Source organism: Salipiger aestuarii, from assembly GCF_003259905.1.
GTDB lineage: Bacteria > Pseudomonadota > Alphaproteobacteria > Rhodobacterales > Rhodobacteraceae > Salipiger > Salipiger aestuarii.
This window is the reverse complement of record NZ_QLMG01000029.1, coordinates 1-55,811: the sequence shown is the minus strand read 5'-3', so window position 1 is coordinate 55,811 and position 55,811 is coordinate 1. Positions and strand designations below refer to the sequence as shown.

The window sequence follows — 55,811 nt, the reverse complement described above, 5'->3', positions numbered from 1 at the left end:
GACGAACACCGCTATCCAGCGGCGCAACCGCACCCGTTCGCCCAGGATCGGAATCGCCAGAACGGTAATCAGCAACGGCTGCGCGAACAGGATCGCGTAGGTCTGCGCCAGCGGCAGCACGGAAAACGCATAGAACACGCTGAGCCCGGTAATCACCGCCGAAACGGTGCGCAGCGCCGTCCACCACGGATGGATGGGGCGCAAATGGCCCGGCGTCGTGTCGCGAATCAACAACAGGCTGACCAGCGGAAAACTGAACAGCACCGAAAAGAACAGGATCTGGAACGGGGCATAGCTGGCGCCAAGCAGCTTCACGATCACGTCGTGAATGGCAAAGATCGCGAAGGAAAACAGCGCGAGAAGCGCGCCTTTTGCGTTGTGGCCCATGTTGGTATCCCGGTGCGTGATGCTTGGCGAACCAAGGCCAGCACGCGTGTCGCGCAGCCCTGTCCAAGTCCAGATCTGTAAGCTTGCGCCCACCCGGTCAACGCATTGAAATCGCGAAAGCGATGTTTCGCCACAACCGCCGCCTCCATGCCCATGACAGAGGCGGCGGCGAAATCAGAGGCCGGCGTCCAATGCGGCCAGGATGGCATCGCCCATACCGCTGGTCGACACCGGGGTAACGCCCTCTTCGCCCAGCAGGTCGGCAGTGCGCGCGCCGTCCCCCAATACCTTGTTGACGGCCGCTTCCACCCGTTCGGCTTCGGCCCCGAGGTCGAAGCTGTAGCGCAGCGCCATGGCAAAGCTCAGCACGCAGGCGATGGGATTCGCCTTGGCCTGGCCGGCGATGTCGGGGGCAGAGCCATGCACCGGCTCGTACAGAGCCTTGGGGCGGCCGTTTTCCATCGGCGCGCCAAGCGAGGCAGACGGCAGCATGCCCAGCGATCCGGTCAGCATCGCCGCTGCGTCGGACAGCAGGTCTCCGAACAGGTTATCCGTGACGATCACATCGAACTGCTTGGGCCAGCGGACCAGCTGCATGGCGCCGGCGTCGGCGTACATGTGGGACAGTTCGACCTCGGGGTAGTCCTTGCCGACCTCGGTGACCACTTCGCGCCACAGGATGCCCGATTCCATCACATTGGCCTTTTCCATCGAACAGACCTTCTTGCCGCGCTTCATCGCGAGCTCGAACGCGGACCGTGCCACCCGGTCGATTTCGGACTCGGTGTAGCGCTGGGTGTTGATGCCGACGCGCTCGTTGCCCTCTTCGATGATGCCACGCGGCTCGCCGAAATAGATGCCGCTGGTCAGCTCGCGCACGATCATGATATCAAGCCCGGCCACCACATCCCGCTTGAGCGACGAGAAATCCGCCAGCGCGTCAAAGCACTGCGCCGGGCGCAGGTTGGCGAACAGGTCCATTTCCTTGCGCAGACGCAGCAGGCCGCGCTCTGGCTTTACCGAGAAATCCAGCCCGTCGTATTTCGGCCCGCCCACGGCGCCCAGCAGCACCGCATCCACCGATTGCGCCTTGGCCATGGTGTCATCGTGCAGCGGCGTGCCGTGCGCGTCATAGGCGGCGCCGCCGACAAGATCCTCGGACACGTCAAAGGTGATGCCGCGCTTTTCACCGAACCAGGCGATGATGCGGCGCACCTCGGCCATGACCTCGGGGCCGATGCCGTCGCCCGGCAGGATCAGAAGCGAAGGGTTGCTCATGGGACGTGTCCTCTCCTCATACATATCCCGCATCGGGTAGCGTTACGCGGCGCGATGGTCAAGAAAGCCGCCGTCGCGGTTATTCCGCCGCCTGCGCAAGGGCCAGCCCGCCGATCCGCACCAGCAGGTCCACGATGTCGTCCACGCCCTGCCCGTGACGCACCTGCGCAAACACGAACGGCTTGCCCGCCCGCATCCGCGCCGCATCGCGTTCCATCACCTCAAGCGAGGCGCCGACGTGCGGGGCAAGGTCGGTCTTGTTGATGACAAGGATGTCGGATCTGGTGATCGCCGGGCCGCCCTTGCGCGGAATCTCTTCGCCCGCGGCGACGTCGATCACATAGATCGTCACGTCGGCAAGTTCCGGCGAAAAGGTCGCGGACAGGTTGTCGCCGCCGCTTTCGATCAGCACCAGATCCAGATCGGGGTGCGCTTCGGTCAGCTCGGCGATGGCGGCAAGGTTGATCGACGCATCCTCGCGGATCGCGGTGTGCGGGCAGCCGCCGGTTTCCACGCCCTTGATGCGGTCGAGCGGCAGCACCTGCTGGCGCATCAGCTCTTCGGCATCTTCGCGGGTATATATGTCGTTGGTGACGACGGCCATCGACAGCCGGTCGCGCAGCGCGCGCGCCAGCGCGGCGGTAAGAGTGGTCTTGCCAGCGCCGACCGGGCCGCCGAGGCCCACGCGCAAAGGTCCGTTGGGGGAAGCCATCAGGGTCTCCGTCATGATCTGAACAGGCGGGAATACAGCATGTCGTGGCGTTGGCTGGCAATGTCCAGCAGCGGGGCAAACCCGCCAATGTCGTCGGTGCCCGCGTCCTGCGCCGCTGCCGCAAGCTCGGCACATAGCGGGGACAGGGCAAGGGTTATGCGTTGCCCATCGGTCTGCCCCAGCGGAATCAGCCGCAGGCCAGCGCCGGTCAGGTTGGCGGCGAACGCCTGAAGATAGAGGCGCAGCGCAACGCCCGGCGGCAGCGCCAGCGCGCGCACCGTCAGCCCCACCGCAACGGGGTAAGGCGCGGCCGGGATCGCCACGCCCCAGACATCCGAAACGGTGGCGGCAAAGGCGCGGCCCTGCTGCATCGTTTCGGCGCGGCGTTCCGCCGAGGGGCTGAGCGCACGACCAAGCTCGGTCAGCGCCGCCGCATCCTCCCCGCGTGCAGCGCAGGCGAGCAGAACCGCGTCGGACCAGCCCGCGCCGTGCCGCAGCACCGCCGCCAGCCAATTTTCCAGGCCGTCGGCATCGCTCACCTGGCCTTGCTGCACCGCGGTTTCCAGCCCGTGCGACCACGCGAAGGACCCTACGGGAAAAGCGGGCGAAAAGATCTGGTGCAGCGTCAGCGACGGGTCAGTGGTCATGGCTGTGGGGGTGCGATCCGTGCGCGTGGGACTGGCCGGAGCCGTCCGCATGCGCCTCCGGGCCGTGCCGGTGCGAATGGTCGTGACCATGCGTGCGCCCATGGCCATAGGCACCGCCTTCGGGGGTGAAGGGTTCGTCGACCTCGCGCACCGTGGCGCCGATCCGGGACAGCATGTCGGCGATGACGTGATCGCGCTGGATCAGCAGACGGGACGATTCGATCTGGCAGGGGGTGTGGCGGTTGCCGATATGCCACGCGATTCGGGGCAGCGCGTCGCCGGTGACTTCGAGCAGCGGTTCGACCGCTGCCGCGACGGCCACCAGACGCCCGTCGGTCAGCACGAAGGCGTCGCCTTCGCCAAGGCTTTCGGTGTGGGCAAGATCGACCAGAACGTCTTCGCCCGCCTCGGTGCTCAGCACCTTCCTGCGCAGGAAGCGGTCGTCATAGCTCAGGACCACGCGGTCCGCAGGGGTGTCCTGCGCCTTGCGCCGGATGTCATGCGCGGTGGGAAGGGTCATGTGATCTCTTTCGTCGTTCGAAAGCAGATCACTTCAGATCGCTGCAAAAGACAAGGCCACGCGCCGGGTTTGCCGGTCGCGTGACCCCGAATGCCATAAGCTTGCGCGGTACCTCGCCAGGGTGAACCGGGGCCGAGGCCCGGGATCACAGGTAGTAGACGTCGCCGAACACATAGCGCACGATGTCATCGCGGCGCAGACCTTTTGCGGCCAGTTGTTCGTCCGACAGGCGCTGCAAGGCTTTGACGCGGCGCAGGCGCGGGTTCGATTCAGCGATGGCGATCAGAGCGCTGCCGATGGCGCGGAAAAAGCGCGTCAGAAGCGGGGCGTCGTGATGTGCGTGGCTTGCGGTGAGAAATGCCATTGGGAAACCTTTCCATCAGTCATCAGGTCCCCTCCCTTGATCCGATAGGTAAAGCACACTGACCGATATGACAAATGCTGCAACTGCAAAGTCGGGTTTCGCAGGGCGCATGGCTCGATGGTTTAATGTTGAACCGATCTCCGGGCAGGCCCCGCGACCGAGGGGGCGCTGCCCCCACCCTTCGGGCCGCCCGGAGTTTATCGGGCAAGATGAAACCGGGGCGCGGCGCCTTGCGCGTCAGTACAGGAAATATCTCTGGGCCATGGGAAGTTCGGTGGCCGGCTCGCAGGTCAGTAGTTCTCCGTCCGCGCGCACCTCGTAGGTTTCGGGATTGACCTCGACCTGCGGCGTGGCGGTGTTGAGCCTGAGGTGCGACTTGCCGATGCCGCGCGTGTCGCGCACCGCAACAGTCTGCTTGGCGAGACCAAGCCGGTTGCGGATACCTTCGGATTGCGCCGCCTCGGACACGAAGATCACCGCCGAATTTTCCACCGATCGTCCATAGGCGCCCCACATCGGGCGGCTGTAGACAGGCTGCGGCGTCGGGATCGACGCGTTCGGATCGCCCATCTGGGCGCAGACGATGGTGCCGCCCATCAGCACCATTTCCGGCTTTACCCCGAAGAACGCGGGCGACCAGAGCACGAGATCGGCGCGCTTGCCTTCTTCGATCGAGCCGATTTCGCCGCTGATGCCGTGGGCGATGGCGGGGTTGATGGTGTATTTCGCGATGTAACGTCTGACGCGGAAGTTGTCGTTGTCGCCGGTTTCTTCGGACAGCTTGCCGCGCTGTTTCTTCATTTTGTCTGCGGTCTGCCAGGTGCGAATAATCACCTCGCCCACGCGGCCCATGGCCTGACTGTCCGACGCTATGATCGAAAAGGCGCCCATGTCGTGCAGGATGTCTTCGGCGGCGATGGTTTCCTTGCGAATGCGGGATTCGGCAAAAGCGACGTCTTCGGGGATGGATTTGTCGAGGTGGTGGCAGACCATGAGCATATCCAGATGCTCTTCGAGCGTGTTGGCCGTGTAGGGACGCGTCGGGTTGGTCGAACTGGGAATGACGTGTTCTTCGCCGCAGATCTTGATGATGTCGGGGGCGTGGCCGCCGCCCGCCCCTTCGGTGTGGAACGCATGGATGGTGCGTCCCTTCATCGCCGCGACGGTGTTTTCCACAAAGCCGGATTCGTTGAGCGTGTCGGTGTGGATCATCACCTGCACGTCCCACGCATCGGCGACGCTCAGGCAGTTGTCGATGGTGGCGGGGGTGGTGCCCCAGTCTTCGTGCAGCTTGAGGCAACAGGCACCGGCCTTGATCTGTTCTTCCAGCGGCGCGGGCAGCGAGGCGTTGCCCTTGCCCGCAAAGGCGAGGTTCATCGGAAACGCATCCGCCGCCTGCATCATCCGCCCAAGGTGCCACGGGCCGGGCGTGCAGGTGGTCGCCAGCGTGCCATGCGCGGGGCCGGTGCCGCCGCCCAGCATGGTAGTCAGGCCAGAGTGCAGCGCGTCCTCGATCTGTTGCGGGCAGATGAAATGGATATGACTGTCCATGCCCCCGGCAGTCAGAATACGCCCCTCGCCCGCGATCACCTCGGTGCCGGGCCCGACGATGATGTCGACGCCGGGCTGGGTGTCGGGGTTGCCCGCCTTGCCGATCTTGTGGATGCGCCCGCTGCGCAGGCCGACATCGGCCTTGTAGACACCGGTGTAGTCAACAATCAGCGCGTTGGTGATGACGGTATCAACGGCGCCCTCGGCGCGGGTCGCCTGGCTTTGCCCCATCCCGTCGCGGATCACCTTGCCGCCGCCGAACTTGACCTCTTCGCCATAGACCGGAGTGTTGCCGCCCCCCGCCTGGCCGACCAGTTCGGCGGTCAGGTCGCGTTCGACCTCGATGATAAGGTCTGTGTCGGCAAGGCGCAGACGATCCCCCGTGGTGGGGCCGAACATCGCAGCGTAGTCAGAGCGGGAAATCCGTGCAGGCATCTGGGGAACCTTTATTCAGAGGTCGAACTCTTTTTCTATAAGCATTTTCAATAGCTTGTCAGACGACTTATCAAGCTGGAGCGACTGGCTGACCTTGTCAGGAAACTTGCGTGACGCAGTTCCATAGGTGTCGATCTGGAGTAATTTTTCGCCATCGACTTCCCCCGAAGAAAAAGTCGCGCGCACAGGCTTGTGCCGCGCGAAATGCTGAAGCTGTCGCAGCGAAAGATCCTGAACAAGAGCCATCCATTCCGTCCCATTTCTACCAAAATCATCCCGCCGGCGCCTGCGGGTCGTCGCGCCGGCGGCGGTCCGGCGCGCCGTTTCGATCAGGGCGCGCGTGCCGGTGGCCGAGACCGCGACAGGCTCGGGCTTTGGGTGCGCGCGCGACCAGCGGCGCGGCGTGACAGGGCCGAAAATGCCCATTCGCGCGCTCTGTCGGTCGCCGCGCAAAGGCCCGAGGGCACCCATGTTCCCGCGCCCCAAATCGACCATCGCCCGCGTCAGCCGCATCTTCGTCTCCTGGGCCTGTCCGCTTGCGGGCAGGGTCGCAGGGTCCGGCCCATCGCTGATATCGGCAACATCGCCTCGCTCTCCTGTTGGCCGGGGGCGCCTTTACCCCAGATTCAATCCGCGACGCGCCAGGCGCTTTCGGTTTGAACGTGCCTCGCGTTCCAGCGGCGCGGTCCAGGCGTCCAGAACCCGGTCGGGCGCCGCCCCGTCCATCGCGGCGCGGCTTGCGCCCCACCAGCTTTGCATGAATGCCGGACCTTTTTCATGCACCATCCGCGTGGTTTCGGTCGGACAAACCGACCAGATCCCCGCCATTCCAAGGGTCCGATAGGCGATCACCTGCTGCGATTCCGCGACAAGCGAGCCCAGTTGCAGCATGCTGCGCTGCCATGACAGCGTATCTTCAAACATATTCACAGAGCGCCCATTACTTTCTGATTGAATCCATAAACCTTGCGCGCCCCCGAAAAGGGGATCAGCGCAACCTCGCGTCGTTGGCCCGGCTCGAACCGAACCGCCGTCCCGGCGGCGATGTCCAGCCGGGTCCCCTGCGCCGCCACGCGGTCGAAATCGAGCGCCGGGTTGCTTTCGGCGAAATGGTAGTGCGACCCGACCTGAACCGGACGATCGCCAGTGTTGGCGACCATCAGGACGATCGCCTCGCGCCCCGCGTTCAGTTCCAGATCGCCCGCTGCCGGGAACAATTCTCCGGGGATCATTTGTTCGTCCCTACCCGCGACAGCACAAGATGCCCGGCCAGAGCGGTCGCGCCCAGCACCGCAACCGTGACAAGCCAGGAGGCACCGTCGTGCGGGTGCAGATGCGCGTCCTCGGTCGTATGGGCCAGAGCGGGGCCCGCAAAAAGCACGAAAGGCAAAGCATATTTCATTGCGATCCTCCTTGGACAGCGATCAGCGGATCGGATTGTGAACGGTCACGAGTTTGGTGCCATCGGGAAAGGTCGCCTCGACCTGCACCTCGTGGATCATCTCGGGAACGCCCGGCATGCATTGCTCGGCGGTGACGACCTGCGCCCCCGCTTCCATCATCTCGGCCACGGACCGGCCGTCGCGCGCACCCTCCACCACGGCGTCGGTTATCAACGCCACCGCTTCGGGATAGTTCAGCATGACGCCGCGTCCAAGGCGTTTGCGGGCCACTTCGGCGGCCATTGCGACAAGAAGCTTGTCCTTTTCGCGGGGGGTCAGTTGCATGGGTCAGATCATCCAGGGTCGTGGGAGCGCGGCGCCGCAAAGATGGCGCAAGACAGGGGCAAGGTGGCCTCGCAGCGCAAAGCCGTCAACGGAAACCATACGGATCACAACAAGATCCGGGGTCAACGCGGACACGCCTGCGCTTTCGGGCAGCATTTCACGCAACGCATCAATGCCCGTCGCGGCACCGGGGCCGGCCCGGATCGCCGTCGCCATGGCGCCCGCGCCATTCGCCACGGCGGGGTGGGACAGCGTCGCGACGGCGTCGCCCTCAAGCCGCAGCCTGTCGGCGAACACAAGCCGGCCCCCGATCCGCAGGTCGATCCGGTCGCGCAGGCGCAGGTCGTGTAACACCTCACCCATGGCATGGCGCCCGAACACGAAGGATTCGCAGGCGATCAGCCGCGCATCGTCGGCCATGTCGATGCTGAGCCGTCGGTCCAGCGCGGCGCCTTCGAACAGGATCGTCTCCTGCGGGAGCCAGTCAAGCCGCGCGCCGGGCGCAAGCGTCAGCCGCGTATCGATCCGCCCGGTCTGGCCGGGCAACGCGCGATAGATCCGCTCCGCCGCCTGCGTGGTCATGACAAGATGCGCGCCGCGTTCGGCATGGGCGTCGACCTGAAAGGCGTCGCCGCCGGTCACGCCGCCGGAACTGTTCAGATAGACCGCCTGCAACGCGTCGTGCCCGCGCGGGAACAGCAGCTTTGCGCTGCCGGACATGTGCAGATCCTTGATGACGCTGCGCGCACCACGGGTTTTGGCCGACACTCTGGCCCGTCCCCTCGCGCGCTGCGCGGTCACAGCCGCGTTGTCCTGATCGTAGGGTATGGGCCGGTCCTCCTGCCGGGCAGATCCTCGGGTATCGACGTCGCCGGCGCAACCCTTCGCGGGCTGCACACCCCCCGAAGCCGATGACGACGCTGCAAAAACGCTCATACGGGGGCCATCTGTCACATGGCACGCGCCCGCTTCAGCCCCTCAAGCGCCATCCGGGGGCCATCGGCGATCAGCGCCGGTACGCCTTGTGCCTCAAGCGCGATCCGGTAGGGCTCGCCCATCTGTCCATCCGCCAGCAAGGCGACGTTCTGGCCCAGCCACCACGGCCTGGTGGCGGCCAGTTCGACGCCGATCAACCAGCCCAGCGCCCGCGATCCGGCGCCCTCCGCCCCGCCGGCGAGAATGCCGGCGCGCAGTGTCGCAAGGTCACAGGTCAATGCCGCGGGCCGGCCCAGCGCCCGGTCGACCGCCTCGCGCAGCACATCCGCATCGAACCCGTCGTCCAACGCGCCCAGCGCCTGCGGTGCCTGCAAAAGCGTCAACAGCGTGCCGGTCAGAACGCTGCGAAAGCTGACGATCTCTCCCGCGCTGATTTGCACCCAGCGAGACGTCGGGCCGGGCAGGCAGATTGTCCCGTCGAATCCCGGATTGAGCGCCAGAAAGCCCGCGATCCGCGTGACTTCGGCCTCCATCGTGTCATATGGCTGCGCCTGCTTGACCCCCGGCAGAAGCAAAAAGCCTCCCGATCGGCAAGGCGGCGCCGGTCTGCAGGGCACGGCCAGGGCCGCGCCCGGCGCGCCGCTGACAACGACCGGCACCTCTTGTGGCACCGCGTCGGCCAGGGCATTCAGCGGCAGCGGTGCACGCTCGTGCCGCGCCAGAACATCGTTTCCACGCATATCCCATTGCAGCATCCGCACGGAGCCAAATTCGATGGCGATCCAGTCGGGTCGGGTCATGAGGTATCCTTTGCGAGAGTCGGGGGCTAAGGGCTGGGTCAGACAGAACATGGGATCAAAGCCAGGCCACGCCGACCTCCCAGAGCAGCTTGAGACACAACAGCCCAAGCGCCGTATTGATCAGCGCAAAAAACATCCGCTCAGGCAACCAGCGGGTGGCGCGATACCCCGCCCAAGCCCCGAAAAGCACCACGGGCGCCAGCACCGAGATCAGCTTCAGACTGTCCCACGTCAGTTGCCCCGCCAACACATAGGTCGGCATCTTCGCCCAGTTGATGCAGGCAAACACGATGGCGGACGTGCCGGCAAAGGTCATCTTCGGAAGCTTTTGCGGCAGGGTATAGGCCTGATAGGGTGGCCCACCCGCGTGGCTGATGTAGCTGGTGAAGCCCGACACCGCGCCCCAGAAAAGCCCGCGCGCGATATCTGCGTCTCGCGGCCGAAAATCCTGAGCCAGCCGTTTGCGCAGCGCGTCGGCAAGATAGGTCAGTCCGATCAGCGCGACGATCAGCTTCGTCGCCTCGACCGGCACGCGGCTGACCACCAGAAAGGCGATGAGGACGCCAATCAACCCCGCCGGCACCAGAATGGCAACATTTCGGGCGGAATACTGTCCGCGAAACAGCCAGATCGCGTAGACATCCGACAGGATATACATCGGCAGCAACAGCCCCGCCGCCATCCCCGGAGCGATAAAGATCGACAGGATCGGCACGCCCAGCATGGCCACCATCGGGATGCCGCCCTTTGACATGCCCACAAAGAACGTGGCCGCGCCCGCCGCGATCCAGAATGTCGCCGTCTGTTCCAAACCGTGCCCCTTGACGCCTGCCCCTGCGGGCCGGTCTTGCACGGAGCGCGCGGGACGAAAAGGGCAATCCGGTCAGGCGGCCTTGGCTGCGTGTGCCTTCAGCAACGGGCTGGTCAGTTCGACATCATCCTGCAACGCCCGACTCGGACGAAGCCCGGCAGCCTTCAGATCGTCGTGATAGGCGCGCACCGCCTCAAACGATCCCATGCCGTCCAGCACGACCCGGCGCATGGCGGCGAGCATCAGCACCGGGTCTTCATAACCGAACCCGTCGCGGCTGAACCCCGACAGGCGTGCCCCATGCTTTTCCGCCTGCGCAACCCGTTCAAGGCAATCACGGGTCGTGCCATCCACACAACTGGTGATGCCGACCACAAGACGCGCCGGATCCCAGTTCGCCAGTTCCTCCATCGCGGCGGGGCCGTGGTATTCGGTTTCCACAAACATCGGCTTTTCGCGACGGGGAATACCGGCAAGCATCCGCGCCAGCATGTCGTTACAATAGGCGGCAGGGTCCGCATCGCCGGTTTCGACCGCCACGCGTGGATCGGTGATCTGAAGAAAATGGCGGATGCCGACGCGATTCGCGATGTCGCGAAATTCCGTATAGGCGGTGAGGGTGGCCTGATCGCGCGCCGGATCGTTGTAAAACGTCATCCCATATAGCCCCAGGGTCGCCACCGGCTTGACCGCGTCGATCCGCGAAGACCTGAACGGCAGGCCGGGCAGCGCCGCGTAGGCGCCCCCGCGCACCCGCCAGCTTTCGGTCGGATCGCTCAGGCGCACGGCGGGCGTGGCGTTCGACCGTATGTAGGCCCCGTCATCGGCCAGCGCCTCGGCGGTGCCAAGCGAGGTCAGCACGATGTCGGCGAGGTCCGATTCGATCACCCGCTTTACGTCCGCCCGATAAGCGGACAGCGGACGCCCGCGCCCGTCAGCGTCCGGCCCCGTGGCGGAACAGCCGCGCAGCAGGTCGGCGTCCTTGGCGAAGGTGATGATGAAATCCCGAGGGCTGTATTGGCCCGACGTGATCTTCGCCAGCTTTTCGTCAATCCGTCTCATGCGCCCTCGCAGTGCCCCGTCCTGCACGCCAGTCTACGCCCGCAAGCGTTGATCCTTCGTAAAGCCATTTCCAAAACCTGTCTCGGAACCGGGACACCTTGCGCCTGTCCCCTGCGCGCCGGGGATGAGCTGGCCCCAGAACATCGGGCGCGTGGCCAGGGTGTATCTCAAGCTTTTGAAAAGGTATGGAAATGGCGACGCTCTGGACCGCCACAAATCGGCTCGACGCGAAGCTCGCGCCTGGGGTGCGGCGTAGGGACAAGACCGTGCAGGAGATCGCAGCAAAGCATCAGCTGCACCCAAACCAGGTCGGCATGGATGCGGCGGGCCATGGCCCGGATGGACAACGTGGTCTGCGGTGACAGGCATTGCGGCCCAACGGAAACCGGGGTCAAACAACGGCATGTCAGCGATGGCAGGCTGGCGGTCGACCCAGACAGCTTTGGACCGGCGCTCTTCTTTGCCGACCGCTCGTTGAACAAGGGTCCGCCACCGGGATTGGCCGCCGGATCGTGGTCGCTTTCTCCCGCTCGACACCGGCGTCTAGCATATCGACGTGAAATACCTGCCGCACCTTCCCGGCAGCATGCCCTGGATGCGCCTGTCAGGCAGTGAATGGCCGATGAGAGTGCCCGGCGCTTCCTGCGTGATCTGGAACACGTTTGCCCGCTGCGCATCCGCACTGTTCTGACGGACAGCGGCAAGGAGTTCACCGACCGGCTCTTCGGTCCGCGCGGGCGCGCCGCGACCGGCGAGCACGAGGTCGACACGCCGCGCGCAGCACCTGCGGCCTCACTCCATCGGCAGATCGACGGCATGGTCGAGCGGTTCAGCGGTCAGGCCGAGGAGGTCTTGCAAAGCCTCCGTTTTCGATCGGGCGAAGACCCGGAGACGCCGCCGCACCGCGACCTCTGGCTCTACACTCAGCAGCGTACTCAATCAGCCTCTGGCAGCAGGTGGCGATGACGGACCGGCGCAAAATCAAGCCGGATCTGTTCCCGAAACAGCCATACTGCGCGTCGGGTTCAAACACCTGGCGACGCCAGCAGGCGGCAAGTCAGCCGACATCGCCGCCACCAATATCCATACGACGGCTGAGTTCGAACCGTTCAAGACCGCGATCACCACCGGTGCCCCCTGGGCGGCGAGGCTTCTGGCGCGGATGCGCGCCGGTCTGGCAGACCCTTCCTTTGACCGGGATGGTCGCAACGCGCATCCTGACCGGGGGCGCCGCGGCCATATTCTCGCCCCGCCGGCACGCATACGGTCAGGTGGCCCGCCGTTTCGCTCGAAGCGCGGGCGCAGCCCCTAGCGCAGATCCAGCGTCACCAGTACCATGCGATGCCGCTCTTCGGCCGCAGCAGCGCGGGTTTCGGCTCCGATGACGCGCAGCCCCGCCGAGGGCAGGATATAGCTGACCCGCATCGGCCCGGTCTGATCCCACGTCACGGTATCCGTTCCGGACAGCGGATCTTGCAGACGCGCATCCCGCAGCACCGCGCGCATCGCGTCCTGCCGCCCGTCGCCGCGCGCCGGATCGACGTTGGCGTCGCCGATCAGCACCGGGTTCGGCGCCACATCTCCGAAAGCCCCGTCCAAATACCGCAGCCAGAACGCCAGTTCATCGGCGTTGCGCCGGCCGTTGCGATCCTCTGGCCCGTCGAACACCGGCGGCGTCGCATGCCACGCCAGCAGGCTGAGCGGCCCGTCCGGCGTATCCAGCCCCAGCACCCAATGCGCCGCCGATGACAGCCGCTGCACCCTGGGCGCCGGATCGTCCGGCAGACGCATATTGCCCGGCAGATCCGCCCAGAGCATCCCGGTGAAATCGCGCAGCAGCCTGACCGGCACCCGTGACAGCACGGCCATGCCGCCCTGCCCCGAAAACTCTCCGAAACCCTGCGCATCCCGCCCGCCCCCAAGCCGCCCGTCACCGTCCAGATCCAGCCCTGTCGGCAGGCCGGTATTGGGCCGGGCGGTGAACCGGTAGGGATAGGGCGCGCCAAGATCATTCAGCGCCCCGGCGATCTGCGCCAGCGCAACCCCGTCATGATCGTGGTCCACATTTGTCAGCAGCAACACATCGGGATCGGCTGACGCGATCTCGGCCAACAGCGGGTCCAGCTCGCCCTTCAGCAGGTCACGCAACAAAAGCCCCGGTCCCTTGCGCGACAGATCCGCGTGCCAGGTCGCAAGGGTCAGCTGGTCCGCGCGCAAGGGCAAGGGCACGGCCGCGCACAGCGCCACAAACACAAGGATCAGGCCGCGTGCAACTCGGCCTGCGCATAGACGCGGCGGCGCTTTTCCTGGATCAGTTCGGCGATGCGCGACAGCGCGATGCCTCGCATGATCAGGCTGGCGGGAAGAAAGGCCCATGCGCTCATCGTCCAGATCAGGGTCTGCGGGTCGGTCAGCGAGATCGGATCGACGATCTCGGACGCCATCGTCATGATGGCCGGGATCAGGAATGGCAGAAGAAACCCTAATGCGACGTTAACGTGCCCGTCGCGTTTGAGCCGATACAGCACATCCTTGCCCACCGTCGGGTCGAACAGCGGCAGATTCACCCAGAAATTGAACGCGCCCCGGCGGATCGGCCAATCAAGCACCCGAACCACGACAATGAAAAAGCTGATCGCCACAAGCGACACCAGATAAGACAATCCCGCGCTGGTGCGGATCATGTCCAGATGATGCGGAGTCATCTCTTCGCTGGCAACAAGCACCATCAGCCGCACCGGCGAATAGGGAAAGTCGAGCATGTCGCCCACGTTGGCCCCGATCCATTCCAGCAACAGGCTTAGCGCGGTGGGATGCGCCTCGCCCCGCCCGATCAGTGTCAGCGTCAGGACGGTGACGAACAGCGCCACGAACCGGATGCGGTTGAACGGCGGCGCGTCGCGAAATTCGATGATCGACGGGTAGTCGCCGACATATTCCACAAAGGTCAGCAGCGCGGCAACCAGCGCCACCAGCGAAACGATCTGCGCGGCATCCGCCAAATGATCGGACAGGAACAGACCGGGCATCGTCACAAGCAACGCGATCAGAAAAGCCCGCGCACCCGCGTGCATCATACGGTTTATCACTGCATCCTGCCCTTTCGGTCCGGCCGGGCGCGGTACACTGCCGCCCCCTGGTTTTCGCCTGACCGCGCCTTTACGGCGCTCTGCCTCATTGTTGCCCAATTTTTGCCGCCTTTCGCCGCGCTCGGCAAGCTTCCGTTAAGCAAGGCAGCGGAAAGCAGGTTTTTTCGTGATTGAAACGGTGCGTTTTTGCATCATTCTGGCGCCACCTGTGCCGGAATCTGCAAGATGACACAACATGCTGTGGCTGATCGTTCGACAGCCCCAAGCCCGGCAAAATCCACCGCAGTTTGACATAGCGCATGGCCGGTCCGCGCAGAAACGACTTGATACAAAGCCGACCGCTGTCAGTTTGAAAAGGCGACCAAGATGCACCTGGCAATTTCCATGGAAGAAGCCGTCGACATGATTCCGGACGGAGCCCGCGTGATGCTATCGGGTTTCATGGGCGTCGGCACCCCGGATGGGCTGGTGCGTGCGCTGGCCGCATCCGGCAAGAAAGACCTGACCGTGCTGGTCAACGACGCCGCCCGCCCGCACACCGGCGTCGGCCCGCTGGTCACCGCCGGCTGCGTCAGGAAGTTCATCGGCAGCCATATCGGCGTGAACCCCGTCGTGCAGGAAAAGATGCGCTCCGGAGAGCTGGAGGTCGAACTGGTGCCGCAGGGCACATTTGTCGAACGCATCCGCGCGGGCGGCATGGGCCTGGGGGGCATCCTGACCCCGACCGGCATCGGGACGCTCATCGCCGAGGGCAAGGACGTGATCGAAATCGATGGCAAACAGTTTCTGCTGGAAAAACCGCTGCGCGCGGATTTCGCCCTGATCGCGGCGCGCAGTTGCGATTATGTCGGCAACCTGACCTACATGCTGTCGGCAACCAATTTCAATCCGATCATGGCGCTTTCCGCCGATGTGGTGATCGCCGAACCCGAAGAGATCGTCCCCGTGGGGGTCATCCCCCCGGACGCGGTCAAGACGCCGGGTATCCTTGTGGACCATGTGATCAAGAGGACAGTGTGATGAAGGATTTAGTCGTGATGGACCCCAAAGAGATCATCGCCCGGCGCGTCTCGCTTGAGATCCGCCCGAAAACGCTGGTGAACCTCGGGATTGGCATTCCGACGCTGGTCTCGGATCACCTGACCGAAAATCTCGGCGTGTTCTTTCAGTCGGAAAACGGCGTGGTGGGCCTGGGGCACCGCCCTGCCGAAGGCATGACCGACCGCCACCTCACCGATGCGGGCGGGACTTTCACCTCGGCTGTGCCGGGTGCGTCGATCATCGATTCCGCGTTTTCCTTTGGCCTGATCCGTGGCGGGCACCTGGATCTGACCGTGCTGGGCGGGTTGCAGGTCGATGCGCAGGGGCATCTGGCGAACTGGATGATTCCCGGCAAATTCGTGCCCGGCATGGGCGGGGCGATGGATCTGGTGACAGGCGCGAAAAAGGTGATCGTGGCAATGCTGCACAGCGCCGGGGGCGTGTCCAAGGTCGTGCCCGAATGCACCCTTCCGGTCACCTCGCAGCGCCGGGTCGACCTGATCGTGACCGAGCTGGCCGTGATGGCGCCGCTGGATGACGGGCTATATCTGCTTGAGACGGGGCCGGGGGTCAGCGTGGACGAGGTTGTCGCCGCCACCGACGCGGATCTGATCATCAAGGGCGATGTGCCGCAAATGGATCTGTCGCGCACGGCCTGACCGCCGTCGGGCCGGGTTGCGCACTCTGACAGGGCGGGGGGGCATGGCCCCGGCACCATCGGGAAATGGCTTGCCGGGACAGGGAACGACCTGGCGGTCGCCCCCGCCCTTTTGCTCGCGTTGGGTTTCGCGCCGGTCAGACCCGGTTCAGACACACGTCAGACCCAGGGGCGGCTTTGCGAGGCCTGCGTTTCAAAGCCGTCGATTGCGCCGACCTTTTCCATGGTCAGCGCAATATCGTCGAGCCCTTCAAGCAGGCAATGCTTCTTGAAGGCGTCGATCTCGAACGAGAACTGTTCGCCGTCCGACGTGGTGACCACCTGGTCTTCAAGATCCACGGTCATGCGCGCGTTCGCGCCTTTTTCCGCGTCCTTCATCAGCACGTCCACGGCGTCTTGCGGCAGGACGATCGGCAACATGCCGTTCTTGAAGCAGTTGTTGTAGAAAATATCCGCAAAGGACGTGGACACCACCGCCTTGATACCGAAATCGGCCAGCGCCCAGGGCGCGTGTTCGCGAGACGAGCCGCAGCCGAAATTGTCGCCCGCGATGATGACCTGTGCGTCGCGGTAGGCCGGCTGGTTCAGCACGAATTCGGGGTTCTCGGACCCGTCATCCAGATAGCGCATCTCGTCGAAGGCATGCACGCCCAGGCCGGAGCGCTTGATCGTCTTGAGGAACTGCTTGGGGATGATCATGTCGGTGTCGATGTTCACCAGCGGCATCGGCGCCGCGATCCCGGTGAGCTTTTCGAATTTTTCCATCGCGTCTTCTCCTGGCCCCGCCCCGTGCGGATGCCGGATTGAGTAAGGCAATTCCGCGCAGACGACAAGTATCGCAGGGCGGGGCGGCCATGAAAACGGCGGCGCGTGTGGGCCGCGCCGCCGGGTTACATCCCGCACTGTCGTGCTGTCAGTGCCGGGTGTTGCGTCGGCGCATCGCAGCCAGCCCGCCCAGCCCGGCGATCAGCAGCCAACCCGCTGCCGGAATCGGGACCGGCGCGGTGATTTCCGCGGTGCCAACCGCTCCGTTGCGCGCGGAAAAAAGATAGCGGCCCGGCTCGCCGATATTCGAACTGCTCGCCAACGCGGTGACGCTGCCGTCGACAAAGGCGCCGTTCACCGCCGATCCCGCGATCTCGTAGTAGGTGCCCGCTTCGCCGGTCCCGTTGGAAAAGCCCGCCCGCGCGGAATCGCCGCCAAGCCCGTTGCTGTCGCCGCCGGAAAAGGTCCCGGCTTCCCAGCCGATATTGCCGTAGTTGAATTCGATGTCGAAATTGCCGAGCCCGGTGGCCGACCGATCGATCAGCACGAGCTGAAAGCTGTTGGTCGCGCGCCCCTCTGTCCCGCCGAAGAAGCCGACGTCGCTCCAGTTGACTCCAAAGGCGTCATAGCCCCCGACGGCTCCTCTGCCATAGGTGACGGAAGATCCGTAATTGCGCGTATCCACATCCGCAAAGAAGGGTGCGATGATCTGGCGGCCCGTCGCCGTCAGGTCGAACGGCGTGAACGTGTTGAGCGCGCTTTCGAACGTCACGTTGCCATTGTTGTTCACATACAGCTGGTTGTTGGTCCGCCCGAAGAAGTTCGTTTCGAACCCGATATCGACGGCCATGCTTGATCCGTCGTCATTCGCCCCAAGCGTGGCGGAATCGAATCCCGTCCGCAGGATCGCCGCCGCACCTTCGCTGGCCGAGACGATAAGCCCGGACGCGACAGCCAGCGCCAGCGGGATGAGTTTCAAGGTCATGCAATTCATTGGGTCTGAGTCCTGTTCGACACTGGTTTCGCGCTTGCAGTGCCCCGGTTGCGGGCCCTCGGGCAAGGTCATCGCCTGTATAGCATGAAGCGCGGGCGGCCATTCCAAATATGTTAACATATGGTTAACACCCCGGAGTCCCTGCGGGCGGCGCCGTGCAAGCGCCTGTCGAACGTCAGACGTTGATGACGATACCGCGAAACGAGCCGAAGATATGGCTTGCAGCCAGACCACCGGCGCCGAATGGCCGTGGGCCCACGGCACGGGTAACGACCGGCGCGCCGGGGCCTACACCCGCGAGGCATCAAAGGAACGGCCCGTCTGTCGCATCGAACAGAACGATGGCGACGAGGATTCGAAATCGCACAGCCAGTTGCGCAAGCCGCCCTGACCTGCGCCCTTCTCGCCGCGCCGACGCGCAGGTTCGCGCGGGCCACGCCCCCGAAAAAGCCGCGTGCGAGGATCCGCGCGCGGCCTGGTCTGACCCGATCTTGCTGCCTCAGGCGTCGGCCATCGCGCCCATCAGATCGCGCACGTCGGTCAGGCGCCCGGTCAGCGCGGCGGCGGCGGCCATCGCGGGCGACATCAGGTGCGTACGCCCGCCCTTGCCCTGACGCCCCTCGAAGTTGCGATTCGACGTCGCCGCGCAGCGTTCGCCCGCCGACAGCTGGTCGGGGTTCATCGCAAGGCACATCGAACAGCCCGCAAGGCGCCATTCGAACCCGGCGTCGATAAAGATCTGCGCCAGTCCTTCTTCTTCGGCTTGGGCGCGCACGAGGCCCGACCCCGGCACGACCATGGCGCGCATCCCGTCCTTGATCTTTTTGCCCCTGAGGATCTCGGCGGCGGCGCGCAGATCCTCGATCCGGCCGTTGGTGCAGGACCCGATGAACACCGTGTCGATCTGGATGTCGGTCAGCTTCTGACCCGCTTCCAGCCCCATGTATTCCAGCGCGCGCTTGGCCGCGGCAACCTTGCCGCCGGTGAAATCGTCAGGCGCGGGCACGGTGGCGGAAATCGGCAGAACGTCCTCGGGCGAGGTGCCCCAGGTGACGACGGGTTCGATTTCCTCGCCCTTGATGGTGACGACCTTGTCCCAATGCGCGTCGTCATCGGAATACAGCGTCTTCCACCAGGTCAGCGCGGCTTCGAACTGGGCGCCCTTGGGCGCGTGCGGGCGACCCTTGACGTAGGCAAAGGTGGTTTCGTCCGGCGCGATCAGGCCGGCGCGCGCGCCGCCTTCGATGGCCATGTTGCATACGGTCATCCGGCCTTCCATCGACAGCGACCGGATCGCCTCGCCGCAATACTCGATGACATAGCCGGTGCCGCCGCCGGTGCCGGTCTTGCCGATCACCGACAGCGTGATGTCCTTGGCGGTGACGCCGGGGCGCAGCTGGCCGGTGATCTCGACCTTCATGTTCCTGGACTTGGTCTGGATCAGCGTCTGGGTGGCCAGCACGTGTTCGACCTCGGACGTTCCGATGCCATGCGCCAGCGAGCCGAAGGCGCCATGCGTGGCCGTGTGCGAATCACCGCAGACCACGGTCATGCCCGGCAGGGTCCAGCCCTGTTCCGGCCCGACGATATGAACGATGCCCTGACGCACGTCGCTGACCGGGTAATAGGTCACGCCGAAATCGCGCGCGTTCTTGTCCAGCGCTTCGACCTGAATGCGCGATTCCTCGTTTTCGATGCCATTCTCGCGGTCAAGCGTGGTCGGCACGTTATGGTCGGGCACGGCGATGGTGCGCTGCGGCGCGCGGACCTTGCGCCCGGTCATCCGCAGCCCTTCAAACGCCTGAGGGCTGGTGACTTCGTGCACGAGATGGCGGTCGATGTACAAAAGGCAGGTGCCGTCTTCGTCCTGCTGGACGACATGGGCATCCCAGATCTTGTCGTAGAGTGTCTTGGGGGACATGGGGCCTCTCCCTGGATGTGATGAATACAGCGTCTGGGGCGCGCCGGAACGCGCGGCGGCCCCTATGGGCGCGCGAGAACGGAGCATCGGGCGCCGTGGAAACGCCATGGCAAGCGGGCGCGGTCGTCCATGTCGAAAATGCGTTTCATGGTCAGGTCAGATACAGGGCAAGGCCACGCCGCGCAAGGGTTTGCGCAGAAGCACACCCCCCGCGTGCGGCCCCCGTTGCGATGCGAAAGCACCAGCCCTCGCCGCGCCCGCGGTCCGCCGAACAGGCACGCCGACAGCACGAAACCCGTAACGCTCTGTCGATCCCTTTGTTGACAACCACGGCGCCGGGCATCCATTGCCGCCTTTGGCGCAAATCATACCCGCTCCAAAGCATGGGTTTGTCCGTCGCCGATCTTTCCGCGCCGTGAACCACCCGCTTGCCGTCCGCCGCCCGGAGTGTAACTCTGATGCCCGACATGGAGGCAGGATGACCCCGCAAGAGGCCCCGCAACACAGCCCGTTCGACGCGCTGATGGCGACACTGATGGACCTGCTCGCGCTGGCGGACAGTTTTCTCGCAACCTTTCTGCGGCCCTGGAACTTCTACCAGATCGGCATCGCCGTGGCGATTTTCGTCTTCGCGCACCTGCTGGCCGGCCGGCTCAGCCCCGCGATCCGCGATTGGCTGCGATCCCGCGAGGGCTGGCCGACGTGGCGGTTGCGGATCTTCATCGTGCTGCAGCGCCGGGTCCGAACGATGATCTTTGTCGCGCTGATCTGGCTTGTCGTCGAGGTGATGAAACAGACCACCTGGCCGTCGCGGTCCTACCTGCTTGCGATCATCGCCGAACTGGCCAGTGCCTGGCTGCTCATCGCCCTTGCGACGCGGCTGATCGGCAATCCGGGCGCGCGCACGCTGCTGCGCTACACCGCCTGGATCTGGGTGACGATCTCGATCCTCGGGCTGGCGGATGAAACCCGCGACATGCTGGAAAGCGTTGCGATCAGCATCGGCACATCGCGCCTGTCGATGTGGCTGATACTGCAGGCCATCGTGCTCCTGATCGCGCTGGTGGCACTGGCGCGGTTCCTTGCCGGGGCGGGCGCCGCAAGCATCCGAAGGAACGAGACGATCAGCCCCTCGATGCAGGTGCTGGGGGTGAAATTCCTTCAGGTCTGCCTGTACGGCGCCGCCTTCTTTCTGGCGCTCAAGCTGGTCGGTGTCGATCTGACGGGGCTTGCGGTGCTGTCGGGGGCGATCGGCGTCGGGCTTGGGTTCGGCTTGCAAAAAGTGGTGTCGAACCTTGTGTCCGGCATCATCATCCTGCTCGACAAGTCGATCAAGCCCGGCGACGTGATCTCGCTGGGCGAGACCTTCGGCTGGATCAATGCGCTGGGCGCGCGCTATGTGTCGATTACCACGCGGGACGGCAAGGAATACCTGATCCCCAACGAAGACCTGATTACCGGGCAGGTGGTCAACTGGTCGCATTCCAACGATTTTGTCCGGCTCGACATCTTTTTCGGCACGTCCTACGGCGACGACCCGCATCTGGTGCGCCGCATCGCCATCGACGCCGCCTCGGGCGTGAGCCGCGTGCTGACCGACCGCGCGCCCGTCTGCCATGTCGTCGGATTCGGAGACAGCTCGGTCGATTACATCCTGCGGTTCTGGATTTCCGATCCCACCGGCGGGCTGACCAATATCCGGGGCAACGTCTATCTTGCGCTTTGGGATGCGTTCCGTTCAAATGGAATCTCGATTCCCTTCCCCCAGCGCGAGGTCCGTGTGGTAAACGAAACCCTGCCGAAAATTCAGACGTGATCGGCCGCGTTACGAATGCGCAATCCGATTCATGCGACGAACGCGCCTATAGGCGTCAGGACCGCCAGACATGCCGCGACGCCCCACGCGATCGCGCCCCGGCAGCATATGGCCGGTACGCGGGATGCCGATCGGTGGACGCCCGTCGCAGCCGCACCGCCAGGCCCGGTCACACGCCCCCCCTCATGCCAGGGACGCGCCCGGATGCGCCGCCCCGGCCCCCCAGAACGCCGGGCAGGTGACGAAAGGTCGCGGCTGACAAACGCCGCGCACCGTCCCATGCTGAGGCTGGAAATCAGACGTCCGGACACCCCGTTCCGGACAGCGAAGGAGTGTTCATGACTTTCACCAAGGACGATATTGTCATCCTGGGCGGCGCCCGCACCGCCATAGGCAGCTTTGGCGGCAGTCTTTCCAAGGTACCGCCCATCACACTGGCCACCTGCGTCGCGAAGGCCGCGCTGGAACGCGCCGGGGTCGAGGGCGGACAGATCGGCCATGTGGTCTTTGGCCACGTCATCAACACGGAACCGCGCGACATGTACCTGTCGCGCGTCGCGGCAATGCAGGCCGGTACGCCGGATTCCGTCCCCGCGATGAACGTCAACCGGCTGTGCGGATCCGGCGTTCAGGCCATCGTTTCGGCAACGCAATCGCTGATGCTGGGGGATGCGGATTTTGCGCTGGCGGGCGGGGCGGAATGCATGTCGCGCGCGCCCTTTATCGTTCCGGATCAGCGGTTTGGTCACAAGATGGGCGACGTGGCCAGCATTGACATGATGGTGGGGGCGCTCAGCTGTCCGTTCGGCACCGGCCATATGGGCGTCACGGCGGAAAACGTCGCCACGGAATGCGGCATCAGCCGCGAGGATCAGGATGCCTTCGCGCTGGAAAGCCAGACCAGGGCGGCAGCGGCGATCCGCGCGGGGTGGTTCAGCGAACAAATTGTTCCGGTCGAGATTCCATCGCGGCACGGGCCCACGTTCTTCGATGTCGACGAGCACCCCAAGCCAACCACCGCCGAGGCGCTCACCGGGTTGCGCCCGGTCTTTCGTCAGGCGGGAACCGTGACCGCGGGCAATGCCTCGGGGATCAACGACGGCGCGGGGGCATTGGTGCTGGCGCGGGCCAGCGCCGCCGAAAAGGCCGGGCTGACGCCGCGGGCCCGCGTGCTGGGCTATGCCCACGCCGGAGTGCGCGCCGAGGTCATGGGGCTGGGTCCGATCCCCGCGGTCGAGGCGCTCTGCGCCCGCACCGGCCTTGCCATCGGGGATTTCGATCTGATCGAATCGAACGAGGCCTTCGCGGCGCAGGCGCTGGCGGTAAACCGGGCGCTCGAATTTGATCCCGATGTGGTGAACCCCAATGGCGGCGCCATCGCGCTGGGGCATCCGGTCGGAGCGACCGGCGCGATCCTGACCATCAAGGCGCTGTACGAACTGGAACGGATCAACGGGCGGCGGGCGCTTGTCACCATGTGCATCGGCGGCGGTCAGGGAATCGCGCTTGCGATCGAACGGGTCTAGCGCAGCTCGATCGAAACCCGTTCCGCGTCGCCGGTCGCGTCGATCACCGACAGGGTGGTGAACCCCGGCCCGCGGGACGGCATCGTCAGCAGCGGGCCCTGCTGTCGCGTGGCAACGATTTCACCGTCGGCCAGCAGGGTATAGGGCGGCACGCCGCCCCGCAGCTTGATCGGGATGCCCTGCCCGTCCAGCACCAGCCGCGCCCCGTCGGGGGGGAACGCCACCTCGAACGCCGGGGGGGCATGCGGCCCGCCAAAGCGGCGCAAACGGGTCGGCAGCGCGGCCGAGCCAGGCAGCAGCGCATCGGGCGGCGGCGCGGGCAGCGGCACCGGATCGGCCCTCACCCGGCCCAGTGCCTCGAACAGCAGGGGCGCGGCAAGATCGCCGCCAAAGGCGCCGGGCACCGGTGTGCCGTCGGGCCGCCCGATCCACACCCCGACGACATAACGCCCGTCCCAGCCCAGCGCCCAGGCATCGCGGTGCCCATAGGATGTGCCGGTTTTCCACGCCACCCGCCCCGGCGGGCCTGCCGCGGGGGGCGGCGACAGCCCCGCCAGCACATGGCCCACCTGCCAGGCCGCCCGCTGGCTCAGTATCCGCACCGGATCGCCGCGCGGCGCGTCGGCCGACCAGCGCAGCGGATGCGCCGTGCCCTGTTGTGCCAGCGCGGTATAAAGCGTCACCATCTCCCATGGGCTGACACCGACGCCGCCCAGGCTGACCGCAAGGCCCGCCCTGCCGCCGGGCAGTTGCGGGTCCATCCCCGCCGCGCGCATCGCCGCAATCAGATGCGCCGGACCAAGCGCCTGGGTCAGCCGCACCACCGGGATGTTCAGCGACAGTTGCAACGCGCGCGCCACCCGCAGATCGCCGTGGAACTGCCCGTCGAAATTTTGCGGTGCGTAGCTGCCGAACCGCACCGGCGTGTCCGAGATCAGCGTATCGGGATGCGCCAGCCCCCGGTCGAAGGCCAGCCCGTAGACCAGCGGTTTCAGCGTCGATCCGGGCGAGCGCACCGCCCGCGTCATATCGACAAACCCCTGCCCGCGCCCATCCGCATAACCGGTCGATCCGACGCTGGCGAGGACCTCGCCGCTGGCATGATCGGCAACGATCAGCGCCACGGACAGCCTCTGGCCGCGCCCTGCCATATAACTGCGGACAAGCGTTTCAAGACTGGTCTGAAGCCCCGCATCCAGCGTCAGGCGCAGCGTTCCGTCGCGCCGCGCCCGGTCCGCAAGGTGGGGCGCAAGCAACGGCATCCGCTGCCGCGTGCCGGGCACCGGCGCGCGCATCGCGGCCCGGGCGTCGGCCCTGTCCAGCGTGTCAAGCCTGGCCATGCGCGCCAGCACCCGGTCGCGCACGGCGCGCGCGGCGGCAGGGTGGCGATCGGGACGGCGGGCCTCGGGCGACTGGGGCAGCGCGACCAGCAGTGCCGCCTCGGCGGGGGTCAGGCGGCGCGGCTCCTTGCCCAGCCAGATCAGCGATGCGGCGCGGACGCCTTCGATGTTGCCGCCATAGGGCGCGAGTTCCAGATATAGTTGCAGGATTTCGTCCTTGGACAGCCGTCGTTCAAGCGCCAGCGCCACGCGGGCCTGGCGCAGTTTGCCGCGCCAGTCGCCGGTCGGGCCGTCCTCGATCAGGCGCGCCACCTGCATGGTCAGCGTCGAGGCCCCGGACACCACATGCCCAGCCCGCAAGGCTTGCCAGCCCGCGCGCAGCACCGCCCAGAGGTCGACACCGGAATGGCGGCGGAACCGGCGGTCTTCCCACGCGATCAGCATGTCGGTCAGCAAGGGGTCAACGGACGCGGCGGGCGTGGCCATGCGCCACAGACCGTCGTCCACGGTATAGGCCCGCAACAGCACGCCATTGCGGTCCGTCACCTCGGGCGAGATGGCGTGGACAAGGACGGGCAGCCGGGTTCGCGCGACCCAGTCGTCGCCCCCGTCGCGCGCCAGCGCCCCCGCCCAAAGCGCAAGAACAAGGGCAAGCCAAAGCCTAGCCATCCGCCTCCCACAATCCGGGATAGATGGTGACAAAGCCTTCGGTGTCGACGGCAAGCTGGGTGGCGTAGTCGGTTTCCGCCGCGTGATAGGCCACGATCTGTCCGCGCTCGCGGGTGTAGCTTTGGGTCAGCGGAGTGACCTGCGGACCCGGAAAGCGCAGCCAGGCCGCGCGGGCGGTCATCCGTCCCACATCGGGAAGCCGCCGCAACGGCATCAGCTTGGTGGCGGGCGTAAAGGCGAAATCGACGTCCTCACAGCCCGCCAGCTGCGGCTGGGGCACGCTGTTCAGCGTCCAGTCTCCGCCGGCGCCGCGCGACAGCTTGACCGCTACGTCATCATCGCCGTGGCGGCCGGTGACATCCGCCGAAAGCGTCGCCCAGTCGGCGCCGATGCGCACCACATAATCCAGCGCGGCCCAACCCGCGCCATCACGGAAACGCGCGTGCCCCACCAGCATGAAGCCTGCGCCCAGATGAGCAAGGCGGCACTTGTCTTCGCCGTCGCGGTCAAGCGCGCGCCAGCGCAGGGTGGCGATGGTTTCTGTCATCTGATCTCCAATGTTCCGGATGCGGTGGTGGCGCGGTATTCGGGCCGGTACATGTCGAAGGCCAGCGCCGCCGGGTGGTGGAAGGTACCGACAGACACGGCCCGCACGATATAGGCCAGCCGGATCGGATCGGCACCCGCCCGGGTGACGGCGGCCATGAACCGTTCGGCGCGGAATTCGGCGTTCTCCACGTCAGAGGTTTGCAGCCAGTCAAGGGCGCGGATGTCGCCCGCGCGCAGCAGCGAGGGGTTGTCGATTTCGAACCCGGCAGGCAGCGCGTCGTCGATCATCAGCCGGGCGTGGCGATCGTCGGCGGGCCGCACGGTCAGCACGGTCACAAGGCGGTCGCCCTGCGCCACGGGGCCGTCCACCGGCGCGCCCGCCATGGTGTAATAGTCACGGCTGATGGCATAGCCATAGCCGGTCGCCGGCGTGCCCGCGCCCGGAACGCCCAGCGCCGTGATGGTCAGCGGCACCGGACCGGGGCCGGTGTTGGTGATCTCGGTCATACCCAGCGCATCGCCCGGAATGCGCCGGATCAGCGGGCCGGATACCGGCACGCCGTCCATCATCAGCCCGGCATCCGGGGCTTCGGTCAGCGCGTGGGCCGCCAGCAGGGACCAGGCCTGTTCCTGCGTCGACAAGGGCCGGTCGCCCGCCGAAATCCGCGTGATCGCCGCCTCGCGGTCGATGACCTGCGAGCGGGCGCTGGCGGCCAGCGACAGCAACCCCGCCGCGTCACGCAGCTGCGATCCGTAATCGTCGCGCCACCCGGTTTCCGGCGTGCGCGATAGCGCGGCGGCGGCCTTGGTAAACATCGCGTCGGCACGCGGCTGATCGCCGTAGCTGGCCAGCGCCGCGCCAAGCTGCGCACGCGCCAGGGCCGTGGCCAGCGCCTCGCCGCGTTCGTCCGCATAATAGCGCAGGTCTGCGACGGCGGCGCGCCCCTCGCGGGCCAGCACCAGGAGCGCATAGGCGATGTCTTCGCCGCCATCGTCGAAATCGGGCGCATAGGCGATGCGGTTGGACAGGTTGTCCAGCGCCGCCTGCATCGCACGGTCGGGAATGGTGTGGCCCGCCGCCTGCGCGCGGGACAGGAAATCGGTGACATAGGCATCCAGCCAGAAATCCCCCGACCCGGCCTGCCACAGCCCGAAGGCGCCATTGGCGGATTGCCGCGCCAGCACCACGCCGATCGCGTCGTCGATGCGCCGCGCGATCCGCCCCGCATCGCCCATGCCCAGCGCCTGCGCCGCATCGCCAAGGTAAAGCAGCGGCAGCGCCTTGCTGGTCACCTGTTCGGTGCAGCCATAGGGATACCGGTTCAACGACGCCAGCAGCCCCGGCACATCCAGCCGCGCCAGCGGGCCAGCCGACACCAGCACCTCGGCCCCGTCAGGGCGCAACCCGTCAAGCACCGCGTCATCCAGAACAAAGCTTTGCCCCTGTCCCAGCACCAGCCGCCGGGTACGCCCCACCGCCGGATCGGTTGCGCGCACGCCGACAGTCAGGCGTTTTTGCAGCCGCTCGCCGCCCGGCAGCGTCAGCGTCAGCGTAATGACGTGATCGCCGGCCACATCCGGCGCGGTCAGCGGCACGGTCAGGGTCTGGCTTTTGCCTTCGGACAGGGCCACCTCGGGCGCGGGGCCAGGCGTCAGCCCGTCGCCGTCGATGTCCAGCGGCATCGCCCCGGCAGGCCCCGAAACATGGGTCAGGTCCAGCCGCAATCGCGTCGTATCACCCGGCGCCAGGAAGCGCGGCAGTGAGGCAGTCATCACCACCGGGTCGCGCACCAGCACATCCGCCGTGGCCTGCCCGACGGCGCCATCCGACCAGGCCACGGCCATCAGCCGCACGGTGCCGTTGAAATCGGGCATGTCAAAGCGCAGCTCGGCCTTGCCGTCACGGATCTGCACCGGGCCGGAAAACTGCGCCACGAGGTCTTCGGTCGGCGGGGGCGCCTGCATCCGCATCGTCGATCCCGCATCGCCGCCCGACCGGATCTGCCCCATCGCCCCGTTCATCCCGTCGATGAGCCGCCCGTAGATGTCGCGGATCTCGACCGCCAGCCGCTGCTGTCCGAAATAATGCGCCGACGGGTTCGGACTGTCGAAACCGGTGAGGTTGAGAATACCCAGATCGACCGCCGCGACGGTGACCCAGGCGGTGTCGCCCTCGGCGATGCCATCGACGGTGACCGTAGCGGTCAGCGGGCCGCGCGGGGCGCTTTGCGCCGGCGTGTCCAGCTGCACGGCCAGCGCACTGGCGCCGGGATCAAGCGCCGCGTGCGCCAGCCCAAGGCTGCGCGCTGGCGCCTGCCCGGCGGCCACGTCCATCGGGCGGACCATCTGCACGGTGACATAGGCCCCCGCGCCCCAGGCGTCGGTCACCGGCAGGTCGATCACGGTTTCGCCTGCGGGCAACGTCACCTGCCGCGCCGCGATCACCCGGTCCGACAGCACCGTTACAAGCGCCGCGCCCGCATCGCGGGGCACGACACGCAGATGGGCGGTGTCGCCGGCGCGGTAGCGGTCCTTGTCCAGCGACAGATCCAGCGTATCGGGCGTGGCGACGGCCCCGGCGGGGGCGTACCAGCCCGCCTCGAACCCGGTCGAAGACACCGGGCCGGTGCCGCCGGTCTGCCCCACGACGATCTCGTAATCGCCCCAGGTGACATCGGCGGCAACTCGGACCGGATCGTCGCCCAGCGTGACGCTGCCCCGCGCGACGGTTTCGCGCGTGGTGATCGGCTCCCAGTTCCAGTTGCCGTATAGCTGGTACCACTGGTAGCGCGTGGTGACGCGGTTGACCTGCCAATCGACCTGCATCGGCACCGGGGTCAGATCGGGGCCAACGGCGATCAGCGCAAAGCCCGCCTCGGCGTTTTCGGCAAGCGTGCCATCGGCTTCGGGGCGAATGCCGATCAGCGGCGCCCGCGGCGGGATCGCGCGGGTCAGGGCACGTTCGACCGGACGGCCAGAGCCTTCGGTGACGCGCAGCGTGACGCGCGCCTCTTGCGGGCGGTCCATCGGGGTGTCGGGCAGCGTCAGCGGCACCGTCGCATGCCCGGAAGCATCGGTGCGCAGATCGCCGGGAAGAGCCTGCGCCTGCGGGGTCGCATCGTCGTCGTGCCGTCCGAAGCGGTAGCCGGGGAACGCCTCCAGCGTCGATTTCGGCAGCAGCGTCAGGTCGCCCTCGATCGCCAGATCGGCACCCGGCGCGCCGAACAGGTAGCGCGCATCGACCGTCAGCAAGGCGCCGGACACGCGCAGGTCGGCGGGCAGCGACAGGGTGACGTCGATGCGTTCGGGAGTGAAATCCTCGACCAGGAGGGCGGAGGTGGCAAGCGCGGCTGCGTCGGGATCGGCGAAGAGTTCAAGCCGCCAGGTGCCGCGGGGCACGGCGGGTGGCAAGGGCAGGTCGAACACATGGCCGCCGGCACGCGGATCGGTCGATACCCGGCGCGTCTGTTCAACCCCGTCGGGGCGCGTCAGCACGACGGTCAGCGGCACGTCAGGCACCGCGCGCACCTGCGCGTCGCGCAACAGCGCGGTGGCGTGGATCGTCTCGCCGGTGCGATAGGCGCCCCGGTCGGTGGTCAGAAACGCATCAAGCGGCCCCGAAGGCGCGCGGCCCGCAACGCCGCGGTCGGACAGATCAAAGGCCGGATCGGTCAGCGACAGGAACGCGATGTCGGTGTCCCCGCGCGTGGCGGTCACCAGCGCGGGGGCGGCACCGGCGGGGCCGCGCGTCATCCCGGCGGCAAACCGCGCCACCCCGTCGACATCCGTCACCGCCCGCCCCAGCACCGCATTGGCACGCGAGATCAGCGCCACCTCAAGCCCCGCCATCGGCGCGGCATCGCCGAGCCCGCGCGCGAACACCGTCAGCCCGTCTGCCCCGTCAAGCGTCGTCAGGCCGATGTCGGACAGCACGAACCACTGCGTCGCCGCGCCATCGTCATAGGGGTCGGCCCCCGGCACAGCCGCGCTGAGCGCATAGATCCCGGCGGGCATGTCGCGAAGGATGTCCTGCATCGGCAGGCGCGTGGTCATGTCGGCGTTCAGCCTGTTGCCGGTTTCGCCCCTGCCGGTCCAGACCCGTTCGGCCAGATCCCGCGAAAAGCGGTCGAGCGCCCAGCCCGACAGGGGTTTGCCGAAATAGCTGTCCTGCATGGCGCGCACGAGGTTTCGGTCGGACACCCGGAACAGCGTCAGCGCGACCTCTGACAGGTTTACCGTTTCGACCGGCAGGCCGGCCCGTTCGGTTTTCGGCAGCACATAGGCGCGGCCCGGAAACCGCACCGACGGATCCCTGTCGCGCACATAGGCGGTGATTTCGACGTCGCGCGCCAGCGTTTCCCCCCCCGCGGACGGCAGCCCGGCGCGAAAGGTCAGCCGGTAGCGCGCCCCGTGGCTGACGCCGGTGATGCACAGGCGGCGGTCTTCGGCAGTGACCGCGAGCACCGGGTCGGGCAGGCGCACGAAGGGGGCGTAATCGCGTCCGACGCGGATCAGTGGGTCGGAAAATTCGGCGCAGATCCTCGGGGCGGCACTTTCCGTCTCGACCACATGGCCGGTGATGCGAAATCCGAACTGCGCGATCGCCCGATCCAGCGCCGCATTCACCGCCGGCGAGGGCGACAGCCGTTGCGCCAGCCGCAGCGCGGGCACGGTCAGGCGCGGCGCGCCGGTCGCCTCAAGCGCGTCGGCCAACAGCATCAGCGCCTCGGCCCGCTGCGCATCGCCTTCCAGTCGCAGGTAAGCGTTGATCGCCGCCAGACGGGCGCGATCCTGCGCGGTGCGGGCCTCGGTGTCTACCTGAGCGTCCCTGGCGATGCGCGACTGCATCCGCCCATAGGCCAGCCAGCCGGTCCCATCATCCGCCCGCGCCAATGCGGCCCCGGTCCATTGCAGCGCGTCGCGCAGGTTTCCCCGCGCCTCGGCGGCATGGGCGGCATCGCGCAGCTCGGGCGCGGTCCACTGGCCGCCGCCGTGCCGCGCCCCAAGCGCTCCCGCCTCGTCACGCGCGGCGCCCAACGCCGCCTCACCCAGGAAATCCAGATCCGCCGCGCGCGCCGCGCCGCGCGCCAGCGCCGCCGGATCGGTCGCGATCACCACCGCCGACACCGCCCCCTGAAAGGGCGACCGTTCCAGCACGCCGGTCTTGGGAAAGCACGCCTTCGACCGGGTGTTGAATGTAAACGCCCCGCAAGCCGCATCGTTGAGGCAGGCGGATTGGCAGGCGGGCAGCGTGGTGTCGAACAACGGCTGCAAATCCGCGCCGTAAAAATCCGTGTCCGGGCTGACCACGATCCGCCGTTCGGGCAGCACGGGCTGCGCGGCGGCGACCTGCGCGACAAACAGCCCCAGCGCCAGAAAAAGCCAGATCCGTGTCATCGCGGAACCTCCCCAAGCAAATCAACGCCATGGTGGCCCCGCCCCGCAGGAATGGCAACGATTCCCGCAGCGTTGATTCATCCGCGCTTAATCCGATCTTCACCAGGCCGCGTGCAATCTGGCGACGGTTTCGGAGGGCGACAGGACGATGAGTCTTACGGCACGGCTGGCAGAAGAGCGCCGCGCACGTCTGGCAGCGGAGCGCCTGCTCGAGCTCAAGCAGGCGGAACTTTTTGCTGCCAACAGGAAACTGAACAAACACGCCCGCGCGCTCAGCAGCGAGATTCATGAAACACGCGCCGAGATATCCGAGGTCCGGTCCGAAAACCAGATCGTCAAATCGCAGCTGGGCCTGGCCAACCAAAAGATCGAACTGGTCGAAGGCCAATTGTGGAAGGCGCTGCAAACCATGCGCGACGGGTTCGCCATGTTCGCGCCGGGCAAGACGCTGGAACTGGCGAACCCGTCCTATCTGGCGCCGTTCGAAAACATCGACAGCGTCGGGCCGGGCGCAAGCTACGGCCATGTGCTGGGCATGCTGATGGAAGAAGGCATCGTCGATCCGCAGGGTCAGAAACCGCGCGACTGGCTGGACCAGATGATGGCAAGGTGGGACAACGATCCCATCCCCGCGACCACCATCCGGCTGTGGGACGGGCGGTTCATCAAGGTACAGGACAGGCATATGGCGGACGGCGGCGTGGTGTCGCTGTGTGTCGACATCACCGACCTGATGCGCATGTGGTCCGCCGTCGAGGAACTGCCCGACGGTTTTGTCATCTACGATTCCGATGAACGGCTGCTGATGTGCAACGGCACTTACCGCGAGATCTATCACAAGACCGCCCCCGCCATCGTGCCCGGCCGCAGCTTTGAGGACATCCTGCGCTACGGTCTGGCGCAGGGCCAGCACATCGACGCCGTCGGCCGCGAGGAAGAATGGCTTGAGGAACGGCTCGCATCGCATCGCAGCGCCTCGACCGAAAAGGAACAGCAGCTCGACGACGGGCGCTGGCTGCGAATCTACGAACGCCCTCTCAGCGATGGCGGGCGCGTGGGCCTGCGGGTCGACATCACCGACATCAAGCGAACGCAGCAGGAACTCGAAGTCGCCAAGCTGCGCGCCGAGGCTGCGAGCCGCGCGAAATCGGCGTTCCTTGCGAACATGAGCCATGAAATCCGCACGCCGATGAACGGCGTCGTGGGCATGGCCGATCTTCTGCGCGATTCCGACCTGTCCGACGAACAGAAGCTCTATGTCGACACCATCCGCAGCTCGGGCGAGGCGCTGCTGGTCATCATCAACGACATCCTTGATTATTCCAAGATCGAGGCGGAAAAACTGACGCTGAAACCCGAACTTTTCGATCTTGAACGCACCGTGCATGACATCGTGCTGCTGCTTCAGCCCGCCGCACGGGAAAAGGGCGTCGAACTGCTGGTCGATTACGACATGTTCCTGCCAACAAGCGTGATGGGCGATCCGGGTCGCATCCGGCAAATTCTGACCAACCTGATCGGCAACGCGGTGAAATTCACCGCCGACGGGCATGTGATGGTCCGCCTGACCGGCCTGATCGAAGACAGCGACCGTGCGTGCATCCATATCACGGTCGAGGATACCGGCATCGGCATCGCCGCCGACAAGATCGACCACGTCTTCGGTGAATTCAATCAGGCCGACGACGACTGCAACCGCCAGTTCGAAGGCACCGGACTGGGGCTTGCCATCACCAAGCGCCTTGTCGAGATGATGGGCGGCGAGGTCTGGGCGCAATCCGATCTGGGCCTGGGGTCCTGTTTCGGGCTGAAAATACCGCTCGACGTGGCCGAGGATACATCGGCCGACCCTGTGCCGATGCCCGAGGGGCTGCGCACCGTGTTGCTGATCGACGATCACGCGATGACCCGCGCAATCCTGAGCGCCCAGCTCGAAGGCCTTGGCCTGCGCGTCACCGCCTGCCAGACCGGCGAAGATGCGCTGGACAAGATGAGCGAACCGCCCGATCTGGTGATCTCGGAACAGGATCTGCCCGAACTCAGCGGCCTTGATCTGGCGCGACAGCTCGGGTGGCTGGTGCCCGATCTTCCGCTTATCCTGCTCTCTGCGGATCCGCAGGCGATTTCCGACGATGCGCGCCCCGCCGGAGTTCATGCGGTGCTGCCCAAGCCAGTGCAGAGGCGGCGGCTGATTTCGGCGCTCGCGTCGCTTTACGCATCGTCCGTGCCCGTTCCCGCCTCGGGCGTCGAGCCTGGCGTCGACTCTCACACGGGCCCCGGCGTGGCCCCGGACGCCGAGCCCGGCATCGATGCGCCGCTCGCGTTCCCCGCGTTCCGCCATCGGGACATGACGTCGGGCTTTGCCTCTGTGCGCAGCGCGCCGCCGCCCGCGCCGGAAACGACGCCCGCGCGCCCGCTCGACATTCTTCTGGCCGAAGACAACCGGACCAACCAGCTGGTCTTTCGCAAGATGATCCAGAAGCTGGACGTACTGGTCAAGCTGCGTTTCGCGGCCAACGGAATCGAGGCGCTGGAGGCGTATAAGGAACGGCGCCCCGACATCGTGTTCATGGATATTTCGATGCCGAAAATGGACGGCAAGGCAGCCACGCACGAAATTCGCAAGATCGAGTCGGCCGGCGGTCCGTGCGTGCCGATCATTGCCGTGACCGCCCACGCGATGGCGGGCGACCGCGACGGCATTCTCGAAGCCGGACTGGATGATTACCTGACCAAGCCGCTGCGCCGGACGGAACTGGCGCATCTGGTCGACAAATGGACCGGGCCGGATGCCCCGCAGGTCGCAACCCTGGTTGCGATTGATGGCGGCGCGGCCCGGCTGGAAGATCGGGCGTGACCGGCCAGCCCGTGCCGACGCGGATCAGCCGCGCAGGAACACCGGCCGCCCCGGCTCCGAAGTGGCGGGATCGAACGCGTACCCTCCGACATCAAAGGCCTGGATGTCGGCCGGGTCCGTCGCGCCGGTTTGCAGCACCCAGCGCGCCATTGCCCCCCTTGCGCGCTTGGCCGCGACACCGATGACCCGCCGTTTTCCCCCGGTCATATCTTCGAACCGGGGGCTGACGAGCGCCAGATCGCCCAGCGCGGATGGCTTGACCGCCTTGCTGTATTCTTCCGACGCAAGGTTCATAATCGCGCCCGCACCCGCTGCGGCGGCGTCTTCGACGATGGCTTCCGAAATTTTCGTATCCCAGAATTCATACAGCGTGCCCGCCGGATGGCCGGGGATTTTCCGCCCCATTTCCATCCGGTAAGCGCAGACGCCATCCGACGGGCGCAGCAAGCCGTACAACCCTGACAGGAAACGCAGCCGCACCGCCGCGGATTGCTGCGCGTCCTCGTCCAGCGTGCCGAATTCCAGTTCCCTAGCGACATCTCCGTCAAACAGAAGGCCCGCCGCGCAATCTCCGGTCCGGGTCCAGTCGGCAAACCTGTCGACGTTCAGCGCAGCCAGCGCCCCGGACACCTTCATGATCTGCGAAATGTCTTGCGCCGACCATGTCCGCGCCACCGAGACGAGGTCTTCGGCCTCGTCAAGAAAGCGCGGAACCGTGGTGGCATGGCCTGCGGCGCGGGTTTCGTTCACGTTCTTGGCGGGTGACAACAGGATAAGCAAAGGGCCGGTCTCCTACATGCGGCAAGGGGCGTCGTGTGGGGCGGCGCCCCGGCGGCCCCTTTCTGCACCGGTTTCGCGCCGGAGCCAACCGCGAGACCGGCCCCCGGATGTGTCGGTCATCTAGCCCTCATTGCCCTGCTCCAGAACGTCCAGAAAGGCGGCGCCGAAACGGTCGATCTTTTGTTCGCCCATGCCGCCCATGCGCGCGAGGTCGGACAGCGTCGACGGCCGCCGCTCGGCGATCTGGCGCAGCGTCGCGGTGGTGCAGGACAGCGGCTTGCCGGTGCCGTCTTCGCCCCGCGCCAGATCCAGTTGCACCTGTTGCAACCGGTCAAGGATCGCCCCGGCATCCGTTCCCGCCAGCTTGCGGCGCGCCGGGTGCATATCTTCGACAGCGCCGGTGATGACGGACAGGAACTGCGCGCCGTAGCTTTCCAGCTTCTTCGCCCCCACGCCGTTGATCCGGGCCATGTCGTCCAGACTGGCGGGCCGCTTTTCCGCCATTTCGATCAGCGTGCGGTCGGGAAAGATCATGTAGGGCGGCAACTGCGCGTCGCGCGCCAGCGCCGTGCGCATCGCTTTCAGCGCCGACATCATCGGCGCATCCTCTTCGGAGACCAGCGTCTTGACCTGCGGGCGGCGGTCGGCGGCGCGGTCGATGACGTCGCGCCGCAACCTGATCGTTTCCTGGCCCCTGAGGATCGGCACAGCGGCGTCGGTCATCACCAGCGCGCCGTGGCGGTCGGCATCGGGTCGGACAAGGTCGAACCCCATCATCTGCCGGAACACCGCCTGCCACTGGCCTTTCTTCAGGTCACGACCCACGCCGAAGGTGGGCAGCTTGTCATGGCCGCGCTGGCGCACCTTGTCGGTGTCGTTGCCCATCAGGATATCGACCAGATGCCCCATGCCAAAGCTTTCACCCGTGCGCAGCGCCGCGGACAGCGCCTTGCGCACCGCCTCGGTGCCGTCGAACACCAACGGAGGCTTGTCGCACAGATCGCAATTGCCGCAAGGTTCAGACGCTTCGCCGAAGTAGTTCAGCAGCTGCTGACGTCGGCAGCCCAGCGCCTCGGCCAGACCCAGCAGCGCGTTCAGCCGCCCGTGGTCGGCGGCGCGGCGTTCCGGGGGCGCGTTGCCCTCGTCGATCTGCGAGCGGCGCAGGCGGATGTCATCGGCCCCGTACAGGGTCATGGTTTCGGCGGGGGCACCATCGCGACCGGCGCGTCCGATTTCCTGGTAGTAGGATTCGATGGACTTGGGCAGGTCGGCGTGGGCCACCCAGCGGATGTCGGGCTTGTCGACTCCCATGCCAAAGGCGACGGTGGCGACCACGATCAGCCCATCCTCGACGGCAAAGCGTTCCTCGACCTCGCGGCGGTCCTCGGGGAACATGCCGCCGTGGTAGTGGCAGGCGCTGTGACCGTCATCGCGCAGCGCCCCGGCGATGGACTCGGTCTTGTTGCGGGTGCCGCAATAGACGATGCCCGACCGCCCCTTGCGCGCGGCGGCAAAGCGCAGGATCTGGCTGCGCGGGTTGTCCTTCGGGCGGAAGGCCAGGTGAATGTTGGGCCGGTCAAAGCCGCGCAGAAAGGTCTTGGGCTCTTCGCCATCGAACAGGCGGCGGGTGATTTCCTCTTGGGTTTCGGGATCGGCGGTCGCGGTGAAAGCGGCCAGCGGCACGCCCAGCGCCCGGCGCAATTCGCCGATGCGCAGGTAGTCGGGTCGGAAATCATGCCCCCACTGGCTGACGCAATGCGCCTCGTCCACGGCGATCAGACTGACGCCCGCCTCGGCCAACATCCGCTGCGTGCCGCCATTGGCCAGCCGTTCCGGCGCCAGATACAGCAGTTTCAGCCGGCCTTCGTGCAGCATGGTCCACACGGCGTCGGTTTCTTCGGGCGTGTTGCCCGAGGTCAGTGCCCCGGCGCACACCCCCAGTTCACGCAGACCGCGCACCTGATCGCGCATCAGCGCGATCAGCGGAGAGATCACCACCGTGATTCCGCCCCGCATCAGCGCGGGCAACTGAAAGCACAGCGACTTGCCGCCGCCCGTCGGCATGATCGCCAGCACGTTGTCGCCGCGCGCCACCGCATCGACGATTTCGCCCTGTCCAGGGCGGAAAACGTCAAAGCCGAAGACCTCTTTCAGCAGCGCCTCGCCTGGCGGGCTGGCGCTTTCGTCTGCGTCGCGGGGCATCGCGTGGATCCTGCCAATTTTCGCTAAATCTGCTCTGGGATGCAGGATCGCATACTAAGATTCGGTGAACAAGCCTGCCGCCCGCGTCACAACGGTCAGAACAGCAGCGTCGGCAGGATATAATCGCGCAGCGAGATCACGATGATGAACACCACCAGCGGCGCCAGATCCAGCGGCCGCGTGTCCGGCAGAATGCGCCGGATCGGGGTGTACAGCGGTTCGAGCAGGCGATTCAGCCCCGCCCAGATCTGCGCCACGATCGGCTGACGCAGGTTGAGGATGTTGAAATTGATCAGCCAGCTCATGATGATATGGACGATCATGATGAAAAAGACCACATCAAGGATCAGCTTCAGCGGTCCGTAAATTGCCATCATGTGCCGGTCTTCCCTTTCGCCCTGGTTGCCGAGGGTATTTAGGCATGCCATCCGTGCGGAACAAGAGTGCCGTGAAGTCGTGGTTGATGCACCGCCACAGCGCGGCAGTCTCGCCACAAAAAGAAGGAACCGCTGCATGTACCCGTTCATCCGCATGGCCAAGGAAATGGCCAAGTTCAGAAATGCCGACCCGCTGGGGGTGAATGGAATGCATGTGTCGCATCACACCTGCTGGCCCTGGGACATCGACCTGTGGCGCGAGCTGAACAACGGGCGCACGCTGACGCTGTACGATCTGGGGCGCATTCCGCTGGCGACGCGGACAGGGCTGATCGGGGTTCTCAAGCGCGAAGGCTGGGGGCTGACGGTGGCGGGCGCCTGTGTGCGCTATCGCCGCCGCATCCGCGTGTTCGAAACCTTCGAGATGCGCTCGCATATCGTGGGCTGGGATGCGCGGTTCATCTATCTTGAACAAAGCATGTGGCGCCAGGACGGAATCTGCGCCAATCACGCGGTCTATCGCGGCGCCATCACCGGACCGGGCGGGATCGTGCCGCCCACACAGGTTCTGACCGCGATGGGGCATGACACCCAGTCCCCCCCCCTGCCTGAATTCGTGCAGAAATGGATCGACGCCGAGGATGTCCGCCCCTGGCCGCCGCGCATGTGACCCCGCCCGGTGAAACATCCGCGACAGGCGCCTTTGCCGCTTGCCTGCCGGGGCACCCGCCTGCTCTAACCCGGCACACACAGCAGGGGGCGGCATGGGACAGGTTTCGAAACGGCGCATCTGGGGCTGGATGTTCTTTGACTGGGCGCAGCAGCCCTATGCGACGCTGGGGCTGACCTTTGTGTTTTCGCCCTATTTCGCGGCTGTGGCGGCGGATTACTATCTGGGGCTCGGCATGGCCGAAGACGCCGCCAAGGCGCAGGCGCAGGGGCTTTGGTCATCGGCTCAGACAGTGTCGGGGCTGTTCATCGCCCTGTCCGCGCCGCTGCTGGGCGCGTGGGCGGATGCGTCCGGGCGCAAGATGCCCTGGCTTGCCGGTTTTACCGCCATCGCGGTGATCTGCGCCGCCGCCCTTTGGGGTCTATTGCCCGATGGCACCGGGTTGATGCTGGCTCTGGTGGCGTTCTGGGCCGGGTTCACCGCATCGGAATGCGCGTTCAACCTCAACAACGCGACTCTGCCACAGCTGGGCACCCCGGATGAGGTGGGACGGATCTCGGGCAGCGCGTCCGCCTTTGGCTATTGGGGCGGAGTGGTCGCGCTGTTCATCATGCTGATGCTGTTCGCCGAGAACGAAAACGGCACCACCCTGATCGGGATCGCGCCGATCCTGGGGCTGGACCCCGAGGCGCGCGAGGGCACCCGTTTCGTCGGCCCGTTCATCGCCATCTGGTTCGCGCTGTTCATGGTCCCGTTTTTCCTGTGGAACCGCGACCCCGCGGGTGCGCGGCCCGTGCGCATCAAAGCGGCGCGGGTTCTCGCCGACCTGCGCGCCAGTCTGCGCGACCTTGGCGACAGGCGGTCCTACCGCAGCTTCCTGATCGCGTCGATGCTGTATCGCGATTCACTGGGCGCGCTTTATGCCTACGGCGGCATCTATGCGCGGCTCGTGCTGAACTGGGAAATCACCCAGATCGGCGTGTTCGGCATCATCGCCGCCATCGCCGCCGCCATCCTCAGCTGGGCCGGGGGCCATGCGGACCAAAGACTGGGGCCAAAGCCGGTGATCGTGGCCTGCGTCTGGCTGCTGATCGCGGTCAGCTGCGTCATCATCGGCATGTCGCGCGACCGGATCTTCGGGTTTGCGCTGCCCGCGGGGTCGACGCTGCCCGACAGCCTCTTTTACGTCTGCGGGGCCATCATCGGCGGGGCCGGCGGGGCGCTGTATTCCGCGTCACGTTCGATGATGGTGCGCCACACCGCCCCCGACCGCGCCGCCGAAGCCTTTGGCCTGTTCGCGCTGACCGGCAAGGCCACGGCGTTCCTTGCGCCGGCGCTGATCACTTTCTTCACGCTGTGGACACAATCCAACCAGTTGGGGTTCCTGCCGGTGATCTTCCTTTTCCTCGGGGGGCTGGCTCTGCTACGCTGGGTGCAACCCGACGGAGACCGAGCAGCATGATCCGCACCCTGACCGCCCTGACCGCCGCCGCCTTCCTGTGGGGCTGCGGCGATGACCGTCCCGCCCCCGCCACGACCGAGGCCGACCTGCCCCGCGTCACCGGCGTGCTGTCGACCAAAAGCGCCAAGTCGATGTTCGGCGGGCAAAGCACCGGGACGAAACAGACCCCCGCCGCGTTTGGCAGCTATTCCAGGGGCTGCGTCGCGGGGGCCGTGCAATTGCCGGAAACCGGCCCGACCTGGCAGGCGATGCGCCTGTCACGCAACCGCAACTGGGGCCATCCCGAACTGGTCGACTATCTTCAGGATCTGTCGCGCAAGGCGTCGCGCCTGCCGGGCTGGAACGGGATCTATGTGGGCGATATGAGCCAGCCGCGCGGCGGGCCCATGACCTCGGGGCATGCCAGCCACCAGATGGGTCTGGACGCGGATATATGGATGTTGCCGGCGAATGATCTGGCGCTCAGCCGCGCCACGCGCGAAAGCCTGTCGTCGATTTCCATGCGCCGCGCCTCGGGCGCCTATGTCAACAACGGCTGGACCGGCGCCCATCACGAACTGCTCCGGGCTGCCGCAAGCGATCCACGCGTTGCGCGCATCTTTGTCTTTCCCGGCGCCAAGGTGCAGATGTGCAACGATGAAAAGGGCGATCGCGCCTGGCTGAACAAGATCCGCCCCTGGTACGGGCACCATTACCATTTCCATGTGCGGCTGTCCTGTCCGCCGGGGGCGACCGGCTGCGTGAACCAGGCCCCGCCACCGCCGGGGGACGGCTGCGCCGACGCGCGGGCCTGGGTCGACAACATCCTCAACCCGCCGCCCCCCGACCCCGACGCGCCCGCGCCGAAACCCAAACGCGACCTTGTGATGGGGGACCTTCCGGCCCAATGCGCATCCGTTCTCGCGGCGCAGTAGCCGCCGCGCTGGCCGGAGGGATCGCCATGGCCGCCGTCGCAAGCGGGGGCGAGGCCACCTATGTCGGCAGCTACACCTGGACAAACGGATCAGACCGGTTTGGCGGTCTGTCCGGGCTGGAGATTTCAGCCGACGGCAGCCACCTGACGGCGGTTGGCGACAGGTCGATCCTTGTCACCGCCGAAATCACCCGCAGCAACGGTCGCATCGTGTCGGTCGCCGGCACCGCGATCAGCACGCTGGAATCCCCCTATGGCTATCAGGGCGCGGGCGACAGCGAGGGGCTGGCGGTCCTTGACGGTCAGAACCATGTGTCGTTCGAAGGCCCCTCGCGGGTCTGGATCCACGACGGGCAGGGCGCCTTTGTCGGGGAACGCAGCCGCAGCCCCGACTTTCGCACCCTGCAGCACAACAGCGGGCTTGAGGCGCTGGCGGTCGACGGCAAGGGCCGCATGCTGACGCTGCCGGAACGGTCCGGTGAACTGACCCGCCCCTTTCCCGTCTGGCGGCAAGAGGGCGATCGCTGGACGCAACCCTATGAAATCCCCCGGCGCGGCGGGTTCCTGGCGGTTGGGGCCGATGTCGGGCCGGACGGGCGGTTCTATCTGCTGGAGCGGGAATTCACCGGCTTTGCCTTTCGCTCGCGCGTGCGTCGTTTCGATATGACCGAAGACGCACTGACCGGCGAGACCGAGCTGCTGAGATCCTCGGTCTTTCAGCACGACAACCTCGAAGGGCTGGCGGTCTGGCGCGACGACAAGGGCGAAATCCGCCTGACCATGATCTCGGACGACAATTTCAACGCGCTGCAAAAAACCCAGCTGGTCGAATACCGCGTGCCGGAAACGCTTGATTTTCAGGACAAGAGGCCGTAACAAGCCGCGTTCGGGCATGTGTCCCGGCACAAGTTCCCCGCCACCTTGTCAAAACGGGTCACTCATGACACGCAAACATCTTCCCGGCATTCTAGCCATGGCCGCCATCGTGCTGGCCTCGAATATCCTTGTGCAGTTCCTGTTCGGCCAATGGCTGACATGGGGCGCCTTTACCTATCCGCTGGCCTTTCTCGTCACCGATGTGATGAACCGCCTGTACGGCGCGCGCGCCGCCCGCAAGGTGGTGCTGGCGGGCTTTGTCGTCGGCGTCATCTGCTCGCTGATCGGCACGCAGATCATGCTGGAGGGCGACGGCTACACCTACCCCGCCGTCACGCTGCGCATCGCGCTTGGCTCGGGCCTTGCGTTCCTGACCGCGCAGATGATGGACGTGGCGATATTCGACCGGCTGCGCGGCGGCGCCTGGTGGCGTGCGCCGCTGACATCCACGTTGGTGGGGTCCGCGCTGGACACGGCGATTTTCTTTACCATCGCGTTTTCCGGCGCGCTGACGTTCGTGGACCCCGGCAACGATGTGTCCTGGGCGCAGGAAGCCCTGCCTTTGCTGGGGGTTGGCCCGGTCGTGCCGCTTTGGGTATCGTTGGGCACGGCGGATTGGCTGGTCAAGCTGGCGCTTGCGGTGATCGCGCTGATCCCCTTCCGGGTGATCGTTTCGAAGGCAATGTCACGAAACGCTTACGCATGATCTGCTAAAAACGCTTTGCGGATAGGCTTATCCGTGCCAACCTGATCTTGCGTTTTTCAACAGCTGAAAGGAGGTGATCCAGTGTCTAGAGTCACATTGGAGAGAGGTGTCGGAACAGCCCGGAGGATGATCTGCTAGGGCAACCCCTCGCAGAGACTCTTCTCAGGGTTGGCATTGCCTAACCGGCCCGCCTCCTTGACGTCTCGAATGGGTCACCCCACAGGCAGGGTGGCCCATTTCAGTTGAAGCTTTCCACCGCGAAAGCCCAGGGCCGCTTCGGGAAACCGTGGCGGCCCCTGTCATTTATGCTACATACCCCGACATGCTGCGCATCAACGACCGCATATCCATCGAGGATTGGGAAATCACCGAACAGTTCATCCGGGCCTCGGGGCCGGGCGGGCAAAACGTGAACAAGGTGTCCTCGGCGGTGGAATTGCGGTTCGAGGCCGAACGGTCCCCGAACCTGCCCCAGCCGGTCAAGACCCGCCTGCGCAAGCTGGCCGGGCGGCGCTGGACCAAGGAAGGCGCGCTGGTGCTTCAGGTCGATGAAACCCGCAGTCAGGTGCGCAATCGCGAAATCGCGCGTGAGCGGCTGGCCGATCTGATCCAGCGCGCCTGCGAAAAGCCCAAGCGGCGTATCCCCACCCGGCCCACGCTTGGATCGAAACGCCGCCGGCTGGAATCCAAAAAGCAGCGCGGCGAGGTCAAGAACCTGCGCGGCAAGATCGACCCCGCGCCCTGAACCGCGCCGTCAGGCGTGCTGGCCGCCGTTCACGTCGATCACCGCGCCGTTGACATAGCTTGCCTGCGCCGAACACAGGAACAGCACGACCCGCGCGACCTCGTCGGGCTTGCCAAGACGGCGCAGGGGAATAAGCCGGGTCATGGTCTTGGTGCCCGGCGACAGGATCTCGGTCTCGATCTCGCCGGGGGTCACCATGTTCACGCGCACGCCGCGCGGGCCCAGTTCGGCGGCGGCCTCGCGGGTCAGCGCCTCAAGCGCCGCTTTCGAACAGGCGTAGGCCACACCGGCAAAGGGGTGCACGCGCCGTCCGGCGATCGACCCGACATTGACGACAGCCCCCTGCGCCCCCGACAGTTCCGGCAGCAGATCGCGCATCAGCGCCGCCGGCCCCATCAGGTTGACGTTCATCACCGCCTGCCAGACCTCGTCAGAGCTTTCGGCGATACCCAGCCGCCCGCCGCCCTCGCCCTTGGGCGAAATGCCGGCGTTGTTGACGATGGCATGCAGTCCGCCGCCGCCCAGCGTTTCACGCACCCGCGCGACCATCTCGTCGCGCGCCGCCGGATCGGCCAGATCGCCCTGGATATGATCGGTGCCCCCTGCGTGCCAGGGGCAGCGCGAATCGAATGCGGTGCGCGAAACGGTGAGCACCCGCCACCCCGCCGCCTGAAACACCTTTACGGTCGCATGGCCGATGCCCCGGCTTGCGCCTGTCAGCAGCAGCGTCTTGTGGTCCGTCATCGCGGCCTCCTGTGTGTCGGCTCAGGTGTGGACCGGGCGCGTGCGCACGGCAAGCCCGCCGACGGGGCGCGACACCAAGAGGGGCGTGAACATCCCGGTGTGGCGCGTGTTATTCCAGCCTGGCGTCCACGGTCACGGTCCGGTCCTTCAGCCCAACACCGGACAGCCCCAGCCTGAACGCCTCGCGCACCAGCCATGCGGCGCGGTGGGCGGCATCTGCCGATGACAGGCCGCGGGGGCGAATGTTGGAAATGCAGTTGCGATCCGCATCGGTGCGGCCCCGCTTTGGCCCGAATGTCAGGTAGAGCCCAAGACTGTCCGCCGCCGAAAGGCCGGGGCGTTCCCCGATCAGCACGACGACCATCCGGGCGTTCAGAATCGCACCGATCTCGTCCCCGATGGCGACCCGCGCCTGCGTTGCCGCAACCAGCGGCGCAACGCTGAACCCGTCGAGCAGCGGCAAAAAGGCCGACAGGAACCCCGGCGCCTGATCCTGGGTCGCCAGCGACGACAGCCCATCGGCCAGCACGATGGCCAGATCGGCGCCCTTGCGCTGCGTTTCCAGCATCTGCGCCGAAGTGTCATCCAGTCGCCGCCCCCGGTCGGGACGTTGCAAATAGGCGGCACGATCCGGCGCGCGTGAGGTGAGGCGGACCAGCGGGCCGACCGCCTGTTCCAGCGCATCCAGATCCAGCGCCGAATGCACCGCGGTGCGGGCCTGCGCATGCGCGACCTGGAATTCCAGATTGCGCGCGGTGCCGAGCGACACGCCCGTGCGGCCCAGCGCGATCCGCGCCGAGGTGTGGCGGCGCAGCCTGGCCCAGGGGTCCTCGAACCGCTGGTCGGGAAGGGGTGTCACATCGCCCATTCAACCGGCCTCCAGCAGGGACAGGCGTTGTGCCAGCAGCGCGGGCGGCGCGCCTGCGGGGGTAAAGCCGCCGTCCTTGGCCATCAGGCCGACACGATCCAGCCAGTCCTCGAATTCCGGCGCGGGACGCAGTCCCAGCACGCGACGGGCGTAAAGCGCGTCGTGAAAAGATGTGGTCTGATAGTTCAGCATCACATCATCCGATCCCGGAATCCCCATGATGAAATTGATGCCCGCCGCCCCCAGCAGCGTCAGCAGCATGTCCATGTCGTTCTGATCGGCCTCGGCGTGGTTGGTGTAGCAGATGTCACAGCCCATCGGCACGCCCAGCAGCTTGCCGCAGAAATGATCCTCCAGCCCGGCGCGGATGATCTGCCTGCCGTCATACAGGTATTCCGGCCCGATGAACCCCACCACGGTGTTCACCAGCAGCGGGCGGTAGCGGCGGGCGACGGCGTAGGCGCGCGATTCAAGCGTTTGCTGATCGACGCCGTGATGCGCATCGGCTGACAGGCACGACCCCTGCCCCGTTTCGAAATACATCACGTTGTCGCCGACGCTGCCGCGTTTCAGCGACAGCGTCGCCTCGTGCGCCTCGGCCAGCAGCGCCAGCGAGATGCCAAAGCTTTCGTTTGCCGCCTGGGTGCCCGCGATGGATTGAAAGGTCAGGTCGACCGGCGCGCCCTCTGTGATGGCGGCCATGGTGTTGGTGACATGGCTCAGCACGCAGCTTTGCGTCGGGATGGCGTGCTCCTGGATGATGTCGTCCAGGAGATGCAGCAGTTGGACGGTCGCGTGCAGATTGTCGGACGCCGGGTTGATGCCGATCACCGCATCGCCGGAGCCATACATCAGCCCGTCCACGATCGACGCCGCGATGCCGCGCGGATCGTCGGTGGGGTGGTTCGGCTGCAAGCGCGTCGACAGGCGCCCCGGCAGACCGACCGTCCCCCGAAACGCCGTCACCACATGGCATTTCTTTGAAATCAGGATCAAATCCTGCACCCGGCAGATTTTCGACACCGCCGCAACCATCTCGGGCGTCAGCCCGGGCGCGAGCGCCGCGAGCGCCTTGCCGTCGGCCTGGTCCGACAGCAGCCAGTCGCGCATATCGCCCACCGTGAAATGCGATACCGGCGCAAAGGCCACCGCGTCATGCCCATCAATGATAAGCCGCGTGACCTCGTCGGATTCGTAGGGAACCACGGTTTCGGTCAGAAACGCCCGAAGCGGCAAATCCGCCAGCGCCACCTGCGCCGCCGCCCGTTCGACATCGGTTTCGGCGGCGACCCCCGCAAGCTGGTCGCCCGAGCGCAGCGGCGTGGCCCGCGCCATCAGCGTTTTCAGGTCCGCAAAACGGAAACTTTCTCCCCCGATGCTGGTGCCGTACATACAGGCTCTCCTTGTCGTGCTTGCCGAACAGTTAGACCTTCGCCTGTCCTCAGGTCCACGCATCGCGGCCCCCGCGCGGCACGCGCGCGGGGCCAGCGCCCGCTTTTCGGGCAGACGCAGCCGCGCCTAGCCGACGATCAGTTGCTTGAGCTGCAACGCCTCGTATTCCAGCGCGGTCAGGCGATAGCGCACCACGTCGCGCACGGAAATCAGGCCGATCACGGCGCCGTTTTCCATCACCGGCATATGGCGAAACCGCCCATCGGTCATGCGGCGCAGAACGCTGACCAGCAAATCGTCCAGCGTGCAGGTTTCGACGTTGCGGGTCATCAGCTCTGCCACTGTCTGCGGCAGGGTCTGGCCCGGCGTGTCCGCGAGGCGGCGCACGATGTCGCGTTCAGACAGGATGCCGACAAGACTGGATTGCGCGTCCAGCACCATGACAGCCCCGATATCATTGTCCCGCAACAGCCTGACAACGGTACCGATGGTCTCGTCCGCAGAGGTCGAGAACACCGCGCGCCCCTTCTGGTCGATCAGGTGGCGCACGGTCAGGTCGGCGGCCCTGAGGTTGGTTTCCAGCGACTGGCTGACGGTATGTTCGGGATCGTCGTCCCTGGTGTGGGGTTGGTAGGATGCAGGCATGATAGCTCTCCCTTGCTCCTCCGGAGGGGTAGTGCGATCAGGGTACGGTCAAACGGACCCGTCCGGGAAGGAAATTCGACAATGCCAGACATGATGCCCGGCTTCGCGCTGACACCCGTCAGCGCCACGGCGCTGTTTACCGCCGCCTGCGTCGCCGGGGTTCAATACCGCCGCACCTGGAAAGCCGACGGTCCGCTGTGGCAGTTGTGGGTCTATGGGCTGATCGCCGCCGGGGGGCTTCTGGCGCTGGCGTTCCTGCCGCTTCGGCCCTGAAACGCGAAACGCGGGGCCTAGGCCCCGCGCTCCATCTCATCCAGCATCTTCTTGGCCCTCGGACAATTGCCCAACCGTTCCTTGAGCGGAGAATCCGGGTCGATCTCGCGGCTGCAAACCACGCAGTGATCCGCGTCCGAGATGGCGTTCAGCCCGCCGCAACTGCCCTTGATCGTCCGTCCGTTCAGAATGACGCCCAGCGCCATGCCCAGCATCACCATCATCAAAAGCCCAAAGGCCAGCACAAACGTCGACATCACGCGTTCTCCGTCAGGATCAGGCCTGAAGCGATGTGAACCGATCCGAGGCCGTGGTCACAACGTCGCCCGCCGCGTCGCCGCGTTCAAGGAACAGCACGGCCATGTCACGATCATTTGCGATTTCCAGCCCACGGTCGCGGCCCAGAACCAGCAGCGCGGTCGCCCAGGCGTCAGCCAGCATCGCGCTGTCGGTCATCACGGTGACCGAGGTGGTGTTATGCGTCACCGGCCGCCCCGTGGTCGCATCCAGGATATGCGAATAGCGCACACCATCCTGTTCAAAGAAATTGCGGTAATCGCCCGAGGTCGCCATGCCCATGCCCGACAGGCTGACCACCTGCATCACGCCGCGATCATGGGCGTCGGGGGTTTCGATGCCGATCTGCCAGGGCTGGCCATCGGGGTTGCGTCCGGCGGTGTACAGATCGCCGCCCACCTCGACCATGTAATCGGTCAGGCCGAAATCCGCGAGCGTCTGCGCCACGCGGTCGATGCCATGGCCCTTGCCGATGGCCGATACATAAATCTCGGTCTCGGGGCGCAGCTTGCGCAGGGCAGCGCCCTGAACCTCCAGCGACCGGCCCTGACCGCAGCACGCCAGCGCATCGGCGATTTCGGCATCGCCGGGCGCATCACGCCGCGTGCTGCCAGCGCCAAAGCCCCACAGATCCAGCAGCGGCCCGACGGTCACGTCGAACCTGCCATCCGATCCATCATGCACATCCTGCGCGGCCTTCAGCACGCGCGCCAGTTCCGGCGACACGGTGAAGGCGTCGGTGGACCGATGCGCGTTGAAGCGCGACAGTTCCGAGCCGGCATCCCAGTTCGACATCTGCGCGATGACATCCGAAAAACTGGCATCCACGGCGGCGGACAATTCGGCCCGGTCGATATTCCTCGTGTGATCGACGGCGACGATGCTATACCCTGTGCCCATGGTCAGCCCGGACAGTTCCAGCACGTTCCAGCCCTTTTTGCAGGCGGCAAGCGCAAGCGGCATGACAAGGAAACTGCGGCGGGAAAAGGTGAATTGCTCGGGCACGTTTATGGTCTCCACGAAGGGGTTGTGTCGCATTCGCTGGCGTGTTGCCCGGCTTCTGAGCCGTTTTACCGCCGGATTCAACATTAAACTAGGTTTTGCCTCGACTGGCCCCTTCAAAAACGGCGTATTGCGGCGCATAAGACCGCAAAAATGGACAGGACGAGAGTGACGTGCAGCGATTTACGTTAAGAAAAGGGCTCGACCTTCCGGTGCTCGGAGCGCCTGAAGGCGGGATCGAGGATGCCCCCGCAATTCGCACGGTCGCCATCCTCGGGGCGGATTACATCGGATTGAAACCCCGACTCGAGGTTGAAGAGGGCGACATGGTGCGCGCGGGATCGCCGATCTTTGCGCACAAGGACACGCCCGAGGTGAAAGTCACCTCTCCCGTCGCGGGGCGCATCAAGGCGATCAACCGCGGGCTGCGTCGCGTGCTGACCAGCGTTGAGATCGAACTCGACACGGCGGCGGGCGAACCCGTGGATTTTTCCAACACCGGCGACATCCACACCGCCGACGGCGTGGTCGAACGGCTGTGCGCCGCCGGGCTGTGGACATCGTTCCGCACCCGCCCTTATTCCAAGGTGCCCGCCCGCGACACGCGGCCTGCTGCGATCTATGTTACCGCGATGGACAGCGAACCGCTCAGCGGTGATGCCGCCGCGATCATCGCCGAGGACAGCCACGCCTTTACCCACGGGCTGACCGCGATCACCAGGCTGACCGAGGGCCACACCTATCTGTGCATGGACGCCGACAGCGACGTACCCGGCGCGGGCATTCCGGGCATTTATGTCGCGGGCTTTTCGGGGCCGCATCCGTCGGGCCTTGCGGGCACGCACATGCATTTCCTGGAACCGCCCACCGCCACCCGGACGGTGTGGACCATCGGCTATCACGACGTCATCGCCATCGGGAAACTGGTGGACAGCGGCACGCTGGAGATGACCAAAACGATCGCCATCTCGGGGCCGATGTGCAAGCGCCCGCGCCTGGTGCGCACCGTCGCCGGCGCGTCGATCCAGGAACTGTGCCATGACGATCTGGAGACCAGACTGCCGGTGCGGATGATTTCGGGTTCGATCCTGTCGGGGCGCATGGGGGTCGGTGAAACCGCGTATCTTGGCCGCTATCACCGCCAGATCACGCTTATCAAGGAAGACACCGAGCAGAACGTGCTGGGCTGGATTCTTCCGATGAAAGACAAATACGCCTATCAGCCGGTGCTGGGGTCCGCCTTTACCAGGAAGCTGCACGCGCTGACAACGAACATGAACGGCGGGCGCCGCGCCATGGTGCCATTGGGCACCTTCGAAGAGCTGATGCCGCAGGATTACCTGCCCACCCAGTTGCTGCGCGCGCTGCTGGTCATGGACACCGACACCGCGCAGGCGCTTGGCGCGCTGGAGCTGGACGAGGAAGACCTCGCGCTCTGCGGCTTTGCCTGCCCCGCCAAATACGAATACGGCCTCGCCCTGCGCGACAGCCTCATCAAGATCGAGAAGGAGGGGTAAACCTTGGGCCTGCGTCAAGTCTTCGACAGGATCGAGCCGCACTTCCACAAGGGCGGCAAACTCCAGAAATACTACTCGATCTACGAGATGGTCGAGAGCCTCGTCTACACCCCGAAAACCGTGACGACCGTGGCGCCGCACGCGCGCAGCTACATCGATATGAAACGGATCATGACCTATGTGGTCATCGCGACGATCCCCTGCATCCTGTTCGGGCTGTACAACACCGGGCTTCAGACCAACCTCGCGATCGCCGATCACGGCGCGTCGGGTTGGCGGGCCGCGATCATCGACGGGCTTGGCATCGGGTTCAACCCGGCCAATCCGCTGGCCAACATGCTGCACGGGCTGCTGTACTGGCTGCCGATCTACATCGTGACGCTGGCCGTCGGCGGTATCTTCGAGGTGATCTTTGCTGTCGTGCGCGGCCATGAGGTGAACGAGGGCTTCCTTGTGTCATCCATGCTGTTCACCCTGATCCTTCCCGCATCAACGCCGCTGTGGCAGGTCGCGCTGGGGATCACGTTCGGCGTGGTCATCGGCAAGGAAGTGTTTGGTGGAACCGGCAAGAACTTTCTGAACCCTGCGCTGGTGGGCCGGGCCTTCCTGTATTTCGCCTATCCCGCGCAGATGTCGGGCGACAGCGTCTGGGTGCCGGTCGATGGCTACACCGGCGCGACCGCGCTGGCGGTAGGCGCGTCCGAAGGCATGGCGGCCCTGCCCCAGCACGGCATCACCTGGATGGACGCCTTCATCGGCACGATCCAGGGCTGCATCGGCGAAACCTCGACCATCGCCGCGCTGATCGGATTGGCGTTCCTGCTGATCACCAAGATCGCCAACTGGCGGCTGGTGGCGGGCTGCCTGCTGGGCATGATCGGTTTTGCGTCGCTGCTGAACGTGATCGGATCGGACAGCAACCCGATGTTCGCGATGCCGTGGTACTGGCACCTTGTGGTCGGCGGCTATGCCTTTGGCCTGGTGTTCATGGTGACCGAACCCGTGTCGGCCAGCCACACCAACACCGGCCGCTGGATCTATGGCGCGCTGATCGGCTTCATGGTCGTCATGATCCGCGTCATCAACCCGGCGTTCCCCGAAGGCATGATGCTTGCCATCCTCTTCGGCAACGTCTTTGCGCCGCTGATCGACTACTTCGTCGTGCAGGCCAACATCAAACGGAGGGCCAAGCGCAATGCCTGAGACCCCTGAAACCCCTTCGGAAAACAAGGGCATGATCCGCCGCTTTCTGGACACCCCGCCGGACAACACCGCCAAGACGGTCACCGTCGCCGTGGCGCTGTGCCTTGTGGCATCCATGGTGGTGTCCGCCGCCGCCGTCACGCTGCGCCCTGTGCAGGACGCCAACCGCCTGCGCGACAAGCAGATCAACGTGCTGGAGGTTGCGGGCGTCTACGACCCCAACGTGCCCGTCGCCGAAGCCTTTGCCGCCTTCGAACCGCATGTGGTCGACCTTGATACCGGCGCATTCGCCGATCAGTACGACATCGAAACCTTCGATGAACTGGCCACCTCCAAGGACCCCGCCATCGTGCGCGCGCTGGATGAAGACCCCGCCGGCCTTGGCGGCACACAGCAGTATTTCCAGATGATCTATATCCTGCGCGACGACGCGGGCGACATCGACAAGGTGGTGCTGCCGGTCGAGGGTTACGGCCTGTGGTCGACGCTGTATGGCTTCATCGCGCTGGAAGAGAACGGCAACGACATCTACGGGCTGCAATTCTACCAGCAGGGCGAAACCCCCGGTCTTGGCGCCGAGGTCGACAACCCCCGCTGGAAGGCGCTGTGGAACGGCAAGAAGCTGCGCGACGAAGACGATGTGCTGCAAATCACCGTGGCCAAGACCCCCCCCGCGGCGGGCCGTGAATATTACGTCGACGCGCTGGCGGGGGCGACCCTGACATCCAACGGCGTCGACAACCTTGTCCGCTTCTGGATGGGCCAGCAAGGCTTTGGCCCCTTCCTTGAACGGCTGAAGGCAGGAGAGATCTGAGATGGTGCAAACCCGCAAATCGCAACTCGTCGACCCGCTGATCGACAACAACCCGATCACCTTGCAGGTGCTGGGCATCTGCTCGGCCCTCGCGGTGACCTCGTCGCTGAACGTCGCCTTCGTCATGGCGCTGGCCGTGACGCTGGTGACGGGGTTCAGCTCGATGTTCATCTCGATGCTGCGCAACCAGATCCCCGGCTCGATCCGGATCATCGTGCAGATGGTCATCATCGCCAGCCTGGTGATCGTTGTGGATCAGCTGCTCAAGGCCTACGCCTATGAAATCTCGAAAACGCTGTCGGTGTTTGTCGGCCTGATCATCACCAACTGCATCGTCATGGGCCGCGCCGAAGCCTTCGCGATGAAGAACCCGCCGGTGGACAGCTTCATCGACGGCATCGGCAACGGGCTGGGCTACGGCCTGATCCTGATGACGGTCGGCGTGGTCCGTGAACTGTTCGGGTCCGGATCGCTGTTCGGCATCACCATCCTGCCGACGGTGAACAACGGCGGCTGGTATGTGCCCAACGGGCTGCTGCTGCTGCCGCCCTCGGCCTTCTTCGTGATCGGTCTGCTGATCTGGGCGCTGCGCACCTGGAAGCCGAAACAGCAGGAAGACCGTGAATACAGGATTCAGTCGGTGGAGGCACACTGATGGAAGGTCTCATTTCCCTGGCCGTGAAGGCGGTCTTTGTCGAAAACCTGGCGCTGTCGTTCTTTCTTGGCATGTGCACGTTCATCGCCGTGTCGAAAAAGATCTCGACCGCGATGGGCCTCGGGGCCTCGGTGATGGTCGTGCAGACGATCACCGTGCCCGCCAACAACCTGATCCTGAACTATCTGCTGGCCCCCGGTGCGCTGGCCTGGGCGGGCTTTCCGGACGTGGACCTGACCTTCCTCGGGCTGATCTCCTATATCGGGGTGATCGCCGCGCTGGTGCAGATCCTCGAAATGGTGCTCGATAAGTATTTTCCACCGCTTTACAATGCGCTTGGGGTGTTCCTGCCGCTGATCACGGTGAACTGTGCCATCCTTGGCGGGTCGCTGTTCATGGTTGAACGCGCCTATGATTTCCCCGAGGCGCTGACCTATGGCGTGTCGTCCGGCTTTGGCTGGGCGCTGGCGATCACCGCCATGGCCGGCGTGCGCGAAAAGCTGAAATACTCCGACATTCCCGATGGGTTGCAGGGGCTCGGCATCACCTTCATCACCGCTGGACTGATGGCCATGGCCTTCATGTCGTTCAGCGGCGTCAAACTCTGAAGGAGACCGGAACGTGATCACCTTCTCCCTTGGCGTCTTCCTGTTCACCCTGATCGTGCTTGCGCTGGTGGCCGTCATCATCGCGGCGCGGTCGAAACTGGTGTCCAGCGGCAACGTCAACATCACCATCAACGACGAGAAAACCATCTCGGTCCCGGCGGGCGGCAAGCTGTTGCAGACGCTGGCCGAACAGAAGCTGTTCGTGCCCTCCGCCTGCGGCGGCGGCGGCACCTGCGCGCAGTGCCGGGTGCGCATCTTCGAAGGCGGCGGGTCGATTCTGCCGACCGAGGAAACCCACATCACCAAGCGCGAAGCCGCCTGCGGCGACCGCCTGTCCTGTCAGGTCGCGGTCAAGCAGGACATGAAGATCGAGGTCCCCGAAGAGGTCTTCGGCGTCAAGAAGTGGGAATGCACCGTGCGTTCCAACGACAACGTCGCAACCTTCATCAAGAACCTCGTGCTGGAACTGCCCGAAGGCGAAGACGTGAACTTCCGCGCCGGGGGCTACATCCAGATCGAAGCCCCCGCGCACAAGCTGTCCTACAAGGACTTCGACATCGCCGAGGAATACCGCCCCGATTGGGACAAGTTCAATCTGTGGCAGTATGAATCGGTGGTCGAAGAGCCGCTGGAGCGCGCCTATTCCATGGCCAACTACCCCGACGAAAAGGGGCTGATCATGCTGAACGTCCGCGTGGCCTCGCCGCCGCCGGGTTCGCAAGGTATCCCGCCGGGAAAGATGTCGTCGTATATCTTCAACCTCAAGCCCGGCGACAAGGTCACGATTTCCGGCCCGTTCGGCGAATTTTTCGCCCGCGATACCAACAAGGAAATGGTGTTTATCGGCGGCGGCGCGGGCATGGCGCCGATGCGCAGCCATATCTTCGACCAGCTCAAGCGCCTGCAAAACCGCGACCGCAAGATCACCTTCTGGTACGGCGCACGGTCCAAGCGCGAGATGTTCTTTGTCGAAGATTTCGACCAGTTGGCAGCGGAATTTCCGAACTTTGAATGGCACGTCGCGCTTTCGGATGCGCTGCCCGAGGATAACTGGACCGGCTACACCGGCTTTATCCACAACGTGCTGTATGAAGAATACCTCAAGGACCACCCGGCGCCCGAGGATTGCGAATTCTACATGTGCGGCCCGCCGATCATGAACCAGTCGGTGATCAACATGTTGCTCGACCTCGGTGTGGATCGCGAAGACATCATGCTGGACGATTTCGGCGGCTGAGGCCAACGACTTGCCAGACATAGGAAAGGGGAGGCGCGCGCCTCCCCTTTTTTCATGCTCCGTTCACAGCGGTTCGATGTTGAGCGTGATGCCCGGCTCGGGCCGCACGGTCATGTGCATGACCGGTTCGGGCGCCGGCCCGCCGGGACTGAAGCGGAATCGCGCCAACAGCGTGGCAAGGATGATCTGGGCCTGCATCATCGCGAAATTCGCACCCACGCAAATGCGCGGCCCGGCCCCGAACGGCAGATGCAGATAGCGATCCCGCTGCGCCTTCGCTTCCGGCGCAAACCGGTCGGGGTTGAACGTATCGGGGCCGTCCCAGTAATTCGCGTGGCGCTGCATCGACCAGATGTTGACGAAAACGGTGTCGCCCGCATGAATGTCGCGGTCATAGATCCGGTCCTCGTCCAGCACATTGCGGGCGAGAAAGGCGACTGGCGGATAAAGCCGCATCGCCTCGTCCAGAACCTGCGCGCCATAGGGCATCGCGCCCAGATCGTCCGCCCGCGCCGGGCGGGAGCCCAGCACGCCCTGCGCCTCGGCGCGGGCACGATCCTGCGCAGCGGAATCGTTCGCCAACAGGTACAGCGCCCAGCTTAGCGCAAGCGCCGTGGTCTCATGGCCAGCCACGATAAAGAACTGCATGTTGTGCAAAAGCTCTTGCGGCGACATGGTGCGCCCGGTCTCGGGATCTTTGGCTTTCAACATGTGATCCAACAGGTCATCCTGCGCGCCAGCACCGGATTTGCGGCGTTCGTCGATCGCTGCGGCAACCATGCTGTGCATCGTCCTGACAGCGTTGCGGCCGAATAACTCGCCGGGGCGCGGCACCCAGGGTGGCACTTCCAGGAAATCGAGCAACGACGCCCGGCCCACCGTCAAAAAATAGCGCGTGATCGCCGCGCCATACACTTCGGCGTCGAAATGCTCGCGCCCCGACAGGGCGACATCGCAGATCACATCGAAGGTGGCCGACAGCATCTCGCTCACCAGTTCGGCCTGACCGCCCGAAGCGGCAAGCCGGTCAGCCGCGCGGGCCGCCGTCGCCGTCATCACCGGGGCCAGCGCATCGACGTTCCGCGCGGCAAAGACCGGCGCGATGGCACGACGCTGCCAGCGCCAGGCGGCGCCTTCGGACGTGAACAGGCTGTTGCCCACCGCCGGGCGCAACATCCGGATCATCACCTCGGATTTGGGATAGTTGCCGACGTTGGTCTGAAAAATGTGCTTCATCCCCTCGGGACCTTGGACCATGTGCCAACGTGCGGGCCCGGTCCGGCCCGTGACGATGGGCTGGGTGTAGGCAATCGCCGGGATGATCCCCAGAACATTGCGCCGCGCCTCGCGCAAGCTTGGCAGAATACCCAGAGGTTTTCCGGGTGGGGTCACCGTGGGGGGGACAAAGGCAGGCATGATGCAGAGATCTCCTTTTCGCACCGGCTGCCGGGGACCTTTCGACCCATGACCAGCGGATTGCGACGGGCGTGTGATTCTTACCTATGGCGCGGGGCCTGCAAATCCAGTGGTTTTGCGCATTGGTGATCGCGTCTGCGCCATGTGCGCCGCCCGGATTGTGTCGCCTTCCCACGCCCGGAACGTCGATGCACTGGCCCCGGCGGCGGTTCCGGCGGCACCCAGAGCATTGAAGCGGGTCATGAGTGCGATGGGGATGTGGATTTCGCCGGTTTGGCGGTCGCGGTCCGTTGCGGCGATGCGCTCGGCAAAGGCCGCGACGCCGCGCAGTTTCGCCGCGATCCGGGCGTTGGGGGCGGGATCCTGAGCCGGGCTTGCAGACGGCCCGATCGTTTTCGGCCCTGCTCCAAGCGGTCGGGTTCTGCTCTTTATGGCCGACCGTTCCTGCGGACAGGAACAATCGGGACGACGCCACGGTCAAGGATGGCGAGGGCGCAACGGCGCGCGTCATGCGCCCCACCCCAGGGTCCCGCTGCCGGTCTCTTCGTTGTTCGGGA

The 55,811-nt window shown here is 65.6% G+C and carries 55 protein-coding genes and 1 pseudogene (1 of these 56 running past the window's edge); 21 read left to right on the top strand and 35 right to left on the bottom strand.

All coding sequences use genetic code 11. The features are described from left to right. The 16 genes from ATI53_RS14965 to ATI53_RS14895 form a co-directional block, all read right to left on the bottom strand. Positions 1 to 387 carry the 5' portion of a DMT family transporter gene (locus tag ATI53_RS14965; protein WP_009506015.1) on the bottom strand. 591 nt of this gene lie to the left of the window's left edge, so 387 of the gene's 978 nt are visible here — the first part of the coding sequence; it begins with the start codon at positions 385 to 387; its stop codon lies beyond the left edge, outside the window. A gap of 174 nt (positions 388 to 561) precedes the next feature. Further along, the gene (leuB, locus tag ATI53_RS14960; RefSeq protein ID WP_009506014.1) at positions 562 to 1,665 is read right to left on the bottom strand and encodes a 3-isopropylmalate dehydrogenase; all 1,104 of its coding nucleotides are present in this window, start codon (positions 1,663 to 1,665) and stop codon (positions 562 to 564) included. Positions 1,666 to 1,744: 79 nt separating this feature from the next. Continuing rightward, entirely contained in the window at positions 1,745 to 2,377 is a 633-nt protein-coding gene (gene ureG / locus ATI53_RS14955) for an urease accessory protein UreG (protein ID WP_170134588.1), read from the bottom strand. 11 nt (positions 2,378 to 2,388) lie between these two features. Continuing rightward, positions 2,389 to 3,024, bottom strand: coding sequence for an urease accessory protein UreF (locus ATI53_RS14950; protein WP_111550734.1), 636 nt, complete (start codon positions 3,022 to 3,024; stop codon positions 2,389 to 2,391). Continuing rightward, entirely contained in the window at positions 3,014 to 3,544 is a 531-nt protein-coding gene (ureE, locus tag ATI53_RS14945; RefSeq protein ID WP_009506011.1) for an urease accessory protein UreE, read from the bottom strand. Before ureE ends, ATI53_RS14950 begins: the two co-directional genes overlap by 11 nt. A gap of 145 nt (positions 3,545 to 3,689) precedes the next feature. After that, complete coding sequence (locus tag ATI53_RS14940) at positions 3,690 to 3,908, bottom strand: hypothetical protein (RefSeq protein ID WP_009506010.1); 219 nt, start codon at positions 3,906 to 3,908, stop codon at positions 3,690 to 3,692. A gap of 237 nt (positions 3,909 to 4,145) precedes the next feature. Continuing rightward, on the bottom strand, positions 4,146 to 5,894 hold the full coding sequence (gene ureC / locus ATI53_RS14935; protein WP_009506009.1) for an urease subunit alpha: 1,749 nt from the start codon (positions 5,892 to 5,894) through the stop codon (positions 4,146 to 4,148). Between the two features lie 15 nt (positions 5,895 to 5,909). Then, positions 5,910 to 6,407, bottom strand: coding sequence for a hypothetical protein (locus ATI53_RS14930; protein ID WP_009506008.1), 498 nt, complete (start codon positions 6,405 to 6,407; stop codon positions 5,910 to 5,912). Positions 6,408 to 6,509: 102 nt separating this feature from the next. Beyond that, positions 6,510 to 6,818 (bottom strand): hypothetical protein, encoded by a 309-nt coding sequence (locus ATI53_RS14925; RefSeq protein WP_009506007.1) that lies wholly within the window; start codon positions 6,816 to 6,818, stop codon positions 6,510 to 6,512. A 2-nt stretch (positions 6,819 to 6,820) separates the two neighbouring features. Next, on the bottom strand, positions 6,821 to 7,126 hold the full coding sequence (locus ATI53_RS14920) for an urease subunit beta (RefSeq protein WP_009506006.1): 306 nt from the start codon (positions 7,124 to 7,126) through the stop codon (positions 6,821 to 6,823). After that, positions 7,123 to 7,296, bottom strand: a complete 174-nt coding sequence (locus ATI53_RS23360; protein ID WP_009506005.1) for a hypothetical protein — start codon at positions 7,294 to 7,296, stop codon at positions 7,123 to 7,125. Before ATI53_RS23360 ends, ATI53_RS14920 begins: the two co-directional genes overlap by 4 nt. 22 nt (positions 7,297 to 7,318) lie before the next feature. Then, positions 7,319 to 7,621 (bottom strand): urease subunit gamma, encoded by a 303-nt coding sequence (locus tag ATI53_RS14915; protein ID WP_009506004.1) that lies wholly within the window; start codon positions 7,619 to 7,621, stop codon positions 7,319 to 7,321. Positions 7,622 to 7,624: 3 nt separating this feature from the next. Further along, positions 7,625 to 8,389 (bottom strand): urease accessory protein UreD, encoded by a 765-nt coding sequence (locus tag ATI53_RS14910; protein ID WP_009506003.1) that lies wholly within the window; start codon positions 8,387 to 8,389, stop codon positions 7,625 to 7,627. Positions 8,390 to 8,571: 182 nt separating this feature from the next. Continuing rightward, positions 8,572 to 9,357 carry a 2-dehydro-3-deoxygalactonokinase gene (locus tag ATI53_RS14905; RefSeq protein ID WP_009506002.1) on the bottom strand — a complete coding sequence of 262 codons (786 nt, stop codon included), beginning with the start codon at positions 9,355 to 9,357 and terminating at the stop codon, positions 8,572 to 8,574. A 55-nt stretch (positions 9,358 to 9,412) separates the two neighbouring features. After that, a complete protein-coding gene (locus ATI53_RS14900) occupies positions 9,413 to 10,168 on the bottom strand; it encodes a sulfite exporter TauE/SafE family protein (protein ID WP_111550733.1) in 756 nt (251 codons plus the stop codon). A 72-nt stretch (positions 10,169 to 10,240) separates the two neighbouring features. Beyond that, on the bottom strand, positions 10,241 to 11,230 hold the full coding sequence (locus tag ATI53_RS14895; RefSeq protein ID WP_111550732.1) for a hypothetical protein: 990 nt from the start codon (positions 11,228 to 11,230) through the stop codon (positions 10,241 to 10,243). 191 nt (positions 11,231 to 11,421) lie between these two features. Between ATI53_RS14895 and ATI53_RS23355 the strand changes: the two genes are divergently transcribed. Both ATI53_RS23355 and ATI53_RS14890 read left to right on the top strand, forming a co-directional pair. Beyond that, positions 11,422 to 11,592 (top strand): hypothetical protein, encoded by a 171-nt coding sequence (locus ATI53_RS23355; RefSeq protein ID WP_009505999.1) that lies wholly within the window; start codon positions 11,422 to 11,424, stop codon positions 11,590 to 11,592. A gap of 253 nt (positions 11,593 to 11,845) precedes the next feature. Continuing rightward, positions 11,846 to 12,196, top strand: coding sequence for a hypothetical protein (locus ATI53_RS14890; protein ID WP_111550731.1), 351 nt, complete (start codon positions 11,846 to 11,848; stop codon positions 12,194 to 12,196). Between the two features lie 342 nt (positions 12,197 to 12,538). Here the strand turns inward: ATI53_RS14890 and ATI53_RS14885 are convergent, their stop codons facing one another. Together ATI53_RS14885 and ATI53_RS14880 are read right to left on the bottom strand one after the other, a co-directional pair. Next, positions 12,539 to 13,453, bottom strand: coding sequence for an endonuclease/exonuclease/phosphatase family protein (locus tag ATI53_RS14885; RefSeq protein WP_240778588.1), 915 nt, complete (start codon positions 13,451 to 13,453; stop codon positions 12,539 to 12,541). A gap of 35 nt (positions 13,454 to 13,488) precedes the next feature. Then, positions 13,489 to 14,307 carry a hypothetical protein gene (locus ATI53_RS14880; protein ID WP_009505995.1) on the bottom strand — a complete coding sequence of 273 codons (819 nt, stop codon included), beginning with the start codon at positions 14,305 to 14,307 and terminating at the stop codon, positions 13,489 to 13,491. A 378-nt stretch (positions 14,308 to 14,685) separates the two neighbouring features. Here ATI53_RS14880 and ATI53_RS14875 point away from each other — a divergent pair, with 378 nt between their 5' ends. Continuing rightward, complete coding sequence (locus ATI53_RS14875) at positions 14,686 to 15,339, top strand: CoA transferase subunit A (protein ID WP_009505994.1); 654 nt, start codon at positions 14,686 to 14,688, stop codon at positions 15,337 to 15,339. After that, positions 15,339 to 16,019 (top strand): 3-oxoacid CoA-transferase subunit B, encoded by a 681-nt coding sequence (locus tag ATI53_RS14870; RefSeq protein ID WP_009505993.1) that lies wholly within the window; start codon positions 15,339 to 15,341, stop codon positions 16,017 to 16,019. Before ATI53_RS14875 ends, ATI53_RS14870 begins: the two co-directional genes overlap by 1 nt. A 158-nt stretch (positions 16,020 to 16,177) precedes the next feature. Here the strand turns inward: ATI53_RS14870 and leuD are convergent, their stop codons facing one another. Continuing rightward, positions 16,178 to 16,783 carry a 3-isopropylmalate dehydratase small subunit gene (gene leuD, locus ATI53_RS14865; RefSeq protein WP_111550730.1) on the bottom strand — a complete coding sequence of 202 codons (606 nt, stop codon included), beginning with the start codon at positions 16,781 to 16,783 and terminating at the stop codon, positions 16,178 to 16,180. A 148-nt stretch (positions 16,784 to 16,931) separates the two neighbouring features. Then, entirely contained in the window at positions 16,932 to 17,768 is an 837-nt protein-coding gene (locus tag ATI53_RS14860; RefSeq protein ID WP_240778587.1) for a nidogen-like domain-containing protein, read from the bottom strand. Positions 17,769 to 17,991: 223 nt separating this feature from the next. Between ATI53_RS14860 and ATI53_RS23350 the strand changes: the two genes are divergently transcribed. Further along, positions 17,992 to 18,168: a hypothetical protein gene (locus tag ATI53_RS23350; RefSeq protein WP_170134587.1), complete on the top strand. Its 177-nt coding sequence runs from the start codon at positions 17,992 to 17,994 to the stop codon at positions 18,166 to 18,168. 108 nt (positions 18,169 to 18,276) lie between these two features. Here ATI53_RS23350 and leuC read toward each other — a convergent pair whose 3' ends face one another. Then, complete coding sequence (leuC, locus tag ATI53_RS14855) at positions 18,277 to 19,698, bottom strand: 3-isopropylmalate dehydratase large subunit (protein ID WP_009505989.1); 1,422 nt, start codon at positions 19,696 to 19,698, stop codon at positions 18,277 to 18,279. A 478-nt stretch (positions 19,699 to 20,176) separates the two neighbouring features. Between leuC and ATI53_RS14845 the strand changes: the two genes are divergently transcribed. Together ATI53_RS14845 and ATI53_RS14840 are read left to right on the top strand one after the other, a co-directional pair. Continuing rightward, positions 20,177 to 21,514: a mechanosensitive ion channel family protein gene (locus ATI53_RS14845; RefSeq protein WP_009505988.1), complete on the top strand. Its 1,338-nt coding sequence runs from the start codon at positions 20,177 to 20,179 to the stop codon at positions 21,512 to 21,514. A gap of 338 nt (positions 21,515 to 21,852) precedes the next feature. Next, positions 21,853 to 23,040, top strand: a complete 1,188-nt coding sequence (locus tag ATI53_RS14840) for an acetyl-CoA C-acyltransferase family protein (protein WP_009505987.1) — start codon at positions 21,853 to 21,855, stop codon at positions 23,038 to 23,040. Here the strand turns inward: ATI53_RS14840 and pbpC are convergent. The 3 genes from pbpC to ATI53_RS14825 are packed head-to-tail and all read right to left on the bottom strand — an operon-like array spanning position 23,037 to position 30,995. Next, complete coding sequence (pbpC, locus tag ATI53_RS14835; RefSeq protein ID WP_111550728.1) at positions 23,037 to 25,049, bottom strand: penicillin-binding protein 1C; 2,013 nt, start codon at positions 25,047 to 25,049, stop codon at positions 23,037 to 23,039. The genes ATI53_RS14840 and pbpC overlap by 4 nt on opposite strands. Further along, the gene (locus ATI53_RS14830; RefSeq protein ID WP_009505985.1) at positions 25,042 to 25,596 is read right to left on the bottom strand and encodes a putative glycolipid-binding domain-containing protein; all 555 of its coding nucleotides are present in this window, start codon (positions 25,594 to 25,596) and stop codon (positions 25,042 to 25,044) included. Before ATI53_RS14830 ends, pbpC begins: the two co-directional genes overlap by 8 nt. Further along, positions 25,593 to 30,995, bottom strand: a complete 5,403-nt coding sequence (locus ATI53_RS14825; RefSeq protein ID WP_111550727.1) for an alpha-2-macroglobulin family protein — start codon at positions 30,993 to 30,995, stop codon at positions 25,593 to 25,595. Before ATI53_RS14825 ends, ATI53_RS14830 begins: the two co-directional genes overlap by 4 nt. A 148-nt stretch (positions 30,996 to 31,143) precedes the next feature. On the opposite strand from ATI53_RS14825, the gene ATI53_RS14820 reads away from it, so the two are divergent. Then, positions 31,144 to 33,852 carry a hybrid sensor histidine kinase/response regulator gene (locus tag ATI53_RS14820; protein WP_111550726.1) on the top strand — a complete coding sequence of 903 codons (2,709 nt, stop codon included), beginning with the start codon at positions 31,144 to 31,146 and terminating at the stop codon, positions 33,850 to 33,852. Positions 33,853 to 33,876: 24 nt separating this feature from the next. Here ATI53_RS14820 and ATI53_RS14815 read toward each other — a convergent pair whose 3' ends face one another. From ATI53_RS14815 to ATI53_RS14805, 3 genes are all read right to left on the bottom strand, one after another. Further along, positions 33,877 to 34,632 (bottom strand): YaaA family protein, encoded by a 756-nt coding sequence (locus tag ATI53_RS14815; RefSeq protein ID WP_111550725.1) that lies wholly within the window; start codon positions 34,630 to 34,632, stop codon positions 33,877 to 33,879. A gap of 120 nt (positions 34,633 to 34,752) precedes the next feature. Further along, complete coding sequence (recQ, locus tag ATI53_RS14810; RefSeq protein WP_009505981.1) at positions 34,753 to 36,834, bottom strand: DNA helicase RecQ; 2,082 nt, start codon at positions 36,832 to 36,834, stop codon at positions 34,753 to 34,755. Positions 36,835 to 36,929: 95 nt separating this feature from the next. Then, positions 36,930 to 37,211: a YggT family protein gene (locus ATI53_RS14805; protein ID WP_009505980.1), complete on the bottom strand. Its 282-nt coding sequence runs from the start codon at positions 37,209 to 37,211 to the stop codon at positions 36,930 to 36,932. Positions 37,212 to 37,347: 136 nt separating this feature from the next. Here ATI53_RS14805 and ATI53_RS14800 point away from each other — a divergent pair, with 136 nt between their 5' ends. The 6 genes from ATI53_RS14800 to arfB all read left to right on the top strand — a co-directional run bounded on the left by ATI53_RS14800 (position 37,348) and on the right by arfB (position 42,583). Next, a complete protein-coding gene (locus ATI53_RS14800; protein WP_009505979.1) occupies positions 37,348 to 37,881 on the top strand; it encodes an acyl-CoA thioesterase in 534 nt (177 codons plus the stop codon). Between the two features lie 94 nt (positions 37,882 to 37,975). After that, on the top strand, positions 37,976 to 39,343 hold the full coding sequence (locus tag ATI53_RS14795) for an MFS transporter (protein WP_009505978.1): 1,368 nt from the start codon (positions 37,976 to 37,978) through the stop codon (positions 39,341 to 39,343). Then, the gene (gene mepA, locus ATI53_RS14790; protein ID WP_009505977.1) at positions 39,340 to 40,257 is read left to right on the top strand and encodes a penicillin-insensitive murein endopeptidase; all 918 of its coding nucleotides are present in this window, start codon (positions 39,340 to 39,342) and stop codon (positions 40,255 to 40,257) included. Before ATI53_RS14795 ends, mepA begins: the two co-directional genes overlap by 4 nt. A gap of 26 nt (positions 40,258 to 40,283) precedes the next feature. Beyond that, a complete protein-coding gene (locus ATI53_RS14785; protein WP_009505976.1) occupies positions 40,284 to 41,132 on the top strand; it encodes an esterase-like activity of phytase family protein in 849 nt (282 codons plus the stop codon). A 64-nt stretch (positions 41,133 to 41,196) separates the two neighbouring features. Continuing rightward, positions 41,197 to 41,838, top strand: coding sequence for a queuosine precursor transporter (locus ATI53_RS14780; protein WP_111550724.1), 642 nt, complete (start codon positions 41,197 to 41,199; stop codon positions 41,836 to 41,838). 322 nt (positions 41,839 to 42,160) lie between these two features. Beyond that, the gene (gene arfB / locus ATI53_RS14775; protein WP_009505974.1) at positions 42,161 to 42,583 is read left to right on the top strand and encodes an alternative ribosome rescue aminoacyl-tRNA hydrolase ArfB; all 423 of its coding nucleotides are present in this window, start codon (positions 42,161 to 42,163) and stop codon (positions 42,581 to 42,583) included. Between the two features lie 9 nt (positions 42,584 to 42,592). On the opposite strand, the gene ATI53_RS14770 is transcribed toward arfB, so the two are convergent. The 4 genes from ATI53_RS14770 to ATI53_RS14755 all read right to left on the bottom strand — a co-directional run bounded on the left by ATI53_RS14770 (position 42,593) and on the right by ATI53_RS14755 (position 46,232). Next, positions 42,593 to 43,327: an SDR family NAD(P)-dependent oxidoreductase gene (locus ATI53_RS14770; RefSeq protein WP_009505973.1), complete on the bottom strand. Its 735-nt coding sequence runs from the start codon at positions 43,325 to 43,327 to the stop codon at positions 42,593 to 42,595. A 109-nt stretch (positions 43,328 to 43,436) separates the two neighbouring features. Continuing rightward, positions 43,437 to 44,195, bottom strand: a complete 759-nt coding sequence (gene eutC / locus ATI53_RS14765) for an ethanolamine ammonia-lyase subunit EutC (RefSeq protein ID WP_111550723.1) — start codon at positions 44,193 to 44,195, stop codon at positions 43,437 to 43,439. Next, positions 44,196 to 45,587, bottom strand: a complete 1,392-nt coding sequence (locus tag ATI53_RS14760; RefSeq protein WP_111550722.1) for an ethanolamine ammonia-lyase subunit EutB — start codon at positions 45,585 to 45,587, stop codon at positions 44,196 to 44,198. Between the two features lie 126 nt (positions 45,588 to 45,713). Beyond that, entirely contained in the window at positions 45,714 to 46,232 is a 519-nt protein-coding gene (locus ATI53_RS14755) for a CBS domain-containing protein (protein WP_009505970.1), read from the bottom strand. 81 nt (positions 46,233 to 46,313) lie between these two features. On the opposite strand from ATI53_RS14755, the gene ATI53_RS14750 reads away from it, so the two are divergent. Next, complete coding sequence (locus ATI53_RS14750; RefSeq protein WP_009505969.1) at positions 46,314 to 46,505, top strand: hypothetical protein; 192 nt, start codon at positions 46,314 to 46,316, stop codon at positions 46,503 to 46,505. A gap of 17 nt (positions 46,506 to 46,522) precedes the next feature. On the opposite strand, the gene nqrM is transcribed toward ATI53_RS14750, so the two are convergent. Both nqrM and ATI53_RS14740 read right to left on the bottom strand, forming a co-directional pair. Beyond that, positions 46,523 to 46,762: a (Na+)-NQR maturation NqrM gene (nqrM, locus tag ATI53_RS14745; RefSeq protein ID WP_009505968.1), complete on the bottom strand. Its 240-nt coding sequence runs from the start codon at positions 46,760 to 46,762 to the stop codon at positions 46,523 to 46,525. Between the two features lie 19 nt (positions 46,763 to 46,781). Beyond that, positions 46,782 to 47,765, bottom strand: coding sequence for an FAD:protein FMN transferase (locus ATI53_RS14740; RefSeq protein ID WP_111550735.1), 984 nt, complete (start codon positions 47,763 to 47,765; stop codon positions 46,782 to 46,784). A gap of 212 nt (positions 47,766 to 47,977) precedes the next feature. Here ATI53_RS14740 and ATI53_RS14735 point away from each other — a divergent pair, with 212 nt between their 5' ends. Genes ATI53_RS14735 through nqrF form a run of 6 tightly spaced genes read left to right on the top strand, consistent with a single transcriptional unit; the run spans position 47,978 to position 53,838 of the window. After that, the gene (locus tag ATI53_RS14735; protein ID WP_034453167.1) at positions 47,978 to 49,321 is read left to right on the top strand and encodes a Na(+)-translocating NADH-quinone reductase subunit A; all 1,344 of its coding nucleotides are present in this window, start codon (positions 47,978 to 47,980) and stop codon (positions 49,319 to 49,321) included. 3 nt (positions 49,322 to 49,324) lie between these two features. Then, the gene (locus ATI53_RS14730) at positions 49,325 to 50,524 is read left to right on the top strand and encodes an NADH:ubiquinone reductase (Na(+)-transporting) subunit B (RefSeq protein WP_009505965.1); all 1,200 of its coding nucleotides are present in this window, start codon (positions 49,325 to 49,327) and stop codon (positions 50,522 to 50,524) included. Continuing rightward, the gene (locus ATI53_RS14725; protein WP_111550721.1) at positions 50,517 to 51,338 is read left to right on the top strand and encodes a Na(+)-translocating NADH-quinone reductase subunit C; all 822 of its coding nucleotides are present in this window, start codon (positions 50,517 to 50,519) and stop codon (positions 51,336 to 51,338) included. Before ATI53_RS14730 ends, ATI53_RS14725 begins: the two co-directional genes overlap by 8 nt. Before the next feature lies 1 nt (position 51,339). Then, positions 51,340 to 51,993 carry an NADH:ubiquinone reductase (Na(+)-transporting) subunit D gene (locus ATI53_RS14720; protein ID WP_111550720.1) on the top strand — a complete coding sequence of 218 codons (654 nt, stop codon included), beginning with the start codon at positions 51,340 to 51,342 and terminating at the stop codon, positions 51,991 to 51,993. Then, positions 51,993 to 52,601, top strand: coding sequence for an NADH:ubiquinone reductase (Na(+)-transporting) subunit E (gene nqrE, locus ATI53_RS14715; RefSeq protein WP_009505962.1), 609 nt, complete (start codon positions 51,993 to 51,995; stop codon positions 52,599 to 52,601). Before ATI53_RS14720 ends, nqrE begins: the two co-directional genes overlap by 1 nt. 13 nt (positions 52,602 to 52,614) lie before the next feature. Further along, complete coding sequence (gene nqrF / locus ATI53_RS14710) at positions 52,615 to 53,838, top strand: NADH:ubiquinone reductase (Na(+)-transporting) subunit F (RefSeq protein WP_111550719.1); 1,224 nt, start codon at positions 52,615 to 52,617, stop codon at positions 53,836 to 53,838. 63 nt (positions 53,839 to 53,901) lie between these two features. Here the strand turns inward: nqrF and ATI53_RS14705 are convergent, their stop codons facing one another. Together ATI53_RS14705 and ATI53_RS24425 are read right to left on the bottom strand one after the other, a co-directional pair. Further along, the gene (locus ATI53_RS14705; protein WP_111550718.1) at positions 53,902 to 55,254 is read right to left on the bottom strand and encodes a cytochrome P450; all 1,353 of its coding nucleotides are present in this window, start codon (positions 55,252 to 55,254) and stop codon (positions 53,902 to 53,904) included. A 213-nt stretch (positions 55,255 to 55,467) separates the two neighbouring features. Then, positions 55,468 to 55,566: pseudogene (locus tag ATI53_RS24425) on the bottom strand (IS5/IS1182 family transposase); the annotation flags it as partial. Between the last annotated feature and the right edge of the window lie 245 nt (positions 55,567 to 55,811).

Bases quoted from the DNA above. Each gene is read 5' to 3' on its own strand.
- leuB (WP_009506014.1), bottom strand. From the start codon at position 1,665: ATGAGCAACCCTTCGCTTCTGATCCTGCCGGGCGACGGCATCGGCCCC.
- ureG (WP_170134588.1), bottom strand. From the start codon at position 2,377: ATGGCTTCCCCCAACGGACCTTTGCGCGTGGGCCTCGGCGGCCCGGTC.
- ATI53_RS14950 (WP_111550734.1), bottom strand. From the start codon at position 3,024: ATGACCACTGACCCGTCGCTGACGCTGCACCAGATCTTTTCGCCCGCT.
- ureE (WP_009506011.1), bottom strand. From the start codon at position 3,544: ATGACCCTTCCCACCGCGCATGACATCCGGCGCAAGGCGCAGGACACC.
- ATI53_RS14940 (WP_009506010.1), bottom strand. From the start codon at position 3,908: ATGGCATTTCTCACCGCAAGCCACGCACATCACGACGCCCCGCTTCTG.
- ureC (WP_009506009.1), bottom strand. From the start codon at position 5,894: ATGCCTGCACGGATTTCCCGCTCTGACTACGCTGCGATGTTCGGCCCC.
- ATI53_RS14930 (WP_009506008.1), bottom strand. From the start codon at position 6,407: ATGCGGCTGACGCGGGCGATGGTCGATTTGGGGCGCGGGAACATGGGT.
- ATI53_RS14925 (WP_009506007.1), bottom strand. From the start codon at position 6,818: ATGTTTGAAGATACGCTGTCATGGCAGCGCAGCATGCTGCAACTGGGC.
- ATI53_RS14920 (WP_009506006.1), bottom strand. From the start codon at position 7,126: ATGATCCCCGGAGAATTGTTCCCGGCAGCGGGCGATCTGGAACTGAAC.
- ATI53_RS23360 (WP_009506005.1), bottom strand. From the start codon at position 7,296: ATGAAATATGCTTTGCCTTTCGTGCTTTTTGCGGGCCCCGCTCTGGCC.
- ATI53_RS14915 (WP_009506004.1), bottom strand. From the start codon at position 7,621: ATGCAACTGACCCCCCGCGAAAAGGACAAGCTTCTTGTCGCAATGGCC.
- ATI53_RS14905 (WP_009506002.1), bottom strand. From the start codon at position 9,357: ATGACCCGACCCGACTGGATCGCCATCGAATTTGGCTCCGTGCGGATG.
- ATI53_RS14895 (WP_111550732.1), bottom strand. From the start codon at position 11,230: ATGAGACGGATTGACGAAAAGCTGGCGAAGATCACGTCGGGCCAATAC.
- ATI53_RS23355 (WP_009505999.1), top strand. From the start codon at position 11,422: ATGGCGACGCTCTGGACCGCCACAAATCGGCTCGACGCGAAGCTCGCG.
- ATI53_RS14890 (WP_111550731.1), top strand. From the start codon at position 11,846: ATGGCCGATGAGAGTGCCCGGCGCTTCCTGCGTGATCTGGAACACGTT.
- ATI53_RS14880 (WP_009505995.1), bottom strand. From the start codon at position 14,307: ATGATGCACGCGGGTGCGCGGGCTTTTCTGATCGCGTTGCTTGTGACG.
- ATI53_RS14875 (WP_009505994.1), top strand. From the start codon at position 14,686: ATGCACCTGGCAATTTCCATGGAAGAAGCCGTCGACATGATTCCGGAC.
- ATI53_RS14870 (WP_009505993.1), top strand. From the start codon at position 15,339: ATGAAGGATTTAGTCGTGATGGACCCCAAAGAGATCATCGCCCGGCGC.
- leuD (WP_111550730.1), bottom strand. From the start codon at position 16,783: ATGGAAAAATTCGAAAAGCTCACCGGGATCGCGGCGCCGATGCCGCTG.
- ATI53_RS14860 (WP_240778587.1), bottom strand. From the start codon at position 17,768: ATGACCTTGAAACTCATCCCGCTGGCGCTGGCTGTCGCGTCCGGGCTT.
- ATI53_RS23350 (WP_170134587.1), top strand. From the start codon at position 17,992: ATGGCTTGCAGCCAGACCACCGGCGCCGAATGGCCGTGGGCCCACGGC.
- leuC (WP_009505989.1), bottom strand. From the start codon at position 19,698: ATGTCCCCCAAGACACTCTACGACAAGATCTGGGATGCCCATGTCGTC.
- ATI53_RS14845 (WP_009505988.1), top strand. From the start codon at position 20,177: ATGACCCCGCAAGAGGCCCCGCAACACAGCCCGTTCGACGCGCTGATG.
- ATI53_RS14840 (WP_009505987.1), top strand. From the start codon at position 21,853: ATGACTTTCACCAAGGACGATATTGTCATCCTGGGCGGCGCCCGCACC.
- pbpC (WP_111550728.1), bottom strand. From the start codon at position 25,049: ATGGCTAGGCTTTGGCTTGCCCTTGTTCTTGCGCTTTGGGCGGGGGCG.
- ATI53_RS14830 (WP_009505985.1), bottom strand. From the start codon at position 25,596: ATGACAGAAACCATCGCCACCCTGCGCTGGCGCGCGCTTGACCGCGAC.
- ATI53_RS14825 (WP_111550727.1), bottom strand. From the start codon at position 30,995: ATGACACGGATCTGGCTTTTTCTGGCGCTGGGGCTGTTTGTCGCGCAG.
- ATI53_RS14820 (WP_111550726.1), top strand. From the start codon at position 31,144: ATGAGTCTTACGGCACGGCTGGCAGAAGAGCGCCGCGCACGTCTGGCA.
- recQ (WP_009505981.1), bottom strand. From the start codon at position 36,834: ATGCCCCGCGACGCAGACGAAAGCGCCAGCCCGCCAGGCGAGGCGCTG.
- ATI53_RS14805 (WP_009505980.1), bottom strand. From the start codon at position 37,211: ATGATGGCAATTTACGGACCGCTGAAGCTGATCCTTGATGTGGTCTTT.
- ATI53_RS14800 (WP_009505979.1), top strand. From the start codon at position 37,348: ATGTACCCGTTCATCCGCATGGCCAAGGAAATGGCCAAGTTCAGAAAT.
- ATI53_RS14795 (WP_009505978.1), top strand. From the start codon at position 37,976: ATGGGACAGGTTTCGAAACGGCGCATCTGGGGCTGGATGTTCTTTGAC.
- mepA (WP_009505977.1), top strand. From the start codon at position 39,340: ATGATCCGCACCCTGACCGCCCTGACCGCCGCCGCCTTCCTGTGGGGC.
- ATI53_RS14785 (WP_009505976.1), top strand. From the start codon at position 40,284: ATGGCCGCCGTCGCAAGCGGGGGCGAGGCCACCTATGTCGGCAGCTAC.
- ATI53_RS14780 (WP_111550724.1), top strand. From the start codon at position 41,197: ATGACACGCAAACATCTTCCCGGCATTCTAGCCATGGCCGCCATCGTG.
- arfB (WP_009505974.1), top strand. From the start codon at position 42,161: ATGCTGCGCATCAACGACCGCATATCCATCGAGGATTGGGAAATCACC.
- ATI53_RS14770 (WP_009505973.1), bottom strand. From the start codon at position 43,327: ATGACGGACCACAAGACGCTGCTGCTGACAGGCGCAAGCCGGGGCATC.
- eutC (WP_111550723.1), bottom strand. From the start codon at position 44,195: ATGGGCGATGTGACACCCCTTCCCGACCAGCGGTTCGAGGACCCCTGG.
- ATI53_RS14760 (WP_111550722.1), bottom strand. From the start codon at position 45,587: ATGTACGGCACCAGCATCGGGGGAGAAAGTTTCCGTTTTGCGGACCTG.
- ATI53_RS14755 (WP_009505970.1), bottom strand. From the start codon at position 46,232: ATGCCTGCATCCTACCAACCCCACACCAGGGACGACGATCCCGAACAT.
- ATI53_RS14750 (WP_009505969.1), top strand. From the start codon at position 46,314: ATGCCAGACATGATGCCCGGCTTCGCGCTGACACCCGTCAGCGCCACG.
- nqrM (WP_009505968.1), bottom strand. From the start codon at position 46,762: ATGTCGACGTTTGTGCTGGCCTTTGGGCTTTTGATGATGGTGATGCTG.
- ATI53_RS14740 (WP_111550735.1), bottom strand. From the start codon at position 47,765: ATGCCGCTTGCGCTTGCCGCCTGCAAAAAGGGCTGGAACGTGCTGGAA.
- ATI53_RS14725 (WP_111550721.1), top strand. From the start codon at position 50,517: ATGCCTGAGACCCCTGAAACCCCTTCGGAAAACAAGGGCATGATCCGC.
- ATI53_RS14720 (WP_111550720.1), top strand. From the start codon at position 51,340: ATGGTGCAAACCCGCAAATCGCAACTCGTCGACCCGCTGATCGACAAC.
- nqrE (WP_009505962.1), top strand. From the start codon at position 51,993: ATGGAAGGTCTCATTTCCCTGGCCGTGAAGGCGGTCTTTGTCGAAAAC.
- ATI53_RS14705 (WP_111550718.1), bottom strand. From the start codon at position 55,254: ATGCCTGCCTTTGTCCCCCCCACGGTGACCCCACCCGGAAAACCTCTG.